General features: G+C 62.7%; 54 protein-coding genes, 1 tRNA gene and 2 pseudogenes (2 of these 57 running past the window's edge). 32 read left to right on the forward strand and 25 right to left on the reverse strand.

Annotated features, from left to right (window positions below; all coding sequences use genetic code 11):
* From ACVIIW_RS24585 to ACVIIW_RS24595, 3 genes are all read left to right on the forward strand, one after another.
* Positions 1 to 287 carry the end of a TetR/AcrR family transcriptional regulator gene (locus tag ACVIIW_RS24585; RefSeq protein WP_456703104.1) on the forward strand. Its footprint begins 316 nt before the window's first position, so the window shows 287 of its 603 coding nt (coding positions 317–603); its start codon lies off the left edge, out of view; the stop codon is at positions 285 to 287.
* A 32-nt stretch (positions 288 to 319) separates the two neighbouring features.
* Positions 320 to 1,225: a ribonuclease Z gene (rnz, locus tag ACVIIW_RS24590; protein WP_456703105.1), complete on the forward strand. Its 906-nt coding sequence runs from the start codon at positions 320 to 322 to the stop codon at positions 1,223 to 1,225.
* A 119-nt stretch (positions 1,226 to 1,344) separates the two neighbouring features.
* The gene (locus tag ACVIIW_RS24595) at positions 1,345 to 1,548 is read left to right on the forward strand and encodes a hypothetical protein (protein WP_456703106.1); all 204 of its coding nucleotides are present in this window, start codon (positions 1,345 to 1,347) and stop codon (positions 1,546 to 1,548) included.
* Between the two features lie 26 nt (positions 1,549 to 1,574).
* On the opposite strand, the gene ACVIIW_RS24600 is transcribed toward ACVIIW_RS24595, so the two are convergent.
* Positions 1,575 to 2,423, reverse strand: a complete 849-nt coding sequence (locus ACVIIW_RS24600) for an IclR family transcriptional regulator (protein WP_456703107.1) — start codon at positions 2,421 to 2,423, stop codon at positions 1,575 to 1,577.
* Between the two features lie 154 nt (positions 2,424 to 2,577).
* On the opposite strand from ACVIIW_RS24600, the gene ACVIIW_RS24605 reads away from it, so the two are divergent.
* From ACVIIW_RS24605 to ACVIIW_RS24630, 6 genes are all read left to right on the forward strand, one after another.
* Positions 2,578 to 3,498 carry a dihydrodipicolinate synthase family protein gene (locus tag ACVIIW_RS24605; RefSeq protein WP_456705254.1) on the forward strand — a complete coding sequence of 307 codons (921 nt, stop codon included), beginning with the start codon at positions 2,578 to 2,580 and terminating at the stop codon, positions 3,496 to 3,498.
* A gap of 17 nt (positions 3,499 to 3,515) precedes the next feature.
* The gene (locus ACVIIW_RS24610; RefSeq protein WP_456705255.1) at positions 3,516 to 4,622 is read left to right on the forward strand and encodes a four-carbon acid sugar kinase family protein; all 1,107 of its coding nucleotides are present in this window, start codon (positions 3,516 to 3,518) and stop codon (positions 4,620 to 4,622) included.
* Entirely contained in the window at positions 4,619 to 5,662 is a 1,044-nt protein-coding gene (gene pdxA, locus ACVIIW_RS24615; RefSeq protein WP_456703108.1) for a 4-hydroxythreonine-4-phosphate dehydrogenase PdxA, read from the forward strand. The genes ACVIIW_RS24610 and pdxA overlap by 4 nt, the downstream gene beginning before the upstream one ends.
* Before the next feature lies 1 nt (position 5,663).
* A complete protein-coding gene (locus ACVIIW_RS24620; protein ID WP_456703109.1) occupies positions 5,664 to 6,794 on the forward strand; it encodes an iron-containing alcohol dehydrogenase in 1,131 nt (376 codons plus the stop codon).
* Between the two features lie 191 nt (positions 6,795 to 6,985).
* Positions 6,986 to 7,059: transfer RNA gene (locus ACVIIW_RS24625), tRNA-Gln, on the forward strand.
* Between the two features lie 157 nt (positions 7,060 to 7,216).
* A complete protein-coding gene (locus ACVIIW_RS24630) occupies positions 7,217 to 7,576 on the forward strand; it encodes a DUF1428 domain-containing protein (protein WP_456703110.1) in 360 nt (119 codons plus the stop codon).
* 6 nt (positions 7,577 to 7,582) lie between these two features.
* Here ACVIIW_RS24630 and ACVIIW_RS24635 read toward each other — a convergent pair whose 3' ends face one another.
* The 4 genes and pseudogenes from ACVIIW_RS24635 to ACVIIW_RS24650 form a co-directional block, all read right to left on the reverse strand.
* Positions 7,583 to 7,894, reverse strand: a complete 312-nt coding sequence (locus tag ACVIIW_RS24635) for a hypothetical protein (RefSeq protein ID WP_456703111.1) — start codon at positions 7,892 to 7,894, stop codon at positions 7,583 to 7,585.
* A gap of 95 nt (positions 7,895 to 7,989) precedes the next feature.
* Positions 7,990 to 8,560 (reverse strand): annotated as a pseudogene (locus tag ACVIIW_RS24640) (invasion associated locus B family protein).
* A gap of 64 nt (positions 8,561 to 8,624) precedes the next feature.
* Positions 8,625 to 11,765 (reverse strand): multidrug efflux RND transporter permease subunit, encoded by a 3,141-nt coding sequence (locus tag ACVIIW_RS24645; protein WP_456703112.1) that lies wholly within the window; start codon positions 11,763 to 11,765, stop codon positions 8,625 to 8,627.
* Entirely contained in the window at positions 11,762 to 12,937 is a 1,176-nt protein-coding gene (locus ACVIIW_RS24650) for an efflux RND transporter periplasmic adaptor subunit (RefSeq protein WP_456703113.1), read from the reverse strand. The genes ACVIIW_RS24645 and ACVIIW_RS24650 overlap by 4 nt, the downstream gene beginning before the upstream one ends.
* 388 nt (positions 12,938 to 13,325) lie before the next feature.
* Between ACVIIW_RS24650 and ACVIIW_RS24655 the strand changes: the two genes are divergently transcribed.
* The 6 genes from ACVIIW_RS24655 (at position 13,326) to ACVIIW_RS24680 (ending at position 19,351) form a co-directional block, all read left to right on the forward strand.
* Complete coding sequence (locus ACVIIW_RS24655) at positions 13,326 to 13,565, forward strand: hypothetical protein (RefSeq protein WP_092230377.1); 240 nt, start codon at positions 13,326 to 13,328, stop codon at positions 13,563 to 13,565.
* Positions 13,566 to 13,801: 236 nt separating this feature from the next.
* Positions 13,802 to 16,360: a TonB-dependent receptor domain-containing protein gene (locus tag ACVIIW_RS24660; protein ID WP_456703114.1), complete on the forward strand. Its 2,559-nt coding sequence runs from the start codon at positions 13,802 to 13,804 to the stop codon at positions 16,358 to 16,360.
* 20 nt (positions 16,361 to 16,380) lie between these two features.
* Positions 16,381 to 17,070: a Fe2+-dependent dioxygenase gene (locus ACVIIW_RS24665; RefSeq protein WP_456703115.1), complete on the forward strand. Its 690-nt coding sequence runs from the start codon at positions 16,381 to 16,383 to the stop codon at positions 17,068 to 17,070.
* Positions 17,067 to 18,050 (forward strand): tonB-system energizer ExbB, encoded by a 984-nt coding sequence (gene exbB, locus ACVIIW_RS24670; RefSeq protein WP_456703116.1) that lies wholly within the window; start codon positions 17,067 to 17,069, stop codon positions 18,048 to 18,050. Before ACVIIW_RS24665 ends, exbB begins: the two co-directional genes overlap by 4 nt.
* Before the next feature lie 3 nt (positions 18,051 to 18,053).
* Positions 18,054 to 18,518: a TonB system transport protein ExbD gene (gene exbD / locus ACVIIW_RS24675; protein ID WP_456703117.1), complete on the forward strand. Its 465-nt coding sequence runs from the start codon at positions 18,054 to 18,056 to the stop codon at positions 18,516 to 18,518.
* Between the two features lie 8 nt (positions 18,519 to 18,526).
* Positions 18,527 to 19,351 (forward strand): TonB family protein, encoded by an 825-nt coding sequence (locus ACVIIW_RS24680; RefSeq protein WP_456703118.1) that lies wholly within the window; start codon positions 18,527 to 18,529, stop codon positions 19,349 to 19,351.
* Here ACVIIW_RS24680 and ACVIIW_RS24685 read toward each other — a convergent pair.
* The 7 genes from ACVIIW_RS24685 to gntR all read right to left on the reverse strand — a co-directional run bounded on the left by ACVIIW_RS24685 (position 19,339) and on the right by gntR (position 25,731).
* A complete protein-coding gene (locus tag ACVIIW_RS24685) occupies positions 19,339 to 19,761 on the reverse strand; it encodes a hypothetical protein (protein ID WP_456703119.1) in 423 nt (140 codons plus the stop codon). The genes ACVIIW_RS24680 and ACVIIW_RS24685 overlap by 13 nt on opposite strands.
* A gap of 79 nt (positions 19,762 to 19,840) precedes the next feature.
* Positions 19,841 to 20,521 (reverse strand): site-2 protease family protein, encoded by a 681-nt coding sequence (locus tag ACVIIW_RS24690; protein ID WP_456705256.1) that lies wholly within the window; start codon positions 20,519 to 20,521, stop codon positions 19,841 to 19,843.
* Positions 20,522 to 20,639: 118 nt separating this feature from the next.
* Complete coding sequence (locus tag ACVIIW_RS24695) at positions 20,640 to 21,032, reverse strand: GFA family protein (protein ID WP_456703120.1); 393 nt, start codon at positions 21,030 to 21,032, stop codon at positions 20,640 to 20,642.
* A 7-nt stretch (positions 21,033 to 21,039) separates the two neighbouring features.
* On the reverse strand, positions 21,040 to 21,786 hold the full coding sequence (locus tag ACVIIW_RS24700) for an SDR family NAD(P)-dependent oxidoreductase (RefSeq protein ID WP_456703121.1): 747 nt from the start codon (positions 21,784 to 21,786) through the stop codon (positions 21,040 to 21,042).
* Positions 21,787 to 21,816: 30 nt separating this feature from the next.
* Positions 21,817 to 22,548: an SDR family oxidoreductase gene (locus ACVIIW_RS24705; RefSeq protein ID WP_456703122.1), complete on the reverse strand. Its 732-nt coding sequence runs from the start codon at positions 22,546 to 22,548 to the stop codon at positions 21,817 to 21,819.
* Positions 22,549 to 22,677: 129 nt separating this feature from the next.
* Positions 22,678 to 24,507: an IlvD/Edd family dehydratase gene (locus tag ACVIIW_RS24710; RefSeq protein ID WP_456703123.1), complete on the reverse strand. Its 1,830-nt coding sequence runs from the start codon at positions 24,505 to 24,507 to the stop codon at positions 22,678 to 22,680.
* A gap of 126 nt (positions 24,508 to 24,633) precedes the next feature.
* The gene (gene gntR / locus ACVIIW_RS24715; RefSeq protein ID WP_456703124.1) at positions 24,634 to 25,731 is read right to left on the reverse strand and encodes an HTH-type transcriptional regulator GntR; all 1,098 of its coding nucleotides are present in this window, start codon (positions 25,729 to 25,731) and stop codon (positions 24,634 to 24,636) included.
* Between the two features lie 205 nt (positions 25,732 to 25,936).
* On the opposite strand from gntR, the gene ACVIIW_RS24720 reads away from it, so the two are divergent.
* The 9 genes from ACVIIW_RS24720 (at position 25,937) to ACVIIW_RS24760 (ending at position 34,556) form a co-directional block, all read left to right on the forward strand.
* On the forward strand, positions 25,937 to 26,998 hold the full coding sequence (locus ACVIIW_RS24720) for an ABC transporter ATP-binding protein (RefSeq protein WP_456703125.1): 1,062 nt from the start codon (positions 25,937 to 25,939) through the stop codon (positions 26,996 to 26,998).
* Positions 26,999 to 27,046: 48 nt separating this feature from the next.
* Entirely contained in the window at positions 27,047 to 28,360 is a 1,314-nt protein-coding gene (locus ACVIIW_RS24725) for an ABC transporter substrate-binding protein (protein WP_456703126.1), read from the forward strand.
* A 65-nt stretch (positions 28,361 to 28,425) separates the two neighbouring features.
* On the forward strand, positions 28,426 to 29,373 hold the full coding sequence (locus ACVIIW_RS24730) for a carbohydrate ABC transporter permease (RefSeq protein ID WP_456703127.1): 948 nt from the start codon (positions 28,426 to 28,428) through the stop codon (positions 29,371 to 29,373).
* Positions 29,374 to 29,375: 2 nt separating this feature from the next.
* Positions 29,376 to 30,251, forward strand: a complete 876-nt coding sequence (locus ACVIIW_RS24735) for a carbohydrate ABC transporter permease (RefSeq protein WP_092230404.1) — start codon at positions 29,376 to 29,378, stop codon at positions 30,249 to 30,251.
* An 85-nt stretch (positions 30,252 to 30,336) separates the two neighbouring features.
* Entirely contained in the window at positions 30,337 to 31,323 is a 987-nt protein-coding gene (denD, locus tag ACVIIW_RS24740) for a D-erythronate dehydrogenase (RefSeq protein WP_456703128.1), read from the forward strand.
* Between the two features lie 30 nt (positions 31,324 to 31,353).
* Complete coding sequence (locus ACVIIW_RS24745; RefSeq protein WP_456703129.1) at positions 31,354 to 32,322, forward strand: sugar kinase; 969 nt, start codon at positions 31,354 to 31,356, stop codon at positions 32,320 to 32,322.
* Positions 32,323 to 32,350: 28 nt separating this feature from the next.
* Positions 32,351 to 33,001 (forward strand): bifunctional 4-hydroxy-2-oxoglutarate aldolase/2-dehydro-3-deoxy-phosphogluconate aldolase, encoded by a 651-nt coding sequence (gene eda, locus ACVIIW_RS24750; RefSeq protein WP_456703130.1) that lies wholly within the window; start codon positions 32,351 to 32,353, stop codon positions 32,999 to 33,001.
* Between the two features lie 60 nt (positions 33,002 to 33,061).
* A complete protein-coding gene (locus ACVIIW_RS24755) occupies positions 33,062 to 34,231 on the forward strand; it encodes an acetyl-CoA acetyltransferase (protein ID WP_456703131.1) in 1,170 nt (389 codons plus the stop codon).
* Between the two features lie 121 nt (positions 34,232 to 34,352).
* Positions 34,353 to 34,556, forward strand: a complete 204-nt coding sequence (locus ACVIIW_RS24760; RefSeq protein WP_092230548.1) for a hypothetical protein — start codon at positions 34,353 to 34,355, stop codon at positions 34,554 to 34,556.
* A gap of 42 nt (positions 34,557 to 34,598) precedes the next feature.
* On the opposite strand, the gene ACVIIW_RS24765 is transcribed toward ACVIIW_RS24760, so the two are convergent.
* Both ACVIIW_RS24765 and ACVIIW_RS24770 read right to left on the reverse strand, forming a co-directional pair.
* A complete protein-coding gene (locus ACVIIW_RS24765; RefSeq protein ID WP_456703132.1) occupies positions 34,599 to 35,081 on the reverse strand; it encodes a hypothetical protein in 483 nt (160 codons plus the stop codon).
* A 206-nt stretch (positions 35,082 to 35,287) separates the two neighbouring features.
* Positions 35,288 to 36,760: an RNA-directed DNA polymerase gene (locus ACVIIW_RS24770; protein ID WP_456703133.1), complete on the reverse strand. Its 1,473-nt coding sequence runs from the start codon at positions 36,758 to 36,760 to the stop codon at positions 35,288 to 35,290.
* 533 nt (positions 36,761 to 37,293) lie between these two features.
* Here ACVIIW_RS24770 and ACVIIW_RS24775 point away from each other — a divergent pair.
* The 5 genes and pseudogenes from ACVIIW_RS24775 to ACVIIW_RS24795 all read left to right on the forward strand — a co-directional run bounded on the left by ACVIIW_RS24775 (position 37,294) and on the right by ACVIIW_RS24795 (position 41,347).
* Positions 37,294 to 38,508, forward strand: coding sequence for a CaiB/BaiF CoA transferase family protein (locus ACVIIW_RS24775; RefSeq protein ID WP_456703134.1), 1,215 nt, complete (start codon positions 37,294 to 37,296; stop codon positions 38,506 to 38,508).
* Complete coding sequence (locus ACVIIW_RS24780; RefSeq protein ID WP_456703135.1) at positions 38,505 to 39,641, forward strand: thiolase family protein; 1,137 nt, start codon at positions 38,505 to 38,507, stop codon at positions 39,639 to 39,641. Before ACVIIW_RS24775 ends, ACVIIW_RS24780 begins: the two co-directional genes overlap by 4 nt.
* Positions 39,638 to 39,988 (forward strand): annotated as a pseudogene (locus ACVIIW_RS24785) (Zn-ribbon domain-containing OB-fold protein); the annotation flags it as partial. The gene ACVIIW_RS24780 and the pseudogene ACVIIW_RS24785, both read left to right, overlap by 4 nt.
* Before the next feature lie 502 nt (positions 39,989 to 40,490).
* A complete protein-coding gene (locus ACVIIW_RS24790; RefSeq protein ID WP_456703136.1) occupies positions 40,491 to 41,018 on the forward strand; it encodes a carboxymuconolactone decarboxylase family protein in 528 nt (175 codons plus the stop codon).
* A gap of 26 nt (positions 41,019 to 41,044) precedes the next feature.
* Positions 41,045 to 41,347 carry a nucleoside triphosphate pyrophosphohydrolase family protein gene (locus tag ACVIIW_RS24795; RefSeq protein ID WP_092230424.1) on the forward strand — a complete coding sequence of 101 codons (303 nt, stop codon included), beginning with the start codon at positions 41,045 to 41,047 and terminating at the stop codon, positions 41,345 to 41,347.
* A 57-nt stretch (positions 41,348 to 41,404) separates the two neighbouring features.
* Here the strand turns inward: ACVIIW_RS24795 and glsA are convergent, their stop codons facing one another.
* Positions 41,405 to 43,252, reverse strand: a complete 1,848-nt coding sequence (gene glsA, locus ACVIIW_RS24800; RefSeq protein ID WP_456703137.1) for a glutaminase A — start codon at positions 43,250 to 43,252, stop codon at positions 41,405 to 41,407.
* A gap of 132 nt (positions 43,253 to 43,384) precedes the next feature.
* The gene (locus ACVIIW_RS24805; protein WP_456705257.1) at positions 43,385 to 43,606 is read right to left on the reverse strand and encodes an acetyl-CoA carboxylase biotin carboxyl carrier protein subunit; all 222 of its coding nucleotides are present in this window, start codon (positions 43,604 to 43,606) and stop codon (positions 43,385 to 43,387) included.
* Positions 43,607 to 43,701: 95 nt separating this feature from the next.
* Between ACVIIW_RS24805 and ACVIIW_RS24810 the strand changes: the two genes are divergently transcribed.
* The 3 genes from ACVIIW_RS24810 to ACVIIW_RS24820 all read left to right on the forward strand — a co-directional run bounded on the left by ACVIIW_RS24810 (position 43,702) and on the right by ACVIIW_RS24820 (position 47,178).
* Positions 43,702 to 44,676, forward strand: coding sequence for an IclR family transcriptional regulator (locus tag ACVIIW_RS24810; protein WP_456703138.1), 975 nt, complete (start codon positions 43,702 to 43,704; stop codon positions 44,674 to 44,676).
* Positions 44,606 to 46,165: an acyl-CoA carboxylase subunit beta gene (locus ACVIIW_RS24815; RefSeq protein WP_456703139.1), complete on the forward strand. Its 1,560-nt coding sequence runs from the start codon at positions 44,606 to 44,608 to the stop codon at positions 46,163 to 46,165. Before ACVIIW_RS24810 ends, ACVIIW_RS24815 begins: the two co-directional genes overlap by 71 nt.
* Positions 46,166 to 46,635: 470 nt before the next feature.
* The gene (locus ACVIIW_RS24820; protein ID WP_456703140.1) at positions 46,636 to 47,178 is read left to right on the forward strand and encodes a hypothetical protein; all 543 of its coding nucleotides are present in this window, start codon (positions 46,636 to 46,638) and stop codon (positions 47,176 to 47,178) included.
* Positions 47,179 to 47,215: 37 nt separating this feature from the next.
* Here ACVIIW_RS24820 and ACVIIW_RS24825 read toward each other — a convergent pair whose 3' ends face one another.
* From ACVIIW_RS24825 to ACVIIW_RS24865, 9 genes are all read right to left on the reverse strand, one after another.
* The gene (locus tag ACVIIW_RS24825) at positions 47,216 to 48,691 is read right to left on the reverse strand and encodes an FAD-binding oxidoreductase (RefSeq protein ID WP_456703141.1); all 1,476 of its coding nucleotides are present in this window, start codon (positions 48,689 to 48,691) and stop codon (positions 47,216 to 47,218) included.
* A 180-nt stretch (positions 48,692 to 48,871) separates the two neighbouring features.
* Positions 48,872 to 49,402, reverse strand: coding sequence for a TadE/TadG family type IV pilus assembly protein (locus ACVIIW_RS24830; protein WP_456703142.1), 531 nt, complete (start codon positions 49,400 to 49,402; stop codon positions 48,872 to 48,874).
* A 17-nt stretch (positions 49,403 to 49,419) separates the two neighbouring features.
* A complete protein-coding gene (locus ACVIIW_RS24835) occupies positions 49,420 to 49,986 on the reverse strand; it encodes a TadE/TadG family type IV pilus assembly protein (RefSeq protein ID WP_456703143.1) in 567 nt (188 codons plus the stop codon).
* An 11-nt stretch (positions 49,987 to 49,997) separates the two neighbouring features.
* Positions 49,998 to 51,539, reverse strand: coding sequence for a TadE/TadG family type IV pilus assembly protein (locus tag ACVIIW_RS24840; protein ID WP_456703144.1), 1,542 nt, complete (start codon positions 51,537 to 51,539; stop codon positions 49,998 to 50,000).
* 348 nt (positions 51,540 to 51,887) lie between these two features.
* Positions 51,888 to 53,267: a carbohydrate porin gene (locus ACVIIW_RS24845; protein ID WP_456705258.1), complete on the reverse strand. Its 1,380-nt coding sequence runs from the start codon at positions 53,265 to 53,267 to the stop codon at positions 51,888 to 51,890.
* Positions 53,268 to 53,418: 151 nt separating this feature from the next.
* Positions 53,419 to 54,027, reverse strand: a complete 609-nt coding sequence (locus ACVIIW_RS24850; protein ID WP_456703145.1) for an inorganic diphosphatase — start codon at positions 54,025 to 54,027, stop codon at positions 53,419 to 53,421.
* A 403-nt stretch (positions 54,028 to 54,430) separates the two neighbouring features.
* On the reverse strand, positions 54,431 to 54,706 hold the full coding sequence (locus ACVIIW_RS24855) for a DUF3303 domain-containing protein (protein ID WP_456703146.1): 276 nt from the start codon (positions 54,704 to 54,706) through the stop codon (positions 54,431 to 54,433).
* A gap of 130 nt (positions 54,707 to 54,836) precedes the next feature.
* A complete protein-coding gene (locus ACVIIW_RS24860) occupies positions 54,837 to 55,268 on the reverse strand; it encodes a YybH family protein (protein ID WP_456703147.1) in 432 nt (143 codons plus the stop codon).
* Between the two features lie 262 nt (positions 55,269 to 55,530).
* On the reverse strand, positions 55,531 to 55,707 hold the end of the coding sequence (locus ACVIIW_RS24865; RefSeq protein WP_456703148.1) for an MFS transporter. The gene runs 1,119 nt beyond the window's last position; 177 of the gene's 1,296 nt are visible here — the last part of the coding sequence; its start codon lies beyond the right edge, outside the window — the gene reads right to left on this strand; it ends in the stop codon at positions 55,531 to 55,533.

The raw sequence follows: 55,707 nt of genomic DNA on the forward strand, positions 1-55,707 counted from the left end.
TGCTCGTGCAGGGCGGTATCGCCTGCGGCACCGGATCCGAAAACGTCCCCTTCGAACTCGCCACCCGCCGTGCCCAGAACGAAGACCAGCTCCGCGACCGCTTTGTGCGCGCCAAGGCGGAAGGTGATCTCAAGCCGACGTCGGATCCCGCCGCGCTCGCGCGCTACGTTTCGGCGGTCTCTGTCGGGATGGGCGTGATGGCCTCGTCAGGGTCGGATCGCGAAGCGTTGCGGCAGGTTGCCGATGTCGCCGTGCAGGCCGTCGAGGCGCAGTCGGAGCAAGGCTAGGGCTCAGCGGCCTCCTCGAAAACGAGTCACGCATGTTCGCCCTGACATTTCTCGGCACCTCGGCCAGCGTTCCCTCCGCAGAGCGCAATCATCCGGCAATCCTCCTGGAAGTCGCGGGCAAACGCATGCTGATCGATTGCGGCGAAGGTACGCAGCGCCAGCTGCTGCGGAGTGGCGCCGGCTTTCGGCGGCTTGATCGCATTTTGCTCACGCATGGTCATCTCGATCACGTGCTCGGTATCCCCGGCCTGTTCTCGACCTTGGGGCTGCGGCAGACCTCCGAATTGATGACCATTCATGGCGGGCCTGAAACGCTCGACGTGGTCATCCGCTTGCTTGCAGGCCTTTGGGGCGCGGGCCGGGCGCCGATCGCGATCGAGTTCGTGCCGCTGTTCGAAGGGCAGGTCGCCGACGCAGGCGACTTCACGATCGACTGTTTTCCGGTCCGCCATCGCGACACCGACAGTTTTGGCTTCTCATTCCAGAGTCGCGCGCGGCGCCATCTTCTGTCCGATCGACTGTCCGCACTTGGCGTGCCCGATGGCCCCATGCGCGGAGAACTGGCCGCGGGTCGGCCGGTCACGGTTGAAGGCGGCCGAACGATCGATCCCGAGGAGGTCCTCGGCCCTCCCAGCGGCGGCAGGAAGCTGGTCGTCATCGGCGACACCGAGACCACCGAGGGACTCTCGAAGCACGTGACGGATGCCGATCTGCTGGTGATCGAGGCGACGTTTCTGGATCGGGACGCGGCGACGGCACGAGACTACGGCCATCTCACCGCGGCCGAGGCGGCGAGGTTCGCGGCTGGGAATAATGTCCGGCAGCTTGTGCTGACGCATCTGTCAGGCCGCTATGAGGATGACGAGATCCTGGCGGAAGCAGCCAGGATGTTTCCGAACGTCCGGATTGCCGCCGACTTCGACCGCATCGCTGTTTAGCCAATGCGTTGCACGACCATTAATCTTACCTGTCAAGGTTTATGCCACTTGATTCCCGCAGCCGCGCGCCAGCGCGATAGTTTCGACCGATCAGAAAACAGCTTCGCATTGTGAGTGCCATGTCCCGTTCCGTCGAATTGATCGTTGAGGGCTATGTGAGGCTGAACGATCGCGATGCGCTGGAGAATATTCTGGCGCATCGCCAGGATCTGCTGCGGCAACTGGTAGCTGTGACCGGCGTCGATCCCAAGCAGGCGGTCGCGCAGGTGAGCCGGGAAATCACCATCATCGAATCCGCGCTTGCTACCCTCGTCCCGGAATAGCCGACGTCGGGATCAGGCTTGAGCGCTCAGCTCGACATGCCCGACTTGATCGTGATGTCCTGCACCTTGTGCGTCAGCTGCCTCAGCCTTGGCAGGACCTGGTCGCGAAAAGTCGGCATATCCATACGAGCTGCATCGACCGTGACGCTCAGCCCCGCGATCACTGAACCCTGTGCGTCGAGGATCGGCGTCGCCAGTGTACGCAGGCCATAGGCGTTCTCGCCATCGGAGACGGCGTGGCCTTTCTTCTTCACCTGATCGAGCCGGGCCAGCAAAGCATCGAGATCGGTCAGCGTCCGCTCCGAGAGCTTGACGCGGGGGCGCGACTCCAGCCGCTGGATCTGCTCGTCGCGCTCAAGATGCGCCAGCATGGCATGGCCGAGCGCGGCGCTGTAGGCGGGGATGCGCGTGCCGGGCCGGCGGTCCATCTTGTAGCGGTCGAGACCCGCGCTGACACGCGCGAGATAGATGACATCGCCGCCATCGAGGATGCCGAGCGAGGCCGCATCACCGACATCAGGCACCAGGTCGCGCAGCATCGGCTCGACGATGGTGCGCAAGGATCCGTGCGACAGCACGGTATAGCCGAGGTCGAGGCAGGCGAGACCGAGGCGGAACCGGCGGCTCTGCGGCACCGCCTGCAGATAGCCGAGCTCGATCAAGGTCTGGATCAGCCGGAACGCCGTGCCGCGATCGAGATCGGCGCGGACGGCAACTTCACTGAGCGTCAGCTCGAACGCCTCGCTGCTGAAACTCTTGAGCACGGCAAAGGCCTTGCCGACCGAAGCGACATGGTTCTTGGGATTTTTGATGTCCGTTGTCTTGGGAGCCGCGTCGGATACGCGCTTTGCCGTCTTCTTTTCGACCTTGGCCATGCCTGAATGCCCTGCCTGACTGCCACAGCCCTTGACGCGGCGGCAGCCTGATCTTACCAACGGAGCATATCATAACAAATGTTCGCATTCCGAACAATATCGATCTGACCGATCGGAGGAAGCTTTGTCCGCATCATCGCTGCATCCCCAGTCCTTGCACCCGCAGTCCTTGCACCCCCTTGGCGTGTTCTCCGCCGCGCTGACACCGCTCGACGCCGAGCTTGCGCCCGATCATACGCGCTTCATCGCGCACTGCCGCTATCTCCTGGCCGAAGGTTGCGATGCCATTGCGATGCTCGGCACCACGGGCGAAGCGAACTCCTTCTCGGTTGCCGAACGCACCGCGCTGCTGGAGGCCGTGGTCGCCGGCGGCATCAGGCCGAACCAGCTGCTGCCGGGCACCGGCGTCGCTGCGTTCATCGACACCGTCGCGTTGACCCGCCACGCGCTCTCCGTCGGGGTCGACACCGTGGTGATGCTGCCGCCGTTCTACTACAAAAACGTCAGCGACGACGGCGTTTATGCCGCCTACAGCGAGATCATCCAGCGCATTGGTCATGCCAAGCTCAAGATCGTGCTCTATCACATCCCGCAAATGTCGATGCAGCCGATCTCGCATGCGCTGATCGAACGGTTGCGGGCGGCCTATCCCTCGACCATCGTCGGCATCAAGGACTCCTCTGGCGACTTCGCCAACATGACGGCGATGGTCGAGCGCTTCCCCGGCTTCTCGGTGCTGACGGGCGCCGACCCGCTGCTGCTGCCGCTGCTGCGCAAGGGCGGCGGTGGCTGCATCACCGCGACCTCGAACCTCGTCGCGCGCGATCTCGCCTATGTCTTCAAGCATTTCCGAGACAGCGACGACGATGCGGCGCTGAAGGCGGCGCAGGGGCGCATTGTGAAGGCGCGCGAGCTGGTCTCGCGCTTCGCCCAGATGCCGTCCCTGAAGGCGCTGATGGCCGAGCGCACCGGTCACGCCGGCTGGCAGCGCCTGCGGCCGCCGCTCGAGACGTTGCCGGCGGCGCAACGGAAAGAGCTGCTCGCGAAGGCCGCCGCATTCGCGTCAGCCGCGTAAAGGGGAGCGGCATGTCGATGACACGCGTCCGCATGCTCGCCGACGATCTCACCGGTGCGCTCGATACCGCGGCGGAATTCGTGGGCCTGTGCGGGCCGTTCGATGTGATCTGGGCGGATGCGCCTCCGCGTTCCAGCTCTGCAAGCCTCGCGGTCGACAGCGGCACCCGGGAGCGTTCGAAAGCCGAAAGCGTCGAGATCGTCACTCGGCTGGTGTCGTTGCTTCGCGACGGCGAGATCGCCTATAAGAAAATCGACAGCTTGCTTCGCGGTGCCTGGGCGGCCGAACTCGGCGCCTGCCTGAGCACCGGGCATTGGACGTCGTGCGTGGTTGCGCCTGCCTTCGGCTATCAGGGCCGCCGCACTGTCGATGCCCAGCAATATGCGCGCACCGTGGCGGGGGACTGGCATCGCGTCGGCGACAATCTGCTGGATCAATTGAAGCGGGGCGGCATCAAGGCGCGACGGGGCGGCCCCGATACCCTGGCGCAAGGCGGCGTTCAGGTGTTCGATGCCGAGAGCGATCTCGATCTCGATCGCGTCGTCGAGATGGCACAGCGCATGCCGGGGCCGGTGCTGTGGTGCGGCAGCGGTGGGCTCGCCGCCGCGCTCGCGCGCGGCCACCGGTCGGACGCGCGTTCGAAGTTGAAGCTGCCGGTGCTGGGCCTGTTTGGCTCGGACCAGGCCGCCACCGCGGCACAGCTGGATGCCTGTGGCGACGTCACCGTCGCGCTCGCCGAGGGCGAGGGTAGCGCAATCGTTCAACGCAAATTGGCCGAAGACAACGTGGCGTTGGTGAAGTTCTCTCTTGCCGAAGGACTGTCGCGCGCCGGCGCCGCGCAGCGGATTGCGCGCGAATTGACGGCGCTGACGGCGGCGCTCGATCCTCCGGGAACGCTGATCGTTGCCGGCGGCGAGACCCTGAAGGCCGCATGCCTTGCACTCGGTGCGCATGCGCTTCAGGTGACAGGGCGCATCGTGCCGGGCCTTCCGCGTTCGGTGCTGCAAGGTGGCCGCTGGGCCGGCGTCGACGTCATCTCGAAATCCGGAGCGTTCGGCACGCGCGAGCTGTGGCGCGATCTGCTTCGAGACAATCAATTGCTCAACACGGAGAGTCCATCATGACCTCTCGTCACCTTGCCATCACCATGGGCGATCCCGCCGGGATCGGGCCGGAGATCATCGTCAAGTCCTGCCTCGGCTTGAAGGAGCGGATCGCGAAAGGCGATCTTCGCCTGCTGATCATCGGCAGCGGCGCGGCACTGGACGGCGCGAAGGCCGCGATCGGCGCGGACGTTGCAATCCCGCAAGTCACGGCCGACGACCGCGATTGGCCCAACCTCTGCTATCTGCAGGCCGATGCCGAGGGTGATCCGATCAAGCCGGGCGTGCTGAGCGCCGACGGCGGCCGCTTTGCCTACAAGGCGATCGAGCAGGGCGTGCGGCTGACACAGGCCGGGCGCACCGCGGCGATCGTCACCGCGCCGCTCAACAAGGAAGCCCTCAACAAGGCCGGCTATCATTTCCCTGGACATACCGAGATGCTGGCGCATCTCACCGGCGTCCGCGGCTCGGTGATGCTGCTCGCCCACGGCAATATGCGCGTCAGCCATGTCTCGACCCACGTCGCGCTGGAGGACGTGCCGAAGCGCCTGACACCGGAGCGGCTGCGCATGGTGATCGATCTCACCAACGACGCGCTGCTGCGGCTCGGGATCGCCAAGCCGAAGATCGCGATCGCCGCGCTCAACCCGCATGCCGGGGAGGGCGGTCTGTTCGGACGGCAGGATATCGACGTCTCTGCGCCGACGATTGCCAAGGCCGTCGCCGACGGCCTCGACGTGGTCGGTCCCGTGCCGGGCGACACCATCTTCGTCAAGCTGCGCGCCGGCCAGTTCGATGCGGCGGTCGCGATGTATCACGATCAGGGGCACATTCCGGTTAAGCTGCTCGGCTTCCAGGTCGATCCCGCCACCGGCCGCTGGCAGGAGCTCTCCGGCGTCAACATCACACTGGGCCTGCCGATCATCCGCACCTCCGTCGATCACGGCACCGCCTTCGACATCGCCGGCAAGGGCATCGCCAACGAGCACAGCCTGATCGAGGCCATCGACTATGCCGAGCGGCTCGCCGCCGGTGTTTCCAAGTCAAGAGATCGAGCCTGAGATGACCAACGCCTTCACGCCCATCGAAATTCTCCGCCCCACCATCCTGGAGTTCGGCAACGGCACGATCACGGCGGCTGCGCGCTTTGCCGAACGGATCGGCGCCAAGCGTCCGCTGGTGATCTCCGACCCGTTCAATGCGCGCCGCGTCGACAAGCTGGCGCTGCCGGGCGCCGTGAAAGTGTTCGGCGAGGTGAAGCCGGAGCCCGATCTGCCCAATCTCGAGAAGGCGGTGGCGATGGCGAAACAAGCCAGGCCCGATCTCGTCGTCGGCTTCGGCGGCGGCAGCGCGATGGATCTCGCCAAGCTGGTTGCGGTGATGTGCAGCGGTGATGTCGCCTTTGCCGACATCGTCGGGCCGGAAAAGGTCGCGGGCCGCAGCGTCGCGCTGATGCAGATCCCGACCACCTCGGGCACCGGCAGCGAGGCCGGCACCCGTGCGCTGGTGACTGATCCCGTCAGCCAGAACAAGCAGGCGGTGCAGAGCCGCTTCATGCTGGCCGATATCGCCATCGTCGATCCCGACCTGACGATGACGGTGCCGAAGGAGATCACGGCCGCCACCGGGGTCGATGCGCTGGCGCATTGCGTCGAGGCCTACACGAGCCGCAAGGCGCATCCGACGATCGACCTCTATGCGCTCGAGGGCGCGCGGCTGGTCGGGCGTTATCTGAAGCGCGCGGTGGCCGATGGCGGCGATCGCGAGGCCCGCGCCGGCCTCTCGCTCGCCTCGCTCTATGGCGGCTATTGCCTCGGCCCGGTGAACACCACCGCCGGTCATGCGGTGGCCTATCCGCTCGGCACGCGTCATCACATCGCCCACGGTCTCGCCTGCGCGATGATCTTCCCGCACACGGTGGCGTTCAACATGCCCGCGGAGGAGGGGAAGACGCTTGCGGTGCTGGCGGCACTCGGCCTGCCGGAGCGGAACGATGCCAAGCTTGCGTTCGATGCGACCTACGCGTTTTGCAAGAATCTCGGCGTCGAGATGCGGCTGTCGGCACTCGGCGTGCCCAAGGCCGATCTCGGCGCGATGGCGGACGAGGCGTATGCCATCAGGCGCCTGCTCGACAACAACCCGCGCGATCTCAGCCGGGACGCGATCCTTGGGATGTACGAGGTCGCGTTCTAGCCGTCCGCGCCGCGGCAGGTGATCAAGGCCGCCAATATCAAGATGGAGGAAGCTGGTGATCCACCGAGCGCTTGCCAGCCCGGGGACGAGCAGGTAGAAGGCTGCACGCCTGAGCCGTGATTTGCGCTGTCAGCGCTTCCGGCCGCAGTCGGACAAATCAGTATGATATTGAATTTGTTCGACTATTCCGTTGGGGAATGGTGTAACGGTAGCACAACAGACTCTGACTCTGTTTGTCTTGGTTCGAATCCAGGTTCCCCAGCCAGTTCCAGGCGCTGTCCGAACTCCTGAATTGCCCGATATCGGGCCGCTTGCCGCGCCAGGGATCGCGCCGGTTTGCCTCACCGGAATATCGCCCATCGCCAGTCGGATCGCTGCTCCGCCGATCGTCCTGGGGACACACAACCCCTGGGAGATCCGTAATGCCCTATGTCGATGGTTTTGTGCTCGCCGTGCCGAAGGACAAGATCGGGGCCTACACGGCGCTGGCGCGAACGGCCTGCGCGGTGTGGATGGAGCATGGCGCGCTCGATTATGTCGAATGCATCGGCGACGACGTGCCTCATGGCAAGCTCACGTCTTTTCCGCGCGCCGTGATGGCGAGTGAGGACGAGGTCGTGGTGTTCTCCTGGATCGTTTACCGCGACCGCGAGACCCGCGATGCCGTCAACAAGAAGGTGATGGCCGATCCGAGGCTCAAGGGCTCGGACATGCCGTTCGACGGCAAGCGCATGATCTACGGTGGCTTCACCACGCTGCTGCGGGCGAGTGACGCAGGCTGAACCGCCTCACGGCTTCGCTGGCGGCGGTTGCAGTGGCGCGACCGCGGGGGGCGCGGAGCCATCGGTGATGCGTTCGCGCGTCGTGCGAATGCGCTTCACGTCGGACGTGGACGTCGACGCGCCGGAATCTGGCGTCTGGGAGAATTTGCCGTCGGTGAGGTCGTTGCGGGGCCGCACCTTTGCGTCATGCACCGTGGGCTCAACCGCCGGCGCAGTCGGCGGCTGTAGTTGGGTCTGCGCGCTCGCGGCGGCGCCGATCATCCCAAACAGGATGACCGGGAGACCAAGCCGATTGAGACCTGACTTCTCGCGCGTCATGTTCCACCGTCATGTCCGGCCCCGCCGACGGCAGACTAGCCCAGCCCGCACGGCTCGGAAAGCCGCCCCGCTGCGAGCAACCGGCGCGTGGTGAACTACTTGATCTTGTCGTAGGCCGCCGCGAAATCATTCAGCGGCATCGGGATCGCGATCGTTTCCTTCGCCATGTTCTGGAACGAGACCTTCAATTGCTTGCCTGACTTCAGGCTTGCAAGCAGGTCCGGCGCGATCGGGGTCGAGGCGTAGCAACCGCGGTTCTCGCAGGTCTGGATCTGGAGATCGACCGTCTTGCCCTCGTCGACCTGGAGCTTGGCGCCGAGCGGGGATGTTGAGGCCGAGCGGCAGCTGGAGCAGCGCGACCGGCGTCCGGGTGTCGGGCGCGACGCGGATGTTGATCAGCACGATGGTCTGGCCGGTCTTGGTGAGGACGGCGTTCTGCTCGATCGCGCATTCGAGAGGAGCATCGCGGCTCGCGCTGGTGCAGCGCGCGATCCAGCCGGGCTGCGGCGCTGCGCCTTCCGCCTGCGGCTGGGTCGGCGCGGCCACAGGCTGTGCGGCCGCGGCAGGCGGAGCCGCGTTCTTCTTGGCGCCTTGCTGGGCATACGCGCCGCCCGTCGACATCAGGACAGCGGCGGCGAGGGCGACAAGTCTGGATTGCATGGGCATGGCAAGACCGCGTTGGCGTGAACCGAGGATTTGGCTGTAGCGTCGGGCTTGGCCCGACGCAAGCTTACTCGGCGGCTTCCTTGACGGTGCCGTGCGCGGCCGCGTCGTGGCCTTGATCCTCGGCCGAGTTGCCCTTGAACAGGTTCGAGAACTTGTCGAGGTAGAGATAAACGACCGGCGTGGTGAACAGCGTCAGCGCCTGGCTGACGATCAGGCCGCCGACCATGGCATAGCCGAGCGGCTGGCGAATTTCGGCGCCGGTGCCGTGGCCGAGCATCAGCGGAACGCCGCCGAGCAGTGCGGCCATCGTCGTCATCATGATCGGTCGGAAGCGCAGCAGCGCGGCCTGGCGGATCGATTCCTCCGGCGTCTTGTGCTCGTCGCGTTCGGCGGCGATGGCGAAGTCGACCATCATGATGCCGTTCTTCTTCACGATGCCGATCAGCAGAATGATTCCGATCAAGGCAATGAGGCTGAAGTCGAATCCAGCGGTCATCAGGATCAGCAGCGCGCCGACGCCGGCCGAGGGCAGGGTCGACAGAATCGTGATCGGATGGATGTAGCTCTCGTAGAGAATGCCGAGGATCAGATAGACCACGACCAGTGCCGCGAGAATCAGGAGCGGCACCGTGCCCAGCGACTGCTGGAACGCCTGCGCCGTGCCCTGGAAGCTGGAGTTCAGCGTCGCCGGCGCGCCGAGATCGGCCATCGCCTTCTGCACAGCGACGGTGGCCTGTCCAAGCGCGACATCCGGCGCGAGGTTGAAGCTGATGGTGATCGCCGGGAACTGGCCCTGATGGCTGATCGAGAGCGGGCGGACCGGATCGGTGGTCCAGCTCGCGAAGGTCGACAGCGGCACTTGGTCGCCGGTCAACGGCGACTTCAGATAGAGCTTGTTGAGCGACTCGAGGCTGCCCTGCATCTCCGGCAGGATTTCCAGGATCACATGGTAGCTGTTGAGCTGGGTGAAATACTGCGCGACCTGACGCTGGCCGAACGCGTCGTAGAGCGTGTCGTCGATCAGCTGCGGCTGGATGCCGTAGCGCGAGGCGGTGTCGCGGTTGATGTTGAGCTGGACCGTGGTGCCCTGGGTCTGCTGGTCGGTCGCGACGTCGCGCAGCTGCGGCAGCGTCTGCATCTTGGCGAGGATCTTCGGCGCCCACGAATTGAGCTCGCCGAGATCGGCGTCCTGCAGGGTGAACTCGAACTGCGTGCGCGTCGGTCGGCCGCCGAGCCGCACGTCCTGCGCCGCCTGCATGTAGAGGCGGGCGCCTTGCACCTTGTCGAATTTGGGACGCAGCCGCGCGATGATCTCTTGCGCAGATGCGTCCCGCTCGTCGCGGGGCTTCAAGGTGATGAACAGATTGCCGTTATTGCCGGCACGACCGCTGCCGCCGATCGCCATCGCGACGCTGGCGACGTCGGGATCGGCCATGATGATCTTTCCGAGTTCCTGCTGGCGGTTGAGCATTTCCTTGAAGGAAATGTCCTGCGACGCCTCGGAGGTCGCGGTGATCAGGCCGACGTCCTGCTGCGGGAAGAAGCCTTTCGGGATCAGGACGAACAGGTAAATCGACAGCGCCAGCGTCGCGAAGAAGATCGTAAGCGTGGTGCGGCGCCAAGCCAGCGCATGGTCGAGCCCGTATTCATAGCCGCGCAGCAGCGCGTCGAAGGCGCGTTCGCTCCATTGGTAAAATCTGCCATGGGTCACCTCGCCATGTGCGCGCAGGAAGCGCGAGGCCATCATCGGCGTCAGCGTCAGCGACACGAACATCGAGACGAAGATCGTCATCGCCAGCACGACCGCGAATTCGCGGAACAGGCGGCCGATGATGCCTCCCATCAGGAGCAGCGGGATCAGCACCGCAACCAGCGAGATGCTGATCGACATGATGGTGAAGCCGATCTCCTTGGAGCCCCTGAAGGCGGCGGCGAGCGGCTTTTCGCCTTCCTCGATGTAGCGCGTGATGTTCTCGAGCATCACGATGGCGTCGTCGACGACGAAGCCGACCGCGATCGTGAGCGCCATGAGCGACAGATTGTCGAGCGAATAGCCGAACACCCACATCAGCGCGCAGGCGCCCAGCAGCGCCAGCGGCACCGTGATGGCCGGAATCACGGTCGCCCAGAAGCTGCGCAGGAAGACAAAGATCACCATGACCACGAGGAAAATGGTCAGCAGCAGCGTGAACTGGACGTCCTCGACTGCGGCGCGGATCGTCGTGGTGCGGTCGCTGATCAGCTCGATCTTGATCGCGGGCGGGATCGCCGCGACCAGCCGGGGCAGCGTCGCCTTGATCCGGTCGACGGTCTCGATGACGTTGGCGCCGGGCTGCTTGAACACGACCAGGAACACGCCGCGCTTGCCGTTGGCCCATGCCGCCTGTTTGGCGTCCTCAGGACCGGTGACCGCCTGGCCGATGTCCTTGATCCGCAATGGACCACCGTTGCGGTAGGCGATGATGACGTCGTTCCAGTCCTTGGACTGCAGCAATTGATCGTTGGCATAGATCGTATAGGCGCGCTTATCGCCGTCGATATTGCCCTTGGGGCTGTCGACCGTGGTGATGCCGATCGCGCTGCGAACGTCTTCCAGCGACAGACCCTTGGCAACGAGCTTGCCCGGATCGACCTGGACGCGCACGGACGGCTTCTGCTGGCCGCCGATGAAGACCTGGGCCACACCGGAGAGCTGGCTGATCTGCTGGGCGAGCTGGGCGTCGACCGCGTCGCTGACGCTGGTCAGCGGCAGCGTGTCCGACGTCGCCGAGAGCAGCAGGATCGGTGCGTCGGCCGGGTTGACCTTGCGATAGGTCGGCGGCGAGGGCAGGTTCTTCGGCAACTGGCCGCTGGCGGCGTTGATTGCGCCCTGCACGTCGTTCGCCGCACCGTCGATGCTGCGGTTGAGGTCGAACTGGATGGTGATCGAGGCGGTGCCGAGATAGCTCGTCGAGGTCATCTGCGCGATGCCGGGAATCTGGGCGAACTGGCGCTCCAGCGGCTGCGCGACCGACGAGGCCATCGTCTCCGGGCTGCCGCCCGGCAAATTGGCCGTGATCTGGATGGTCGGGAAGTCCACCTGCGGCAGCGGTGCGACCGGCAGCAGTGGATAGGCCACGAGACCGACAAACAGGATGCCGGCCATCAGCAGCGATGTGCCGATGGGATAACGGATGAAAGGTGCCGAAATCCCGCCTTCGGTCATTCCTGCTGAACCTTGCTTTTCTGGACCGGATCCGAGCTCGCCACGGTCGTCGAAACGACGCTTCCGGGCTGGACTTTGTACTGACCGCCGGTGATCACCTGCTGGCCGGGGCTCAATCCTTCATCGACGACCGAGCGCCCGTCGATGGCGTAGCTGACCTTGATCTTGTGAACCTCGGCCTTGTTGTCCGGACCGACGGTATAAGCGTAGAGGCCGTTGGTGGAATGCTGAACCGCGTCATCGGGGACGATGGTCGCGTCTTTCAGCGTCCGCACCAGGAGGCGTGTCGAGACCGATTGTCCCGGCCACAGCGTGTGTTCCTTGTTGTCGAACACCGCCTTGAGCCGGATAGTCCCGCTGGTCGTGTCGACCTGGTTGTTGATGACGGCGAGCTTGCCTTCAGCCAGCGTCTTCTTGCCGTCGGTGGTGAACGCGATCACCTTGAGGTCGCCGGACTGCTGGCCCTCGCTGATGTAAGGCAGTTGTTCTTCAGGCGCGGTGAAGATCACCGTGATCGGCTCGACCTGAGCGATGGTGACGATGCCGGTCTGGCTCGAGGCATTGACGATATTGCCGATGTCGACCTGGCGCAGGCCGGCGACGCCGGTGATCGGCGATTTGACCTGGGTGTAGTCGAGCTGCGTCTGGGCGTTGGCGATCGCGGCTTCGTCGGCTGCGATCTGTGCGGTCAGCTGGGCGACAGTCGAGCGTTGCGTATCGGTCTGCTGCCGCGTCGCGAATTCGCCGAGCTTGGTATAGCGCTGAAGATCGAGATTGGCGTTGGCGAGGTTGGCCTCGTCCTGCGACTTCTTGGCCTTGGCTTGGTCGAGGGCGGCCTGGAACGGGCGCGGGTCGATCTCGACCAGGAGATCGCCCTGGTTGACCATTTGGCCTTCGGTGAAGGCGATCTTGTCGATCTGGCCATCGACCCGGGTCCGGACTTGTACGGTGTTGAAGCCCTGCACGGTGCCGAGGCCGGTCAGGTAGACCGGGAAGTCGGCCTTCTGGACCGGCGCAATGCTGACGGGCACGGCGGCGACCCGCGGCGCACCCTTTTGCGCGGCCTGGGCCTTCGCTGCCTCAGCGGCCGAGAATCGCTGCCAGCCGTAATAACCGCCACCGGCCACGGCTGCGATGATGACAATCCATAGGATCGGCCGTGACTTTTTCATATGTAAGCGTATCGGCTTGTATGCCCAAAACAACGAATTGCGGGGCGATCAAAGGGTTCCAGAACGGCTTGTATAATACACGCCAAGTTCCAGTGTAAACAGCACTATCAGTTGAGAATCCTAAACAATTGGAAAGCTTTGCACCCCGTAGGCGAACGGATGCCGACGCAGTGTGCAGCGCTGCATTTCGTGTCGCAAACGAGGAGCGTGCAAGAGACAGGAAATGCTCGCGCACGGCGTGAGACGACGGTGCGCGGTGCCAGCGATGCGTTCTGTGCGTGAGAAGGGCTGACCCTGGCAAGAACGGTTCTAAACCGGCCACGCGGTGTTTCGGTTGTCACTAAAATCACCGTCGTTCATATCAGCGCCGCCACAACAGGAGTGCGGGATGGACGAACTGAACGGCAAGCTGATCGCGTGTCAGATTCTGATCACGGGTTTGATCGCGCGTGTCGCCAATGAGCAGCGCGATCCGTTGCGCTTCCTCACCGACTTCCGCGATGAGATCAAAGCCGTCGTCAAAGGCGTCAACATCGCAGGCATGGAGAACTCCGATCATGTGCGCGCGACGGCGCAGCGCACCGTTGATGAATTGTTCTCGCTGATGAAGCCGCCGATCAGCGACTGACGGCTGCGCGAAACGATGCGTGAAGACATCGTGCAGTGTCCGACTGCATCCGTGTCGCGCCACTTGCAAGCCTGAGTTTAGAACGGTTTCAAACTGCAGTTTAGAATCGTTTTGATCTGGATGGATTCAAGGATGCAGATGGCGTGATTGCGTTGACCCTCATGGCCCCGCTCGATACGACCAGCGCGTCGCATGTTTGCGATGCGACACGTTGCAGAATGGGAATGGGACACAGGATGGGTATGGCGAGGGCTCCGCGGTCGTTGCGTTCGACTGCGGCACGGACTTCATTGGGCAGCAGTTTCGATGCCGCAACCGGCAAGACTGTTTCCACCGTCGCAAGCTTGATTGCGGTCGCGTCCGTATCGAGCGCAGCGCAGGCACAGCAATCAACACTGCCGCCCGTGAATGTCGATGCGCCGAAGGAGCGGCCGCGCTCCACCACGGCGAAGCCGACGCCCGATCAGGTCCGCGCCCGCAACGCATTGCGCCGTGCCGCACAACAGCGTCAGGAGGCAGCAGTGGCCCCGGTCGTCGATCCGTCCGCGCCGGCGGCCGATCGCAATCCCTTTGCGGATCAGGCAGCGCCCTACAAGGTCGATCATGTCCAGGCCGGCGGCAAATTCCCGGAGAAGCTGGTCGACACGCCGAAATCGATCACGGTTCTCAGCAAGGAAGTGCTCGAGGACAAGAACGCCACCACGCTGAAGCAGGCGATCCTCAGCACGGCCGGCGTGACGCTCGGAACGGGTGAGGGCGGCAACGCGTTCGGCGACCGTTTTTTCATCCGCGGTTTCGACGCCCGCAACGACGTCTTCATCGACGGCGTGCGCGATGCAGGTGTCAGCGTACGCGAGAACTTCTTCACAGAGCAGGTCGAGATCCTGCGCGGTCCTGCGTCGTCCTTCGCGGGCCGCGGCACGGCCGGTGGGGCGATCAACATCGTCACCAAGCAGGCCGCGACCGAGAAGAGCTTCTACAACATGGACACGACGTTTGGCACCGACCAGACCAAGCGTGTCACGCTCGACGTCAATCAGGTGATCAACCCGACGCTTGCCGTTCGCACTGGCGGTCTGTTCCAGGATGCTGACGTGGCGGGCCGAGACCGGATCAAGGACAATCGCGACGGTGCTTTCGTGGCGACGACCTGGAAGCCGACCGATGCGACCAAGATCACGGGAAACTACATCCACACCGAGTTGACCGGCATTCCCGATTTCGGCGTGCCCTATTATCGGCCGAGCACGGCGAGTACCGCCGGCGGTCCGTTCCCTGATTTCGGTGTCAACCGAAACAATTTCTACGGTTTCGTCAATCGCGACTTCTACCGGACCGGCCAGGACATCGGCTCGATCAATGCGGAAGTCCAGGTCACGCCGGATCTGTTACTCACCAACAGGATCCGGGAATCGCACTCCACACAGAACTACATTGGCACATTGCCGGAATCGCCGGTTATAACGAGCAACAGTCCGGCATTGTGGACGTTGTCGGCCAACCCGCAGAGCCGGTATCAGGCCACGGATGTGTTCGCCAATCAGACCGAGGCGACGTACAAGTTCGATGATTATGCGGGCTTCAAACACACGCTGCTCGCCGGCATAGAATACGACAACGAACGATCGTCGATTGATAGCTACACGGGGCTCGGCTCCGAGATCACGACGGGGGCGACAGCTTTCACCGGGACCGGGTCCTTGCCCGGCGTCAGCGTCTTCTGGCCCCAATATACCGACAATCCATTCCCGATTCCCGGTGGGCTTACGGGCCGGCCCACCAAGATCGGAATCGAGACCGTCAGCGGCTACGTCATGGACAGCGCGAATTATCGCGACGTTCTGATCCTCAACGGCGGTTTCCGCTACGACGACTACAACATCAAGACCTCGGCGTTCACCGCGGCTGGTGCCTTCGGTCAGCAGTCCGCCGAATTCCTGGTTCCGGATTTCAACCTCGGTCTCACGCTGAAGCCGCTGCCCAATGGCAGCGTCTACGTGGCCTACGCGACCTCGGCGAACCCGGTCGGCTCGGAGTTCGACGGTACCAGCACCGCTTATGGCGGCATCAATCCGAATCTCGCTGGTGGCAATAACCAGATCTTCGGGCCGGAAAAGAACAAGGCCATTGAACTCGGCACCAAGTGGGAGTTGTTCGACCGCCACCTGCTGCTGACCGCCGCCCTGTTCCAGACCACGAAGGATAACGCGCGCGAGGGGCAGAATGTCGGCAGCACGGCCGCCGCCGCCGCGCTGGGCTGCACCTATGCTCCCGTGGCCCCGTCGACCACCGTCTCGTGTATCACGGCCGGCGCCGCTTACCGCGTCCGCGGCATCGATCTCGGCGTCGGCGGCAAGATCACCGACAAGTGGAGCGTGTTCGGCGGCCTGGTGCTCATGCAGTCGGAGGTGACGAAGTCGCTCGCGCCACCCGCCAACAGCAAGCTCTATGCGTCGAATGTCGGCCTGCCGCTCGCCAACATCGCGCACCAGTCGTTCAGCCTGCTGTCGAAATACCAGCTCACCGACGTCTGGGAGCTCGGCGGGCAGGCGGTGTATCGCTCGAAGGTGTACGGCGGCACCTTGCTCGCGGCCAACCAGGGCACGTCGATCCCCGGCTACTGGCGCTTCGATGCGTTCGCGGAAGCGAAGATCAACAAGAACTGGCAGCTGAAGCTGTTCGTCAACAACATCTTCGACAAGCGCTACTACGACGCGCTGTACCAGAGTGCTGCGCCTTTCGTGCTGGAGGCACCGGGACGCGCGGCCTATCTGGTGCTGTCCGCGCGCTACTGATGGAGACATGACGAGGTGCCATGCTGACATGCATAGACGGCGTCCTGAGCAAGGATGATGTGGCGGAGTTCCGCCGCATCATGGACGGCAGCGAATGGGAAGACGGCCGTTCCACCGCGGGCGCGCAGTCGGCGATGGTCAAGCGCAACGAGCAATTGCCGCCGGATGGCAAGGTCGCGCGCAGGCTCGGCAACCGCATCATCTCGGCGCTGACGGCGAGCCCGCGATTTCTGGCGGCGGCGATCCCGCTCCAGATCTTTCCGCCGCTGTTCAACCGCTATACGGCGGACAGCGGCCACCATTTCGGCCTGCATGTCGACAACGCGATCCGCGGCGACCGCCTGACCGGCCTTCGCATCCGCACCGATCTGTCGGTCACGCTGTTCCTCAGCGAGCCCGAGGATTACGACGGTGGCGAGCTTGTGATCGAGGACACCTACGGTTCGCACGAGGTCAAGTTGCCAGCCGGAGACTGCGTGCTCTATCCCTCGACCAGCCTGCATCTGGTCACACCGGTGACAAGGGGGGCGCGGGTTGCGTCTTTCTTCTGGCTCCAGAGCATGATACGGGACGATCAAGCCCGCAGCATGATCTTCGACCTCGACACCGCCATTCAGGCGTTGGCGGCACGGCTCGGGCGTGACGATCCCGAAACGATCAAGTTGACGGGCATCTATCACAACCTCATTCGCATCTGGGCCGAAGTATGAAGATCACATCTTTCCGAGCAAGCCTCGCTGCAGCCGTGCTGTTCACGGCCGCCTGGCTCGCAGTTCCTGCGTCTGCCCAGACACAAACCCAGGCGGCGGCGCCGGCGCGGCCGATGGCGGCACCGGCACCCGTGGCGGCTCAGCCGGTGCCGGCCGCCCCCGCGATGGCCGCACCTGCGCCATCGACCGCGGCCCCTGCTGCGCCCGTGGCGATGCCCAGCGCGCCAGCGACCGAGGCTGCCGTGGCCCCGGCCTCCGAGGCCGCGCGGAAAGCGGGCATCGCGCCGGCCATGAAGGAATTGTCGCCCTGGGGGATGTTCATGGCGGCGGACATCATCGTGAAGGCGGTGATGATCGGGCTTGCCTTCGCCTCGCTCGTAACCTGGACCGTCTTCATCGCCAAGTCGATCGAGCTGTCAGTCGCCTCCGCCAAACTGCGTTCGGCGTTGAAGAAGGTCGCTGAAGTTCGCTCGCTTGCCGAAGCCCAGATGGCGCTCGGCACCAAGCAGGGCATGTTGTCGTCGTTCCTTGCGGCCGCGCTACGTGAAGCGCGGATGTCTGCGGGGCTCTCCAGCGACGACGGCATCAAGGAGCGCGCGGCCTCGAGCTTTGCCGAGATCGTCCGCGCAGAGGCACGACGCATCCGCATCGGCACGGGTCTCCTCGCGACCATCGGTTCGACATCGCCCTTCGTCGGCCTGTTCGGCACCGTGTGGGGCATCATGAACAGTTTTATCGGCATCTCGAAGTCGCAGACCACCAACCTCGCGGTGGTCGCGCCCGGCATCGCCGAGGCGCTGCTCGCGACTGCCATCGGCCTCGTCGCGGCGATCCCCGCCGTTATCATCTACAATCACTTCTCGCGCGTGACGAAGAGCTATCTCGAGCTCGTCAGCCGCGCCTCGGGCGCGGCGGCACGTCTGTTGTCGCGCGATCTCGACCGCAGCCACGGCAGTGCGCATTCGCGCGCGGCGGAGTAAGCCATGGCAGTCTCGCTGACGGACAACGATGACGACGACGATTTCTCGGAAACGCATGACATCAACGTCACGCCCTTCATCGACGTCATCCTGGTACTGCTGATCATCTTCATGGTCGCCGCACCACTGTCGACGGTCGATCTGCCGATCGATTTGCCGACGTCGAGCGCAACGCCGCAGAAGAAGCCGGACAAGCCGACTTATCTCAGCATCAAGCGCGATCTGGGGCTTGCGATCGGGGAGGATTCGGTGAGCCGGGCCAACCTGATTCCGACCCTCGACGGCTTGTCAGACATGAGCAAGGACAAATACGTCTTTCTGCGTGCCGATCGTTCGGTGCCCTATGGCGAGCTGATGGGCGTCATGGAGCTGCTGCGCTCCGGCGGTTACACGCGGGTCAAGCTGGTGACGTTGGAGGCTGCTGGCGCGCCGGCGGCACCAGCTGCGACAGGCCCCGCGCAGCCATAGGGGTCGCCATGTCGGTTGAGCTCGAACCCAAATCGTCCAGAAGGCTTTGGATCTTGGCGGCGGTCGCGGCGCTCGTGCTCCATTTGGGTGGGGCTGCGCTCGCGCTCGCCAGCTTGCCGACCGATGATGGCGATGAAGGCTTGGGCGCTGCGGGTGCCGAGTTCGCGGTCGAGATGGCTTCTCCGCCGATTCAAGACTCCAATCAGGCCCTTGGTCCGACGGACTCCGAGGAGCAGGAAGAGCGTCCCGAGCTTCAGCAGCAGAAGGCCGAGACGAAGGAAACAGATCTTCCGCAGGATCGACCGCAACCGCTCGAGGATGCTGATCGCGTTGTCTCTGAGAACAAGGCGAAGAAGGAGCAGGACGAAGATCCGAAGGTGGCCGCCACCGAAACCCCCGCCATGGAAGCTCAGCAGAAGCAGATTGCCATGGAGCGGCAAACCTTCGAAAACGCCACGCGCGAAGCTGAGAGGGCCATGGCTCCGGTGCTCGGCATTGGTAAGGACATGCTCAAAATTACGGCGGACTGGAACCGCAAGATCAGCGCGCATCTCGCGGCTCACAAGGTCAATCCGGAGGGCAAGCAGCCCAACAATCAAACCACCAAGGTGAGCTTTTCACTCAATCGACGAGGCAACGTGGTGTCGGTCGACGTGGTCGAATCCTCCGGAGACGCCGCTTTCGATGCGGCAGCGGTCGCCATGGTCCGCAAATCAGATCCATTCCCGGTACCACCTGCCGCGTTGACCGAGGATCGGGTCGAGCGCACGGTCGATATCGTTTTCAAGCCGCCGGAAGACAAGAAAAAGAAGAAGACCGCTCAGCGCCAGTAGTACTTGATCCCGACATAGACCACGACCAGGCAGGCGAAAATCAGCGCCACCGGAAGAGGACGCTTCTGGGTTCCACTGATCGTGGCTGCACCGAAGAAGCCAGTCTTCTTTGCTTTGGGCGCCGGCCGGCGAAAGGCGGTAACATTGTCCGTCACCGGCTCGGGCGGCCGGGGGCGGACATCGGGCGGGTTCCCGCCGCCGCCCATTTCCAGATAATAGGATTTGTAGACCTCGGCGATGGCGACCTCGGTGGCCTCGGTCTCGCTCATCCGATCCAGCAGCTTCTTGTAGCCATCGAGGAAGCCCTGCGCCTCGGGAGGCAGCGCCGACAACCCATTCAGTTTGGCCATCATCTTCCAGGTGGCGAAATCGGCGCGGGCACGGGTATCGGCGCGTCGCGCGATCAGCATATCGGCAGCTTTGACCAAGTTGGCCTCTAGCCCTTCGGCTTTGTTTTCAAGTGCAGGATATCCAAACGTAACGCTTCAACTATGCGTTGCCGGTCGCGAAGAGAACAGCTTGAATCACATGACCGGTCAACGTTCGCAGTATTGCTGAAATAACATCAAGATTTAGACCGAACTGGGAACCCGCCATCGGCAGCAGAATCAGCAGGGCGATCAGGATCAGCATGCCGAACGGCTCGAGCCGTGCCAGCGGCAGGGCGAGCGGGCGGGGCAACAGCCCGACCGCGACCCGCCCGCCGTCGAGTGGCGGGATCGGCATCATGTTGAAGACGGCCAGCACCGCGTTGATCCGCAGCGCGTTCTTGAGGTTGTCGAAGATCCATTGCGCTGAACCGGCGGGAGCCCAGGGCAGGGCGTGGAGGGCGAGGCCTGCTGCGAGCGCCAGCAGGATGTTGGTGACGGGGCCGGCGAGGGCGACCCAGACCATATCCAGCTTCGGGTGGTTGAGCTTGCGGAAATTCACCGGCACCGGCTTGGCGTAGCCGAACAGGAACGGCGAATGCGCAAACAGCAGCATCGCCGGCAGGATCAGGGTGCCGAACGGGTCGATGTGCCTGAGCGGATTGAAGCTGACGCGGCCGAGCTGCCAGGCGGTGTCGTCGCCGAGCCGGTGCGCGACGAAACCGTGCGCGGCCTCGTGGAAGGTGATGGCCAGCACCAGCGGCAGCGCCCACACCGAGAGGTCGTAGAAGGAAATGTTCACGTCGCGCCTGCTCCGGCTTTGCCTGTCGCCCTGCAGACGACCAAACCGGGGGCGCAGCAACGCTTCCGCGCAACATAGGGCGGCCGGTTCCGAAATGCCACGCCGCAAATGATCGCCGTCAGGCCGGGATCGTCGTCTCATATTGCGTCATGCCGTCCTCGATCCTGACCCAGGCCAGCTTCTCGCTGGTCCAGATGTGCTCGGTCGGTGTGAAAGCGTTGCGGTCGTCGAAGGTCGCGAGGGCCACGCCCGCCAGCGTGCCGTTGCGACGCCAGGCGAACAGCCGCGTGCCGCAAGCCTTGCAGAATACGCGATCGATGTTTTCCGACGATGCATAGCGGCCGGTGTCACCCTCGACCGTTAGCGCTTTCTGGTCGAACTGGGCACGGGCGAAATAGGGCGAACCCATCGCCTTCTGGCAGCGGCGGCAATGACAGACGCGCACGTTGAGCGGCTCGCCCTCCGCCTTGAACCGCACCGCGCCGCACAGGCACCCACCTTCCCGGATCATGGCTCTCTCAATAGGTTGCGCGTCCGCCTGAGATGTCGAAAACGGCGCCGGTCGAGAAGGCGCAATCTTCGGATGCAAGCCAGGCGACCATCGCCGCCAGCTCTTCCACCAGCACGAAACGCGCCTTGGGGATTTTCGCCAGCATGAACTCGATATGCTGCTGCGTCATCTGGTCGAAGATCGCGGTCTTGGCTGCCGCCGGCGTCACCGCATTCACGAGAATGTCGTGGGCGGCAAGCTCCTTGCCGAGCGACTTCGTCAGCGCGATCAGGCCGGCCTTGGAGGCCGAATAGTGCGAGGCGTTCGGATTGCCTTCCTTGCCGGCGATCGAGGCGATGTTCACGATCCGCCCGTACTTCTGCTCGAGCATGACAGGCACGATCGCCTTGCAGACGATGAACGGGCCGTCGAGGTTGATGCGCAGCACCTTGCGCCATTCCTCGAGGTCGGTTTCCCAGACCGGCTTGTTGACGCCGGCGATGCCGGCATTGTTGACGAGAATGTCGATCCTGCCGAAGGCCGCGAGCGTCGCATCGCGCGCCTGCTCGACGCCCGCGGTGTCGGTGACGTCGACCTTGAAGACGCGGACATTGTCGCCGATGTCCTTTGCGGTCTTCTCGGCGAGCGCAGCGTCAAAGTCCCAGATCGCGACCCGGGCACCGGAAGCGACAAAGCGCTCGGTGATGGCGCGGCCGAAGCCCTGAGCGCCGCCTGTGACCACGGCGATGCGGCCGTCGAGATCGATCTTGTTCATGCGGCCCGATCCTGCTCGATTCCTTAGGCGTCAGAGCATGTAGCCGCCATCGACGACCAGGTCGACGCCGGTGGTGAACGCGCTCTCGTCGCTGCCGAGATAGATCGCCATGTTGGCGATTTCGTCGGCAGTGCCGAGCCGGCCCATCTTCTGCCGGGAGATGAACATCTCCTTGCCCTGCGGTCCCTGCGCGGCGGCGCGGTCCAGCATCGAGGGGGTCTCGACGGTGCCGGGGCAGATCGAGTTGCAACGGATGCCCTTGGTGATGAAGTCGAGCGCGACCGCGCGGGTCAGCAGCGACACTGCAGCTTTCGAGGAGCTGTAGACGTAGCGGTTTGCCGGCGGCCGCAACGCGGCGCAGGACGAGATGTTGACGATGCTGCCGCCACCGCCCGCGATCATCTCGGGCAGGAAGGCCTTGATGGTCCGGTGCATCGACTTGACGTTGAGGTCGAACGAAAAATCAAAATCCTCTTCCGAACATTCCAGGATCGTGCCGTGATGCACGAAGCCGGCCGCGTTGAGCAGGATGTCGATCCGGCCGGTCCGCTTGGCAAAGGCATTGACGTCGGCGGTGTTGCGGACGTCGAGTTTGGCGACCTCGGCGATGCCTTCCTTGGTCAGTTCAGCGATGCCTGCTTCGTTGATGTCGGTGGCGATGACGGTTGCGCCTTCACGCGCGAATGCGAGGGCGCATGCGCGCCCGATGCCTGCCGCTGCGGCCGTGATGACGGCGCGCTTGCCCTTGAGGCGGTCTGCCATGTTCTTGTTCTCCTCACCTTGAATCCGATTGCTATGCCGTCATTGCGAGCGAAGCGAAGCAATCCAGAATCTTACCGATGGGTGCAGACTGGATTGCTTCGTCGCTTCGCTCCTCGCAATGACGCGTGGTCAGTGATTATCCCGCGGCACGCCGAACGCCGAGGCGACGTTCTGGTACCGCGTGGCGAGTTCCACGCAGGCGCCGGTCTCGTGCTGGCCGACGGTATCGCGGTAGATCTGCTGCCACGGCGTCTGGTTCGGCGGATGCTTGAATCCGCCGGCGGCCTTCAGCTGGGCGTGGCGCTTCTTCAACTCCTCGTCCGAGATCAGGATGTTGGCGCTGCCCTTGTTGAGGTCGATGCGGACCCTGTCACCGGTCTGGAGCACCGCGAGCCCGCCATTGGCCGCGGCTTCCGGCGAGGCGTTGAGGATCGATGGCGAGCCCGAGGTGCCGGACTGGCGGCCGTCGCCGATGCAGGGCAGGGCGAGGATGCCGCGTTTGATCAGCGCGGCCGGCGGCTGCATGTTCACGACCTCGGCGCCACCAGGATAGCCGATCGGGCCTGTGCCGCGGATGAACAGCACGCAGTGCTCGTCGATGCCGAGCGCGGGATCCTCAATCCGTTCGTGATAATCCTCCGGCCCCTCGAACACGACCGCGCGTCCTTCGAACGCGTTCAGGTCCTTCGGGTTGCTCAGATAGCGCTCGCGGAACTCCTTCGAGATCACGCTGGTCTTCATGATCGCGGAATCGAAGAGATTGCCGCGCAGCACCAGGAAGCCGGCATCCTTCACCATCGGCTTGTCGTAGGCCCAGATCACGTCCTGATCGGGCTTGGGCGCATTCGCGCAGTTCTCGCCGATGCCGCGGCCGTTGACGGTGAGCGCGTCCTCATGGATGCGCTTGTGCTCCATGAGTTCGCGGATCACGGCGGGCACGCCGCCGGCGCGATGGAATTCCTCGCCGAGATAGAAGCCGGCCGGCTGGAGGTTGACCAAGAGCGGCACGTCGTGGCCGAATTTCTGCCAGTCGTCGATCGAGAGCTCGACGCCGATGTGGCGCGCGAGCGCGTTGATGTGGATCGGTGCATTGGTCGAGCCGCCGATGGCCGAATTCACCACGATGCAGTTCTCGAACGCCTTGCGGGTCAGGAAATCCGAGGGTTTCAGATCCTCCCAGACCATGTCGACGATGCGCTTGCCGGTCTCGTAGGCGATCTGGCCGCGCTCGCGATAGGGCGCCGGGATCGCCGCGCAGCCCGGCAGCGAGAAACCGAGTGCTTCCGCGAGCGCGTTCATGGTCGAGGCCGTGCCCATGGTGTTGCAATGGCCGACCGAAGGTGCCGAGGACGCCACGATCTCCATGAACTCTTCATAGTCGATCTCGCCGGCGGCGAGCCTTTCGCGCGACTTCCAGACGATCGTGCCGGAGCCGGTGCGCTCACCCTCATGCCAGCCGTTCAGCATCGGGCCGCCCGACAGCACGATCGCGGGCAGGTTGACGGTCGCCGCCGCCATCATGCAGGCGGGCGTGGTCTTGTCGCAACCGGTGGTCAGCACCACGCCGTCGAGCGGATAGCCGTAGAGGACCTCGACCAGGCCGAGATAAGCGAGGTTGCGGTCGAGCGCCGCGGTCGGGCGCTTGCCGGTCTCCTGGATCGGGTGGGTCGGGAATTCCATGGCAATGCCGCCGGCCTCGCGGATGCCTTCGCGGACGCGATGGGCGAGCTCGATATGATGGCGGTTGCAGGGGGAGAGGTCGTTGCCGGTCTGGGCGATGCCGATGATCGGCTTGCCCGACTGCAGCTCGGCGCGGGTGAGGCCAAAGTTGAGGTAGCGCTCCATATAGAGCGCGGTCATGCCCGGATTGTGCGGGTTGTTGAACCAGTCCTGCGAGCGAAGGTGGCGGCGGGCCCCGTTACCGGCGGACGCATGCCCATTGGTTGGCTTTTTTGTCATTGGTTTCTCCTTCAATGCAAACGCAGCGGGCGACGTCGGGGATGTCGATCGGTGCGATGCCCGGCAGCGCGAGCATGGTATGACGGCCCGCCTGCTGGCGAACGTTTCTCATAGTTGCGATACTACTCACGGCTCGTTGGTAACGCTATCATTTTGTACGGCGGGGGTCCGCTCCGGGAGGCGCGGGCTGAGGCCCGACCGCTGCGTCTGCGAACTCTGCCGCTCGATCACGGTAAAGCCGAGATCCAGCACGGGCTGGTCCGGCCGCTTGCCTTCGATCGCCTCGATCAGCATCGCAGCAGCCGCGCTGCCCATCTCGTAACGGTTGGTCCGCACGCTGGTCAGCGTCGGCACCGAGGCGGCCATGAATTCGAGATCGTTGAAGCCGACGATCGCGATCTGATCGGGGACCGCGATCTCACGGCGTCGGCATTCAAAGAGAACGCCGAGCGCAAGGTCGTCATTGGCGCAGAACACCGAGTCGATGCCGGATTCGCGTGCGAGCAGATCGGCGAACAGCGCGCCGCCGAGCGTTACCGAGGTCGGCGTCGCCGTGGTCACGATCAGTCTTTGGTCGTAGAGGCCGGCGTCCTTCATGGCAACCACGTAGCCATCGAGCCGGCGTTGAACCCGCGGGTCCATGCGCGCCCCAACGAAGCCGATCTTGCGATGGCCCTGCGCGAACAAATGGGCTATCGCCGCGCGCGCGGCGTCAAAATGAGAAAAGCCAATCATCATGTCGACGGGATCAGGGCCGATTTCCATGATCTGGATGATCGGGCAGTCGGCCGCCTCGAGCATCGCGCGCGATTCCGCGGTCTGGTCGATGCCTGTGACGATCAGACCCGCCGGCTTCTGCGCCAGAAACAGGCGCAACAGCTTCTCCTCCTGGAGAATGCTGTAGCGCGTGTTGGACAATTGGATCGAGTAGCGGCTGCCTTCGGAGGCATCATAGATGCCGCGCAGCACGTCCGAGAATACGTTGTTGGTCAGTGATGGAATCAGGACACCGATCACTTCGGTGCGCTGGGAGGCCAGCGCGCGTGCCGCAAGGTTGGGCACGTAGCCGAGCTCGCGGGCCGCGCTTTCGACGCGCGTCCGCTTGGCCAGCGACAACGCCTCGGGATTGCGGAAGAAGCGCGAGGCTGTAATCGGGCTGACGCCGGCCAGCTCGGCCACTTCCGCCAACCGAATCTTGCCAGACTTGGTGCGCTTTCGACCCATTTGTTGCTCATAACACAGCCGCTTGCCCAAACAAAGGATCGTTGACAGCGCTACCAGCAGCGACTAACCAAAGACAAATTGCCAAATCCGCACAAACTGCCGACAATGCCACCTGCTAAGAGGGGCTTCGGTTCGGCGAAGTTCAGAAAAAACAAGACGGTGGCGGCGCGACAGTTGCGTCGTCTAAGTCGGAGGAGGGAGCTAGATGTCGTCTGTGCAAATCCGCGACGTGCGGAAATCGTTCGGCAATTTTGAAGTCCTGCACGGCGTCTCGATTCCGATCGAGGATGGCCAGTTCGTCGTTCTTGTTGGCCCCTCCGGCTGCGGCAAGTCGACGCTGCTTCGCATGCTCGCGGGCCTCGAAAACATCACCTCCGGCACGATCTCGATCGGCGACCGCGTCGTCAACAATGTCCAGCCCAAGGAGCGGGACATTGCGATGGTGTTCCAGAACTACGCGCTCTATCCGCACATGACCGTCGGCGAGAACATGGGCTTCTCGCTGAAGCTGCGGAACGCCAGCTCCGACGAGATCGGCAAGCGCGTCAAGCGCGCCGCTGAAATCCTCGCGCTGTCGCCGCTGCTGGATCGCTATCCCCGCCAGCTCTCCGGCGGCCAGCGCCAGCGCGTTGCCATGGGCCGCGCCATCGTGCGCGATCCCCAGGTGTTCCTGTTCGACGAACCCTTGTCGAACCTCGACGCCAAGTTGCGCGTCGCCATGCGCACCGAGATCAAGGAGCTGCATCAGCGGCTCAAGACCACGACCGTCTACGTGACCCACGACCAGATCGAGGCCATGACCATGGCCGACAAGATCGTCGTCATGCATGACGGCATCGTCGAGCAGATGGGTACGCCGCTCGAGCTCTACGACAAGCCGGAAAACCAGTTCGTCGCCGGCTTCATCGGCTCGCCCGCGATGAACTTCCTCAAGGGCCACGTGCGGGTCAACGGCGTCGCCACCTTCGAAGGTCCGAACGGTGTCAAGCTGCCGCTCAAGAGCGTGCCGGCCGGCTCCGACGGCAAGCCCGTCGTCTACGGCGTCCGCCCTGAGCATTTCACCATCGCCGACGACGGCGCCGATGCCGAGATCGTGGTCGTCGAGCCGACCGGGTCCGAAACGCAGGTGTTTGCAAAGCTCGGCGGCGAGCAGGTGGTGGCCGTGTTCCGCGAGCGTCATCAGTTCAACCCGGGCGACAAGGTCCGGCTGAAGCCCGATCCGTCCGTGGTTCACTTGTTCGACGAGGCGACCGGTAAGCGCATGTAGCGACATAAAGACCGACCGATACAAATATAAAAAAACAGGGAGAGAACGATGACCGATTTCAACAGGCGTAGTGTGCTTAAAGCCAGCCTGGGCGGCGCAGCTCTGCTCGCCGGCCCAGGGATCGTCCCCGTCCGGGCTGCGGAGTGGACCAACACGCCGGAGCCGAATGCCTCCATTCGCGTGCTGCGCTGGAAGCAGTTCATCCAGGCCGAGTTCGACAAGTTCGCTGAGCAGACCAAGAAGTTCTCCGAGAAGACCGGCGTCAAGGTGAAGCTCGAGGCCGAAAGCTGGGAGGACATTCGTCCGAAAGCAGCGGTCGCAGCCAATGTCGGCGCCGGCCCCGATCTCATCATCGGCACGCTCGATGATCCCCACAAATTCCCGGAAAAGCTGATCGACGTCACCGACGTCGCCGACTATCTCGGCGCCCAGTATGGCGGCTGGTATCCGGTCGCCCAGAAGTACGGCAAGAAGGGCAATGGCTGGATCGCGATTCCGCAAGGCGCCACCGGTGGCTGCCTCAACTACCGCATCAGCCACGTGAAGGCTGCGGGCTTCGAGGAATTCCCCAAGGACACGGACGGCTTCCTCAAGCTTTGCCAGGCGCTGAAGAAGAACAACACGCCGGCCGGCTTCGCGCTCGGTCATGCCACGGGCGACGCCAACGGCTGGTGCCAGTGGGCGCTATGGGCGTTCGGCGGCAAGGTCGTCAACGAGAAGAACGAGGTCGTGCTCGATGCGCCCGAGACGATCGCGGCGCTCGAATACGTCAAGCAGCTCTATGCGACGTTCATTCCGGGCGTGCTGTCGTGGAACGACTCGAACAACAACAAGGCCTTCCTCAACGGCGAGATCAGCCTCACCCTGAACGGCATCTCGATCTGGACCGTCGGCAAGACCTCTCCTGATCCGAAGCAGCAGGAGATCGCCAAGGACATGAACCACGCGCCGATGCCGGTCGGCCCCGTGGGCAAGCCGACCGAGCAGCAGAACATCCTGGTCTATTACGGCTACAAGCACTCGAAGTACCCGAAGGCCGTCAAGGAATACATCAAGTTCATGATGGACAAGGAGAACTACGACGCCTGGGAGGTCGCCTCCAACGGCTACGTCTCGCCGCCGCTCCCGGCCTACAATGACAACCCGGTCTGGACCTCCGACCCCAAGATCACGCCGTACCGCGACTGCCTCAAGCGCTGCCTGGACAACGGCTATGCCGGTGATCTCGGCTACGCCTCGGCCGCCGTCATGGGCGACTTCGTCGTGGTCGACATGTTCGCGGAAGCCGCCTCCGGCTCGGCCACGCCGCAGGAAGCTGCGAAACGCGCTGCCGAGCGCGCCAAGCGCTACTACCAGGTCTGATCCGCTACGGCGGCGGCGCTCACCTGCCGGGCGCCGCCGCCGTCGTTCTCTAAGGGGAGTCCGACATGGCCGTTATCGCCGAGCCCGTGGCCGCGCACGTCAAGCCCAGCAGTTTGTGGAGCAGGGCGTTCGAAAGCCGGAATTTTCTCGGCGCCATGTTCATGGTGCCGGCGATCGCCATCCTGATCCTGTTTCTGGCTTACCCGCTGGCGCTCGGATTCTGGCTCGGCATGACCGACACCAAGATCGGCGGCGTCGGCCGTTACATCGGCTTCCAGAACTTCGTCTCGCTGTCCAAGGACAGCGTGTTCTGGCTGTCGGTCTTCAACACCATTTTCTACACTGTGTTTGCGAGCATCGTGAAATTCGCGATCGGGCTTTATCTGGCCCTGCTGCTCAACGAGCGGCTGCCGTTCAAGTCGATGGTCCGCGCCATCGTGCTCTTGCCTTTCGTCGTGCCGACCGTGCTGTCGGCGATCGCGTTCTGGTGGATCTATGACAGCCAGTTTTCGATCGTCTCCTGGGTGCTGATCAAGGCCGGCCTTCTGAGCCACTACATCGATTTCCTCGGCGATCCCTGGAATGCCCGCTGGTCGGTCGTGATCGCCAATATCTGGCGGGGCGTGCCGTTCGTCGCCATCACGCTCTTGGCGGGATTGCAGACCATCTCCCCCTCGCTCTACGAGGCCGCGAATCTCGACGGCGCCACCAATTTGCAGCGCTTCCGCCACATCACGCTGCCGATGCTGTCGCCGATCATCGCGGTCGTGATGACGTTCTCGGTGCTGATGACGTTCACCGACTTCCAGCTGATCTACACCATCACCCGCGGCGGACCGATCAACGCCACGCATCTGATGGCGACGCTGTCGTTCCAGCGTGCCATCACGGGCGGCAATCTCGGCGAGGGCGCCGCGATCTCGAACGCGATGATCCCGTTCCTGGTCGCGGCAATCCTGTTGAGCTTCTTCGGACTTCAGCGGTCCCGCTGGCAGCAGGGCGGGAGGGACTGATCATGAGCACCGTAGACGACCAGAGCGTCGGAATGGACTACCTCGAGAGCTTCCCGCGGAAGTTTCTCCGGGTGTATCTCCCGCTCGGCCTGATCATCTTTTTCCTGCTGTTTCCGTTCTACTGGATGGCGGTGACGACGTTCAAACCCGACGCGGAAATGTACGATTACGAGAAGTACAATCCGTTCCTGATCGCCCATCCGACGCTCGAGCACGTCAAGAAGCTGTTCTTCGACACCGACTATCCGCTGTGGATGTGGAACACCGTGATCGTCTCGGTGTCCTCGACCTTCATCTCGCTGTTCGCCAGCGTCTGTGCGGCCTATGCGATCGAGCGTCTGCGCTACAAGGGCTCGCGCTATGTGGGCCTGGCGATCTTCCTCGGCTATCTCGTCCCGCCCTCGATCCTGTTCATTCCGCTCGCCGCGATCGTGTTTCAACTCGGCCTGTTCGACGGCAATCTCGCGCTGATCCTGACGTATCCGACCTTCCTGATTCCGTTCTGCACCTGGCTCCTGATGGGCTATTTCCGCACCATCCCTTACGAGCTCGAGGAATGCGCGCTGATCGACGGCGCGACGCGGCTGCAGATCCTGACCAAGATCACGCTGCCGCTGTCGCTGCCTGGGGTGATCTCGGCGGGGATCTTCGCCTTCACGTTGTCCTGGAACGAATTCATCTACGCGTTGACCTTCATCTCTTCATCGGAGAACAAGACCATTCCGGTCGGCGCCATCACCGAACTCGTCAACGGCGACGTCTATCATTGGGGCGCTCTGATGGCGGCGGCCCTGACTGGCTCGGTCCCCGTAGTTATCCTTTATTCCTTCTTCGTAGAGTACTATGTGTCGGCGATGACCGGCGCCGTGAAGGAATGATCGCGGGGCCTGCCTGAAAACGCGCCAAGAGGTTTCATGATGTTTCCGGTGCGGCGCGTTCCGGCCAATAAGAGGGAGTAGGCTCTTGCACATCCTGGTTCTGGGCGCAGCCGGCATGGTCGGCCGCAAATTGTGTGAACGGCTGTTGCGCGACGGCCGGCTCGGCAAGAGCGACATCACCAAATTGACCATGCATGACGTGGTCGAGCCCAGGAAACCGGAAAAAGCCGGTTTCCCGGTCGAGACCGTCTGGGGCGATTTTGCTGTCCCAGGTGCTGCCGAAAAGCTGATCGCCGGCCGGCCCGACGTGATCTTCCATCTCGCCGCCATCGTCTCGGGCGAAGCCGAGCTCGATTTCGACAAGGGCTACCGCATCAACCTCGACGGCACGCGGATGCTGCTCGATGCCATCAGGCTCGTCGGCGGCGGCTATAAGCCGCGCGTGGTGTTCACGTCCTCGATCGCAGTGTTCGGCGCGCCGTTCCCGGATGCGATCGGCGACGAGTTCTTCCATACGCCGCTCTTGAGCTACGGCACCCAGAAGGCGATCGGCGAGCTGCTGCTGGCGGATTATTCGCGCCGCGGCTTCCTCGACGGCATCGGCATCCGCCTGCCGACCATCTGCATCCGGCCGGGCCTGCCCAACAAGGCGGCGTCGGGCTTCTTCTCCAACATCCTCCGCGAGCCGCTGGCCGGCAAGGAAGCAGTGCTTCCGGTGTCCGAGGATGTCCGCCACTGGCACGCCACGCCGCGCTCCGCCGTCGGCTTCCTGCTCCATGCCGGCACGATGGACCTGGCCAAGGTCGGTCCGCGCCGCAATTTGACCATGCCCGGCTTCTCGGCGACGGTCGGCGAGCAGATCGCTGCGCTGAGGCGCGTCGCCGGCGACAAGGTCGCCGCGCGCATCAAGCATGAGCTCGATCCGTTCATCGTCGGCATCGTTGGCGGCTGGCCGCGGAATTTCGAGGCCAAGCGAGCGCGCGAGCTCGGCTTCACCACCGAGGAGAAGACCTTCGACGATATCATCCGCATCCACATCGAGGACGAGCTCGGCGGCAATTTCGTCGCCTGATCGTTTCAGATGAATAGCATGGAAATGACGATGGCGAGCGTGGCTTGCATCGGTGAATGCATGGTCGAGCTCCGGCAGGCGCAGGGCGCCCAGTCTGGCGGGCAGGGCGGCGGGTTGTTTTCGCGGGGCTTCGGCGGCGACACCCTCAATACGGCCGTGTATCTGGCGCGGCTCGAGGTCAAGGTCGACTATTTCACCGCGCTCGGCGACGACGGCATGAGCGAAGAGATGATCGCGGCCTGGAATGCCGAGGGCGTTGGCACCCGGCGCGTGGTGCGGCTGCCGGGCAAGCTGCCCGGCCTCTACATGATCCAGCTCGATGCCGCCGGCGAGCGCCAGTTCTTCCACTGGCGCGACAGCGCGGCGGCGCGGCAGCTGATGAGCCTGCCGGAGACCGACGAGCTGCTCAACTCGCTGATGAGCTATGACGTCGTCTATCTCTCCGCGATCACGCTCTCGATCTACGATGCGGCCGGGCGCGATCGCCTGTTTGCGGCGATCAAGCGCGCGCGCCTGCTCGGCACGCGCTTCGTGTTCGACACCAATTTCCGTGCACGCGGCTGGCCCGACCGTGAGGTCGCGCGCGAGGTGTTTGCCACTGCCTTTTCGGCCGCCGACATCGTGCTGACCTCGACCGAGGATCTGCTCGCGCTCTATCCCGGCGAAAGCCCGGAGCAATTGATGGCGCGCATCCCGACATCAGAACTGGTGTTCCGCCTCGCCGAGCCCGTCAGTATGCTGCGCTTCCCCGGCGGGACCAGCGAGGTCCGCGCCGAACCAATGACCAAGCCGGTCGTTGACACCACGGCGGCCGGCGACAGCTTTGCGGCGGCCTATATTGCGGCCCGGCTTGGCGGCTCTGATCCGGTGGAGGCGGCCCAATCGGGACATCGCCTCGCCAGCCTCGTGATCTGCTATCCTGGCGCCATCATTCCGGGCTATGCCATGCCGCCGAAGAAGCGGCCCCGGCCGGCGACCACGCGTCAAGCGACCAAGTGAAACGAACCTCCGAGATAAGATTCACGATATGACCACGACCGCCCAACAGAACCACCTCGTCGCGCTGTTCAAGGCCGCGACCGTCATTCCCGTCCTCACCATCGAGCGGATCCAGGATGCCGTGCCGCTGGCAAAAGCCCTGGTGGGCGGCGGCGTCCGCACCTTGGAGGTGACCCTGCGCACCCCCATTGCGATCGAAGCCGCGCGGGCGATCATGTCCGAGGTCCCGGACGCGGTCGTCGGCATCGGCACCATTCTCAATCCGGCCGATTTCACCCGTGTCGAGAAGCTCGGGGTGGCGTTCGGCATCAGCCCGGGCCTGACCCCGGATCTGCTCAAGGCCGCCACGCACAGTTCTTTGCCGTTCGCGCCGGGCATTGCCACGGCGTCCGAGCTGATGATGGCGCTGTCCTACGGCTTCGACGTCGCAAAGTTCTTCCCCGCCGAGCAGGCCGGCGGCATCAAGGGCCTCCGCTCGCTTGGCGGGCCATTTCCGAATGTGCGGTTCTGCCCGACCGGCGGCGTCGGCGAGGCCAATGCGGCGACCTGGCTTGCCGAGCCCAATGTGGTCGCGGTCGGCGGTTCCTGGCTGTGTCCGACGGCCGAGATCAAGGCCGGAAATTGGGCCGGCATAACTGCCATCTGCCAGCGCACCCTCCAGGCCCTTAAACCTGCGTGAAGTCTTGCCATCCCTGCGCTAAGACTTAGGTCAGCAAGAGACCGCCAGGGAGAGAAGATCATGACCGCCAGCATCGTCGGATGGGCGCACACGCCGTTCGGCAAGTTCGACACCGAAACCGTCGAAAGCCTCGTCACCCGCGTCGCTAATGAGGCGATCGCCGATGCCGGCATTTCGGCCTCCGATGTCGACGAGATCGTGCTCGGCCATTTCAACGCCGGCTTCTCGGCGCAGGATTTTACCGCCTCGCTGGTGCTCCAGGCCGACCCGAAGCTGCGCTTCAAGCCGGCGACCCGCGTCGAGAACGCCTGTGCGACCGGCTCCGCCGCCGTGCATCAGGGCCTGCGCGCGATCGCCGCAGGCGCGGCTCGAATCGTGCTGGTCGTCGGGGTCGAGCAGATGACCCGTACCCCGGGGGCGGAGATCGGCAAGAATCTCCTCAAGGCGTCTTACTTGCCGGAGGATGGCGACACGGTCGGCGGCTTTGCCGGCGTGTTCGGCAAGATCGCCAGCTCCTATTTCCAGAAATACGGCGACCAGTCCGATGCACTGGCGCTGATCGCGGCCAAGAACCACAAGAACGGCGTTGCCAATCCCTTCGCCCAGATGCGCAAGGATTTCGGCTTCGAGTTCTGCCGTGCCGAGAGCGAGAAGAATCCTTATGTCGCCGGTCCCTTGAAGCGCACCGATTGCTCGCTGGTGTCCGACGGCGCGGCTGCATTGGTGCTGGCCGATGCCGAGACCGCCAAGACCATGGGCAAGTCGGTCGGCTTCCGCGCCACCGCGCACGCCCAGGATTTCCTGCCGATGTCCAAGCGCGACATCCTCCAGTTCGAGGGTTGCACGGTGGCCTGGCAGCACGCGCTGGAAAAGGCGGGGGTGACGCTCAACGATCTCTCCTTCGTCGAGACCCATGACTGCTTCACCGTCGCCGAGCTGATCGAGTACGAAGCGATGGGCTTGACGCCGAGGGGGCAGGGCGCCCGCGCCATCAAGGAAGGCTGGACGCTCAAGGACGGCAAGCTGCCGGTCAATCCGTCCGGCGGCCTCAAGGCCAAGGGCCACCCGATCGGCGCCACCGGCGTCTCCATGCATGTGATGACCGCAATGCAGCTCGCGGGCCAAGCGCCCGAGGGCATGCAGCTCAAAAATGCAAAACTCGGCGGCATCTTCAACATGGGCGGCGCGGCCGTTGCCAACTACGTCTCGGTGCTGGAGCCGCTGAAGTAGATCTGGTAGGGTGGGCAAAGGCGCACCTGCGCCGTGTCCACCCTTTTCTTGCGTTAGATCATGGTGGCCCGCTTCGCTTGGCCCACCCTACGGCTCCTGATTGATTGGCGAGACGCACATCATGAGCAACGACTACGACTATCTCTCGATGGATCAACTCAACGACCGCATCGCAATCCTCGAGGACAATATCCGCCAGCTGATCGAGCAGGCTGCCGCGGCCTCCGGCGAGCAGAACGAGTCGCGCATCGCCGATCGCATCAACCAGCAGAACGATGAGCTCGACCGTCTCGTGAAAATCCGCGAATCCCGCCAGAAGAAGTAGCAGGCTGCGCGACGCGGTCGGGAATGTGCAGGCTCGCCCTCTTTATCGCGAGATCCCGCCGCTCGATACGTGGTAGACAATGTCAGAGAACAACTCAGTTGCCGATTTTCCCGCCATCGCGTGGGCGATCGCATCGAGATCCAATGCGAAGTAAGTCCCGCGTCTCGGATTTACGCATCCGGCTTGGGTGATCGCATAGTTTCCAGCGGCGTAGTTCAACGCGCAATATGTTATTAGCTGTCTAATGTCAGTCGAACGAAACTGCCGATCACCGGCTTTCACTTCATAAAGCTCGTGCCCGATCAATACATCTCCGACGCACGGGTTAAGAAATCCGCAGCCAGCAAAATGCGGTTCAAATGTCACCTCCAAGGCTTGAGGGGATCTCAGTCGAACGAAGTTCAAGAGAGACTGCTCAATGGCGCTTACCGCCTCTATCTCGATACCCGAAGGGTCATTCAGAGCGCCGATTCCTCTCTCTAGTGTTGCCAAACGGCTGCGCGCAGCAGCGCTGGCCTCAGACATGGTTGCGTCCGAACCGATAGACCTGAGCCGTGCGAGTTGAAAAGCGACTTCGTTCAAAAAGCCTCGTCGAGAGGGGTCGTCGCCTGCACTGATCTCTCGTGCGTAGCGAGTCAAATTCAAGTTTATCTGTCGAACGAAGCGCTCCGACATCGGCGCCAGAATGTGCCACAGCGATGTGTGTTGCGTTGTGAACGCTACCTCTGAGGTCATATGGGAATTACCCATCCCTTGCTGCTGAATTTTTCTGCAGCCCAGTCTCGAAGAATCTTCTCAAATGGGTTAAATTGCGTCGAATTGTAACTCCTCCAATGCGCGCCAGCTTCGCCCATCGCGTAAGAAGCGATAATAAATGCTCTCCGTTCCCAAGGAGATGCCCCAGAGTATTCGTTCAGTTGATCTGACAAAAACGAATACTCCTGCCATTTTGCCATCACCAAAATAACGTCTCTACGTACAAGTGGAGATCGAAATCGATTGTATAGCGTCACCAGAGCATCTTGATTTTCGGTCGATTTCATTTCGGCAAGAATGCGGACGGCATAAGCCGCATGCAATTCGTTATCTAGAACGTACGCTTTGGCGATGATGTTTTCGCGGATTTTACCGCAAATCTCCCATTGATGCTTTATTAGAAGATCGGGGAAAGAACTTTTGATGGCTATGGCGACGGTTGGAAACAGGGGATAAAGAGGCTTCAGATTATCGACGAGCGTCAGTACGGCGCTACCTTTAACGCTTGAGGGTAAGTGTCGTATTGCAGAAATGATTTTTTTCGTAAGTGCCCCATGGACCCGAGATTTTGCCAACTCGCGATTAAGTAGTCCAACAATGTCGATCTTGCTCAGTTCAGATCGTAATTCCTCATAGTCTTCTGCGGCGTGTGGCGAGTAGGGGTCGTAACGTAGGTTCAGGGCAAACAACTTTACCGCCTCTGGATCGTCGTCCCCATTAGGAGAGAAAAGCACTGTTTGCCCCGCTACAAACTCTTGGCATGACATGATTCTTGTTTTCGATTTCTGGATTGTCAGGCCGTCATTCCGGATCAGCTTATCGGAAAAGAATTGGAGTTTGCTGTGAGCATCATCTTCGCTCTCTGCGAATATGTGGTAGTCATCGGCATAGCGGCAGAATTTCACCCCATGCGATTTCAGAATTTGATCAGTTAAGTTGAGCACTAGCTCGACAAGCATTCGCGCGGCCGGACCGCCGACCGGAACCCCGTACGAATTTGTGCTCGAAAAATGAGTAAGTATCTCTTCGATATACTTACTGTACGGAGCATGTCTTGGAAGCTGCTCCAGCGCATTTTCTAATCGATGATGCGATACACGATGATAACAATCCGATATGTCGCACAAGACGACATATTTGTGGGATTGTGCCTCCTGAATCGAATGCAGCATGAAATCACGCCATGTTACATCCGAACGAAATAGGTTTTCATCCGTGGGCTGTTTTATCCGATACGAAAAGACGGCCTGCGATTTCGTAGGAATTCTCGCCGCCTCGATTTGATCGGCCAGAGCAATGGTAGAGCCTAGGAGAAATGCATTCCAAAATGGGTCCTGTTGTGTAGCCCAGCGGAATCCCGAAATTCCTACAGGGGTAAGCGTTCGGATGTGGTGCGGCCTATACTGTCCAAAGCATTTGTCGAAATAGGAGTACGCCTGCCGCAGCAACTTAACTACCTCCTTTCTTGTCCCTTAGAACGTAATTCTCGATGGGAAAAGGAAAGATGTCGGTGTCGCCGTGTGCGTCGATATTTCTTACAGCCAAGTCGAAGGCCGCCTTTGGCAGCATGCTGCGCTTTCCCGCTTAATTGTACCTAGACGTTGTACCTATGGCCCGAACAGAGTTGGCTGCTGTGCGCTTTCCGCATTTATTGTGCCAAATCGAGATTAGTTGAAATAACGGTGTTCATCAACTCCGCGATGTTCGGCGCTCCTTTGCGAACACCAGCTCATGCGCAGCACCGCAAGAGAGAGCTTGGCGTACGCCGACCTTCACAGTAGTGGGCATCACGGGCGCCAAACCAACGTTTCAGGCAGTATTCCGTCGAAGGACGGGAGCGGCATCGGGGGAACGGATCAGGGAGTTCTCAACGCATAAGCCAATACTCGTGGCGAGCTTGATCTTGCCGACGAGCTGCCATTACTAGGCTTCAGAAGCATAATCGGCCTGGACGGCCGCCTATCTGGGAGCAAAACAAGCCATGGGGCCGCTGAAGGGAATCAAGGTCGTCGATATGACCACCGTGCTGATGGGGCCCTATGCGACCCAGATGCTCGGCGATTACGGTGCCGACGTGATCAAGGTGGAATCGCTCGACGGCGACGTCACCCGGCTGATCGGCCCGATGCGGCACACCGGTATGGGTCCGGTGTTCCTCAATACCAACCGCAGCAAGCGCTCGATCTGCCTCGATCTGAAAAAGCCCGCGGGGCGCGACGCCGTGCTGCGGCTGCTGAAAGATGCCGACGTGCTCGTCTACAACGTCCGCCCGCAGGCGATGGCGCGGCTTCAACTCGGCTATGATGTCGTCTCCGCCAGCAACCCGCGCCTCGTCTATGCCGGCGTGTTCGGCTTCGGTCAGGACGGGCCCTATGCCGCAAAGCCCGCCTATGACGACCTGATCCAGGGCGCGACCGCGCTGCCCGCCCTGATGGCGCAGACCGGCGACGGCGTGCCGCGCTACGTGCCCAACGCGCTGGTTGACCGTATCGTCGGTCTCACCGCCGTCGGCGCAATCTGCGCGAGCCTCGTGCATCGCGACCGCACAGGCCGCGGCCAGCGGGTCGATATCCCGATGTTCGAGACCATGGCCGGCTTCGTCATGGGCGACCATATGGGCGGGCTCACTTACGAGCCGCCGCTCGACAAGGGCGGCTATGCGCGCCATCTCTCGCGCGACCGCAGGCCCTACAAGACGTCGGACGGCTATCTCAGCGTCATCGTCTACAACGACAAGCAGTGGGAGAATTTCTTCGCCGCCACGGGGCGCACCGATCTGCGCGCCGATCCCAAATTCGCGACCTTCGCCGGCCGCGCCGCCAACATCGATATCGTCTACGCCGAACTCGCCCGCATCTTCGAGACGCGCACCACGGCCGACTGGATCGAGCTTCTGACCAAGGCCGACGTGCCCGTCATGCCGATGCATGATCTCGCGTCGATTCTGCACGATGAGCATCTCGAAGCGACAAATTTCTTCCCGGTGGTGAACCATCCGACCGAAGGGCGGATCCGCAGCATGAAGGTGACGGCGAGCTGGTCGGAGACCGAGGCCGAGACTGTCAGGCTCGCGCCACGGCTCAACGAGCATGGCGCGGAGATCCTGCGCGAGATCGGCTATTCCGCGGACGAGATCGCCGCCATGGTCCGGGACGGCGTCACGCGTTCGGTGCCGGAGCAGGAAGGGGCGTCATGAGCTTCGTCACCGGCGTCGGCCTCACACCTTTCGGCAAGCACGAAGGCTCATCCTCGCTCGACCTGATGAGCAAGGCCGCCCAACTCGCTCTCGACGACGCCGGGCTCAAGCGCACCGAGATCGACGGCATCCTTTGCGGTTACTCCACGGTCTCACCGCACATCATGCTCGCAACCGTGTTCGCCGAGCATTTCGGCATCCGGCCGTCTTACGCGCACGCCGTGCAGGTCGGCGGCGCGACGGGGCTCGCGATGACGATGCTCGCGCATCACCTCGTCGAGGCAGGCGTTGCGCGCCACGTGCTCGTGGTCGCCGGCGAGAACCGCCTGACGGGACAGAGCCGCGACGCCTCGATCCAGGCGCTGGCGCAGGTCGGCCACCCCGATTACGAGGTGCCGCTCGGTCCGACCATTCCCGCCTATTACGGCCTCGTCGCCAGCAGGTACATGCACGAATACGGCGTGACCGAACAGGACCTCGCCGAATTCGCGGTGCTGATGCGCGCCCATGCCTGCACCCATCCCGGCGCGCAATTCCACGATCCCATTACCGTCGCTGACGTCATGGCCTCGAAGCCGGTGGCGATGCCGCTCAAATTACTCGACTGCTGCCCGGTCTCCGACGGCGGCGCCGCCTTCGTCATCAGCCGCGAGCGGACCGGCGAGGCCGGCGTGCGCATTCGCGGCTGCGCCCAGGCGCATACGCATCAGCACGTGACGGCCGCCCCCGCTCTTGGCGAGCTTGGTGCCGAGATCTCCATCGCCCGCGCCAAGGAGGCCACGGGGCTTGTGATCTCCGACGTGCGCTACGCCGCGATCTACGACAGCTTTACCATCACGCTCGCGATGCTGCTGGAAGACCTCGGTCTTGCCAAACGCGGCGAGGCGTCGGCGCGCGTAAGATCTGGCCATTTCAGCTGCGACGGCGCCCTGCCGCTCAACACCCATGGTGGCTTGCTCAGCTATGGCCATTGCGGCGTCGGCGGAGCCATGGCGCATCTGGTGGAGGCGCATTTGCAGATGACGGGGCGGGCGGCTACCCGTCAGGTCCGCGACGCGTCAATCGCGCTGCTCCACGGCGATGGCGGCGTGCTGTCGTCCCACGTCAGCATGTTTCTGGAGCGGGTGCGATGAGCGATCGCCTGGCGGACTGGACCAAGGGCGAACAGGCCATCACCTACCAGACCTGCAGCTCATGCGGCCATGTGCAATATTTCCATCGCGACTTCTGCGCCGCCTGTGGAAGCACAGGTCCGCGCGAGGCGCGCGCCAGCGGCAAGGGCAAGGTCTACGCCACCTCACTGGTGTGCCGTGCCGCTACGCCGGCAACCCGTGCGCACGTGCCCTACAACATCCTGCTGGTCGATTGCGCCGAGGGTTTTCGGATGATGGCCCATGGCGAGAATGATCTCGTCATTGGCGACGAGGTGATCGTGGGCTTCAAACCGTTTGCCGGTAAGCTGGTCCCGTTCTTTGTAAAGAAGCAGGAGAGGGATCCGTCATTCGGGGGCGGTCGAGAGACCGAGCCTGGAACGGGAATTCTGGGCCTGGCTTGTGCGAAGGCCACCCCGGAATGACGAAAACGCTGAAACTAACTCAACGCCCGTAGAACAAGATGCTGGCAATGACGAGCATCGCCATGACCGCCAGCATATGCACGAGCGCTTCCGAGGCGGCCCCCTTGGTGGCTTCCTTCATACCCTATTCTCCCTAGACTTGGGCGTGACGCATCGTTGCGTGGTGAGCGCTCAGACGGCCAACTGTTTTTACTCGGAACACCCCACTTCGAGTACTCACCGCAATCAAGTCCCCACGCGGCGAATATCGATTGTGCCAAGGTCGATCAGCAATGCGGCGGCATTTTGACTCGATAATGTTGCTCCCGAGGTCGGGCGCGAATACAGTTTCGGGGATCTGTTCCTGACAAGACAATAAGCATCAAAAGCTTCAAAGAAAAACGTCAGCAAAAGCTCGAGGCAAATCATGGCCCGCATCGACTACAGCGATCCCTCCAAGGCGTCCGACCGCACCCGCGAAATTCTCGAAAAGAATCGCAATGCCAACATCTTCCGCATGATGTCGCACTCGCCGAGCTATTTTGAGCAATACTGCCGTCTCGGCGGCGCAATCAGGCACAAGGGCGAGCTCGATCCCGTGCTGCGCGAGCTCGCGATCACGCGCACGGGAATTTTGTGCGAGGCGCCGTACGAGATCGTCGCGCACAAGCGCATCGGCAGGAATGTCGGCGTCACCGACGCGCAGAACGAGGCGCTGGAGAATTGGCAGGCTGCGAATTGTTTCGACGAAACGCAGCGCGCTGCGCTCGCTTTCACCGACGAGATCGTCAAGCTGAAGAAGCCGACGGATGCGACCTTCAGGGCGATCGCCGCGAAGCTGACACCGGCGGCCCTGGTCGAGCTCCAGCTGTCGGTCGGCTTCTACATCATGACCTCAAAGTTTTTGGAGACGTTTGAGATCGATCTCCAGCCCGTCACCGAAGTTGTGGGCTGATCCAGGCCTGGCTAGCGAGGGATGTCATGACGATCGACGAATATGCGGTCTGGGCCGCAACCATTGCGAAAGTCGACGAGCATCCGTCGAACGAGCGGCTCTCCTATCTCGGGCTGGGCCTCGCCGGTGAATCCGGCGAGGTCGCCGAGCACATCAAGAAGCTCCTGCGCGACAACTGGCTCGACAAGGCGGGGCTCGTCGAAGAACTCGGCGATGTCATCTACTACTGGGCCTGCCTGTGCGCCGCGACGGGCCAGCAGCCGTCCCAATTGCTGAATGCCAGTGCCGCCAAGATCAAGCGACGTATCAGCGAGGCTGCCAGCCGCTAACGCAAGATATGGGTTGAGGACGGGATCACCTCTCCCCGACGGGGAGAGGTGAGGGGGTCACGTCGACGTCAAGATATCGACCTTGGTGTTGGCGACGATCAGGCGATCGGCAAGCAGCTGGGCCAGATTGCGCATGATGCGCTCGCTCGCCCGCGGGTGCTGCCTGCGAAAACGCTCGAAATCTTTCAACGGCACCTCGAACGCAGTGGCCGCCATGTCCGCGAACACGTCCGCGGAGCGCGTCGCCTCGATCAGGGCCATCTCGCCGAAGGCCATGCCGGCGGTCAGCGTCGCCAGCCGTACGCCGTCGGGCAGGGTGACATGCACCGCGCCGCTGCGTAGGAAGAACAGGGCGTCGGCGGGATCGCCGGTCGTGAGGATCTTTGCGCCGGACTGATAGGTCCTGACGGTGCAGATCGAGGCGAGGTCCGTCAGCTCCTCGGCGTCAAGGCCGTCCAGCAATGGCTGCTCCGACAGCTCGGTGGTCTCGTGAAAATCGATGGAGCCGCCGTAGCGGTAGACGATCTGGTCTTCCGCCCATTCGATCGCCGTGTCGAGCAGATAGAAGTCGCGGACGTTCTTCAGCTCCGCCGTCCACTCGCGTAAGCTGTCCCATTCCCTGGAGGCGCGACGGACCCCTGAAATCACCACAGTGACATCAAGCGCGGCGAGCTCCTCGAAGGCTTCAGCGATCAGCCGGGCGCCGGCGCGGGTGGTGGAGGTCACGCGATGCAGGTCGAACACGACGATTTGCGGCCGTGGCTGCCCTGCGAGCCTGCGCGTCACGTAGTCGACGGCCGACAGCGACAGCACGCCGACCAGCTCGATCACACGCACAGCCTGCTCATGCGCGGCGAGGATGTCGCGCTCCTGCTGGCGGCGGACGCGGCGGGACGGGCTCTTGCCGATGTCGTAGTCGGCGATCACAGCGTTGCGCGCATCGTCGCTGCGGTTGAGCATGTGCAGGTCATAATGCGAGGACAGCGCCTCGCAGACCTTGATGCCGCGCAGGCTGTTGCCGTGTTTGTCGAGCTTCGGGGAATAGCTGCCGAGCCCGAGGCGGGCCGGAAGCGCGGCCAGGAGGCCGCCGCCAACGCCGCTCTTGGCGGGGATGCCGATGCGGTAAATCCACTCGCCGGCATAATCGTACATGCCCGAGGACGTCATCACCGACAGCGTGCGCGAGATCGCATACGGCGTCAGCACCTGCTCGCCGGTGACAGGATTGACGCCGCGATTGGCGAGCGTCGCCGCCATCACGGCGATGTCGCGCGCAGTCACCAGCACGGCGCATTGCCGGAAATAGACGTCGAGCACGCCGGCGACATTGTCGGAGATCACCGCATTGGTCTTGAGGAGATAAGCGATGGCGCGGTTGCGGTCGCCGGTCTGGCTCTCGGAGGTGTAGACGGCCTCATCGACGGCGAGGTCGCGCCCGGCAAAGCGGCTGAGAGCGAGCCGGATCTGCTCGAAGGCTTCTTCGCCCTTGCTCGCATGGATCAGCCCGGTGCAGGCGATCGCGCCGGCATTGACCATGGGATTGAACGGATGGTTCTCGGCGTTGAGCCGGATCGAGTTGAAGGGATCGCCGGAAGGTTCGACGCCGATCGCGCTCTCGACCTTGTTCGCACCGAGCAGATCCAGCGCCAGCGCGAACACGAATGGCTTTGACATCGACTGGATGGTGAAGGGCACCCTGGAGTCGCCGACCTCGTAGACATGGCCGTCCAGCGTTGCGAGGCTGATGCCAAAATGGGCAGGATCGGCCTTGCTCAACTCGGGAATATAATCCGCGACATGGCCCGCGGTCTCCGCGGAGAATTCGTTGAGGCATGCGTCGAGAAACCGCAGCAGCGGCGGCTTCGACCCGGTCCAGGCAGAGGCGGGGAACGGTTGCGCTATCATCGCGTCACTTGTGCAACGCAATCCTGGCATGCGCAAGCTGCTCGGTCCCATCTAAATGCCTAGTGCAAGCTGTCGCGCACCATCGCGAGACCTTGTGATTCAGAATGTCGCGGATGAAATTGCGGTGCCTCCTCAGCTCGCGACGATCGCAATCGCTTGGCCTTCGGCAACAAGGTCATCGATCTTCACGAGCAGTGATTTGAGCGTGCCCGATACGGGCGAGGGCACCGGTATCTCCATCTTCATGGCTTCGACGAGCACAATTTCGTCGCCATCGCCAACGGTTCCTCCAACTTGCACGGGAGTTGCGCAGACGCGGCCGGCGACCTCCGTGATGATCTTAATTTCTGGCATGCCATCGCCTTTTTGTTGTCGTCGCAAAATGCCTGAGGTAGCGTCGTTCACAAAGTGGAATTTAATTCCGCAGAGCGGAACAAACGGTAGGGATCATGGGACGACGTTCGGAGCGGTTGAGCAGGCAAGGTGCACTCGCTGGCGATGCTGGTGAAGGTGATGTCATTCAGGTCGTGTCGCGCGCGTTCGACGTGTTGCGATGCTTCGAGGGCCACGAGGCGAGGCTCGGCAATCTCGAGATTTCGAATCGCTGCGGCTTGCCGCGCTCGACGGTGTCGCGGCTCACGCACACGCTGACCCGGATGGGCCAGCTCGTGTATCTGCCGCGCGACCAGAAATATCGAATCGGTCCGAGCGCGGTGGCGATGAGCGCCTCGATGATGAAAGGCGCGCAGCTGCGCAGCATGATCCGGCAGCGGCTGCAGGAAGTCGCGGAGCAATTGCCTGGTACGGTCGGCTTCGTCGTGCCCGATCGATTCCATCTCGTCTACCTCCAGTTCGCGCGCTCGGCCTCCGCGCTCGGCTTGCACGAGGGTACCGGCAGCCGCATCTCGATGGCCTCGACCGCCGCGGGCGCGGCCTATACGGCGGCCTTGTCGCCTGACGTCGGCGACGCCTTCATCAACGAGATGGAGCGCGAAGCGCCCGAGGCTGCAAGGATCCTGCGGCCCCGCATCGAGGCCAACAGGCAGTCGCTGCGCGAGCGCGGCTATGTCGTGGCCTGCGGCCTGTGGAGCCCGCACATCAACGGACTCGCGGTGCCGATCTGGTCGCCGCAGTATCAGACCTTCGTGGTCATCACGATCGGCCTTCTCTCGGCGATGTATGACGAGCAGCGTCTGCATGCCGAGGTCGCGCCGCGGATGACAGCGCTCGGCCGCTCGCTCGGCAGTCTGCTCGAAGGCGCCGAAGGCGACGTTTTCAACAACAGGATCTCGCGCAAGCCGGTCGCAATCGCCGTGCACAACAACAACAAGCCGATGAGCTCGGAGGGAGTGAATGAACTGGAAGCCGGAACTCGACGAGCTCGCCCGGCGCGAAGCCTTCGCGCGGGAGATGGGCGGCGTTGACAAGGTCAAGCGACAGCATGACCAGGGACGGCTGACTGTTCGGGAGCGTATCGACAAACTGATCGACAAGGGCAGCTTCCACGAGATCGGTGCCGTGTCCGGCATCGGGGAGTATGATCCGCTAGGCGAGCTGAAGACGGTGACGCCGGCGAACTGCGTGTTTGGCCGCGCGCGCGTCGACGGCCGAACGGTGGTGGTCGTCGGCGACGATTTCACCGTGCGCGGCGGCTCGGCGGACGCCTCGATCTCGGCAAAGCCGCTGATGGCGGAAGAGATGGCGCACGATTTCCGCCTGCCCATCATACGGCTCATCGAAGGCTCCGGCGGCGGCGGCTCGGTCAAGACCATCGAGACCAAAGGTGCGGCGAATTTGCCCGGAGGCATCGGCGGCACCCGCTGGTATCGCTTCACGACGGAAAACCTGTCGCGCGTGCCTGTTGTCGCGCTCGGCCTCGGCTCGGTTGCGGGTTTAGGTGCCGCGCGCCTTGCCACCAGCCACTATTCCATCATGACGCGGACGTCGGCGATGTTCGTCGCGGGGCCGCCGGTGGTGAAGGCCTTGGGCCAGAACCTCTCGAAGGAAGAGCTTGGCGGCGCCGACATCCAGACTCGCGCTGGCGCGGTCGATCATGCCGTCGACACCGAGGAGGAGGCCTTTGCCTGTGCGCGGCGCTTCCTCTCTTATCTGCCGTCATCGGTCTACGAGCTGCCGCCGACCTTGCCCTGCACTGATGATCCGGAGCGCAGCGAAGAGGCGCTGATGAATGCGGTGCCGCGCAACCGCAAGCAGGTCTACAAGATGCGCCCTGTCATCGAGCAGGTCGTCGACAAGGGCTCGTTCTTCGAGGTGGCCGGCAATTTCGGCAGGCCCGTTATCGTTGGTCTTGCACGACTCGAAGGCAGGGCGGTGATGCTGCTTGCCAGCGACAGCTTCCACTATGGCGGCTCCTGGACCGCGGATGCCTGCCAGAAGGTGGTGCGCTGGGTGGATTTCGCCGAGACCTTCCACCTCCCGATCGTCTATCTCATGGACTGCCCTGGCTTCATGATCGGCCTCGATGCAGAAAAGGCGGCCACCATCCGTCACGGCGTGCGCGCCATGGCGGCGGTCAACCAGACTACCGTGCCCTGGTGCACGGTGATCCTGCGCAACGCGTTTGGTGTGGCTGGAGTCGTGCACCAGCCCGCCGACCGCTTCTCGATCCGCTACGCCTGGCCGTCGGCCTATTGGGGCTCGCTGCCGCTCGAAGGCGGCATCGAGGCCGCCTACCGCGCCGACATCGACGCGGCCGAGGACAAGGCGGCGAAGCTGAACGAGATCCAGGAGCGATTGAACAAGCTGCGCTCGCCGTTCCGCTCGGCCGAGAAATTCTGGGTCGAGGAGATCATCGATCCCAGGAAGACGCGCCCACTGCTCTGCGAGTTCGCGCGTCTCGCCGAGCCGCTGCGCAAAGCGGGCCCGCCGCAGAATTTTTCGATTCGACCGTAACGCCCCGGTAAAAAAGCGCGATGCCGGGAACGATATTCGGCGTGCCGCATTCAACGCGAATGAGGAACCTGTCTTTCGGCATCGGCGCTCTCGCGGCCGCGCTGGTTTTCCTCGTGATTTGGCTGGGCCAGCACGAACGGCACGCGTCGATCGAGCGCCTCGAGAATTGGGAGCTTCGGTCACCGTCTCAGCGCTAGCGGCGACGTCGTGATTCGATGCAAAGGGGCAGTCGTCGTGCCCGCCACTGGTGCGCAAGGCGCACCTGATCACATGTTGCAAGTGTTCGAAACGCGGCGGGCAATCGTTCTTACTCTGCGAGTTAATCATTCCGCTCGCAACGTGTGGCATATGAGGATGGACGAGGCCGGCTCATAATTGCAGCCATTTTCGGCCGTCCTTTAGGCCCATTTCAGCCAAACTGCTATTGGTTTCTCATTGCCGGGGTAGGGCTTCGCATTTGGAGTCCTGCAATGTTCAAGTCAGTATTTTCTGCGTGTCTCTTCGTTATCATTAGCTCTATCGCTTCAGAAGCAAGACCCTACCACATCGTTCGAGCGACTGAATGCAATGTCGTCATGCCTTGCGACTTCTCGAATGTGCAAGCGCGTCGCGAGCACGTGTCCAGGTACACACTGCAAGCCTACCGTTCAAAACAACTCACGGCTGACGCCGCCGGCGCCGCCACAGTTGTGACCGTCTCCGGCGCTCGGATCGTCGGCGGCCGGCCGGCCGGTTGCCCTTCGGCCTTCTGCGGCTGCGGCGCGTCGCTGCGCGTGTTCGGACGCATCGTGCCGGAGCTAAATCTCGCAGCCAACTGGCTGCGCTTTCCGCGCACCGCGCCGGCCCCGGGAATGGTCGCGGCGCGTCGCGGCCATGTCTTCGTTCTGGAGCAGTCCCTCGGAGGCGACATGTGGATGGCGTACGACGCCAATTCGGGCGGTCACGCAACGCGCATGCATGCGCGTTCGCTGCGGGGCTACACTATCGTCAACCCGCGCGCCTCGATGAGTTGAGAGTGAGTTGAGGGAATGGTGAGGTGCCCCGGCCCAATCACACCCGGAGCACCTTGCCGGGATTCATGATGTTCTGCGGATCGAGCGCGCGCTTGATGGTGCGCATGATGTCGAGTTCGGTCTTCGACCGGTAGTGGCTGAGTTCGTCGAGCTTCTCGATGCCGATGCCGTGCTCCGCCGAGATCGAGCCGCCCATGGAGGTGACGAGATCGTTCACGGCGCGCGTGAGGGCGGCGGTGTACTGGTTCAGTGTCGGCTGATCCATGCCGATTGGCCCCATGAACGAGAAATGCAGGTTGCCGTCGCCGATGTGCCCCAGAGGGTAGGGGCGAATGCTCGGGAGAATGTCGAGCGCGGCCTTGAGCCCCTTGTCGATGAATTCGGGAATCCGGGAGATTGCGACCGATATGTCGTAGCTGATGCCAGGACCCTCGGCGCGGGAGGCCTCCGCCATGGCTTCCCGGATGCGCCACATGTTGCGCGATTGGCTGACGGTCTGCGCGATCACCGCGTCGAGCACGCGACCGGCCTCGAGTTGATCGGCGAGAAACGCCTCCAGCTTCTCCGACATGCCATCAGCTCCGTCTTGCCGTGCGCGCGAAGACGACCATTCAAGCAGCAGATACCACGGCGTATCCGCCTTGAGCGGATCCTGGACGCCCGGAATATGGCGCATCACGAGGTCGACCGCGGCGCGGCTCAGCAGCTCGCAGGATCCGACATTGTCCTCGGAGGCCGCATGCGCCTCAGACAGGATCTCGAGCGCGGCGCGCGGATCGCGAACGGCCAGCCACGCGGTGCAGACGTCCTTCGGCGCCGGCCACAGCTTGACCACGGCCTTCGTGATGATGCCGAGCGTTCCCTCGGCGCCCATGAAGAGATGCTTGAGGTCGTAGCCGGTGTTGTCCTTCTTCAAGGCACGCAGTCCGTCCCAGACGTCGCCATTGGGCAAGACGACCTCGAGGCCCAGGACGAGATTGCGGGCGTTGCCGTAGCGCAGCACCTGCACGCCGCCGGCATTGGTCGAGAGATTGCCCCCGATCATGCAGGAGCCCTGGGCACCAAGGCTGAGCGGCAGGAATCTGTCGTGACTGGCCGCTGTCTCCTGCAGCGTCTGCAAGACGCAGCCGGCCTCGACCGTCATCGCATAGCCCACGGGATCGACGTCCAGCACGCGGTTCATCCGGCCGAGCGACAGCACGATGCCTGTATGCGCCGGCCAGGGCGTGGCGCCGCCCATCAGTCCGGTGTTGCCGCCCTGCGGCACGATCGCGACGCCGTGCGCATTGCAGAGCCGGACGACCTTCGAGACCTCCTCGGTGCTGCCGGGACGTACGACCGCGCCGGCGCTGCCGAACAGCTGCCCGCGCCAATCCGTGACGAACGGCTGCTTGCCGTGCTCATCCTCGATGAAACCCTTCTCGCCCACGATCGCGCGCAACGCGTCGCGGAGCTGGGCGGTCAAAGGAGCGGTTGGAATGGCAGGGACGGGCGACGGAAAGGCGGTCGGCATCTTGTTTCCTCTGGCGCATCTTGGTGTGCACTGCGCGCGAAGCGCTTGAGGAGCATTGTCCACGTTTGGGACGGGAAGTCTAACGGCAATATCGGTAACGTCAGGACAATTTCCCGCAACGTCTCTCAACGCCAACATCCTGCGGCCGCGAGAACCCAAGGTCCTCCGGATACCCCGGCTTCAGCTGCACGGATACTGCACGACCGAGGAAACGCGCGGATACAGGTAGTAGCTCTCGCTGATCGGCATGGTCCCGCTGATCGTATAGCCAAGGTTGGGGGTGTATTGGTACGTGACCTCGCCGAGCAGCAACGATACATTGGAGGGCGAGGGGGTGCCGAGGGCCGTTGGCAGAGTGATCGGCTGAGCTACCGGGCGTGGGGTGCCGTTGAGCGCTTTGCTCCAGGTCACGGTCGCTTTGCCGTTGGCGTCCGTGGATACTTCCGACACGACGACCGTCGTGTTCGCCGAAGAATAGGGTGCGATCGTCGCCGCCGACGCGCCAAGCATGGCGCCCAGCGTCGTGTCGGTGACGCATGCGTTTCGTGACACCAGATCCACGACCGTGTGGGCAGTTTCACTGACCTTGACGCTGATCGCCATCCCGTTGCCGAGCTCGACGCCGCCCACATAGAGCAGCAGCATGAACGGCACCACGATGGCGAACTCCGTCGCGGCCACGGCGCGCGTGTCCACCCAGAAGTTCCGCATGCGATGAGGCGTCCGGCTCATGAGTTGACAAAAGCCTCGTTCATGAAAGCCGTGGACGACATGATCAGGCGGCTGCTGTTATTCGGCTGGTTTGCCAGAGTGAAGCCGAGTGGACCCAGGAAAACCGGCCACAGATACATCACCCGCACGACCACGATGTCGCCCTGATTGCCGGGGTTGAATTGCCAGACATTCGTCACCTTTCCATTGCCGTCGTAGGTGAGGGTTGGCAGGGCCGTGTTGGTCGAGCTCCATGAGTTGGCAACCTGGACGTCGATCATCAGGCCGCTGCAGTTGAACAGGATCACGACGTTGGAGCAGACCGCGCTGGCAAACTGGGCCTGGGTCATGCCCTGGGCCTGCGCCTGCCCCGTCAGGATCGCCCGGCTCGATTGGTTCACCACCTGTTCCAGGAGCTGCTGCGCAAAGAAAACCAGGAAGGTCTGGATGATCGCGACCAGCAGGGCGATGAAGGCCGGGGCGATCAGCGCGAACTCGACCGCGGTTGCGCCTTTCCGGTCGGCAAAGAACGCGCGCCAGCGGCGGCGGCGTCTGGTTGTGGGCACGGCGTGCGTGGCGGTCATGTTTGCTTTCTCTATTGAGTCAGGCGGGGGTCGGACGCGACCTTGAGGAATAGAGCCTGGAGAGCGCTGGTGATGTCGCCGTTGGTCGACACCTTCTGATACAAATCGGGCGATGAGGCGCAGGTTTGCAGGTTTGTCTCGATCTGGCTGGTCGAGCCGGTGGACGTTCCATTGAAGGGGTAGATCCAGCTATCGTACCAGTTGTTCGTTTTATGGAGCGCCGCGTCGTCATACTCTGTGTAAAGCACGGCGATGCGGATCTTCCTGTTCTTGATGGTGGTGCAGATCGTGGGGTCGAGCGGCTGCTGGCAGCGCTTGCCAGTGAGAGTCTTGTTGCAGGAGCCCGTGTATGCGTCGGTCGTAATGTTCACGTCTTCAACGCCGTCGGTCACGAGGAACACCACTTCCTGTGGCGTATCGTTGGTGACGTTGGTGCCGTTCCCCGGATTCGGCATGATCTTGTTGAGACCGCTCAATGCGCCCGCGATGCTGGTGTCGGCGTCGCTATTGTTGTTCGACGATGTCAGCCAGTTGTTCTTGTAGACTGGCAGGACCGCAATGTTGTTGGCGTAATTCTGGATGGTCGCTACCGTGTAGCTGGTTGTCGAGTTGGGCGTCACGGGAGTTTGCACCACCCCCGGTTTTCCGGAAGGCGCGAAGATCGGCGAGCTGCTGTTCAACTGCCAATCAAACGTATAGATCGCGACCCCATAGGTATTTCGATTGGTGGTCGATACGCTTTGTGCTGTCGTCATCAGGGATTGGACGGCCTGCTTGACACGGTCGATGCGTAATGTGACGCCGAGATTGCGGGCAAGCTGGTAGTTGTCAATTCCGCCTGGATTGCCCAGATTGTCTGCGGCGGGATTGGTTTCGTGGCATGCGAATCCGCACCCTTTGTACCCGCTCGAGTCGACCTGATTTTGCGTGTTGGCGATCAGCTTGCTGATGTCGGCCGATGTCGCGCCGATAGCCATGGAAGGCGAGTCGTCCAGCAAGAGATAGAAGTTGATGTTGGGGGCGCCCTGGTTGCGTGCCAATGACTGACCTGTGAACGGCCAGTTTGCCTGTTTGAGCACGCTCGGGAAGGCATTGTTCGCCGTCGCGTTGTAGCAAATCTGAACGTTGCGAACGACTTGGTTGTTCGAGTTGACGGGGTCAGCATAGACTGCGTCCACGCCGGGGCAGGCGGCGTAAGTACAGTATCCCGTCGTGGCATCGGGTTTGCTGCAGTTGACAGCGACCGTGAGATTTGGCTGCGCCGGCAAGTTGTTGTTGCTCACCAGAGCATTCGCCGTGACGTTGAAGACGTTCTTCGCTGCGGTCTGCGCCGCCTGCGGGCTCTGCTGCATCATTGCCGAGGTGACTGTGGCGACGGCGGCAGCGTCGCTGGCCGAGTCGAGGTTCACCTTCATGTGTTGCGTATGCGTGTAGTCCAGCGCCATGCCGAGCAGAAAGATGGTCGGAACCATCACCAGCGCAAAGATCACGGCGACGTTGGCCTTGCGATCTCTGGCAAAACGACACAACCAAGCGCGGAGCATGATCTTCATCCTAATCGCCTGAGTCTCGGCAAAGGCAATTTTCTCTGGCTTATCAAGGACCGAGGAACGCGACCGGGCGGCCTCTGCGGGCTTCTCGGCAGAGCGGAACTTTGAATGTGGGCCGTTAAGCAAGGCTTACGCGGATCGCGCGAACATGGGCCGCCGAAATCCGCCGTTGCCGGATTGAACGGCATCATTAACGAGGGCTAAACGCAGCCAGGACAATTAAAGCGAGCTGTTACGGAAGACTGGCTGGGCTCGCGCGACCTGATCGATCCCGTGATGGGCCGGCGGCATTGCGGGCCGCTCCGGCCGCCAGCAAGCGGTCGGTTGCGCGAGCAGGATCTTGCTTGCGGCCTAAAATTTCAGCGTCGTTCGCAGACCTAGCACCGCAGCGTTCTTGAGCGCCTTGGCCGGCATTGGTCCCAAGGGGTCGGTCGCCCCTCCGCCGGGATGGATGATGTATTGGAAATTCGGCTGAAGAGTCCAGCCATCGCGTAGCTGATACTGGTAGACGGCCGTCAAAAGTCCTTCGAAGCTGCGCGCCGGCCAGGATGGCCCGACCATCGCCCGATAGTCGGCGTCGAGCGCCTGGGCTCGCTTCGAGACGTGGGCGTAACCAGCCGCGATGCCGAACTTGTCGTCGGGACGCTTGTCGCTCAGTCCGATCAACTCGAACCCGGCGTCCGCATAGAGATCGATCAGGTTGCGGTCGGCCGGCGCACCCGAGACGCGGGCGAACACGCCGATTCCGCGATCGTCGCTCTTCGGCACGCGATAGAGCTGCTGCTCGAAGACGGCCCATCCTCCGACATCACCCGCCAACATGAGGGGCGTACCGCTGCTGGCCGCAGCGGCGAGTGACACTCCATTGTTGGCAAGTTGCAGATCGGAAAACGATCCGAAGTGACGCCAGCCACCGAGCTTGATTTGCCCAGTCAGATTGGGATCGCCCTTTTTGTTGTTCCAGGCATACTGGATCTGGCCAAGGAGAAGGGGTGGATCGTTGACGCGGAAATTGACGCCGTAACGGTCGCGCTCTTGCGGATCGCCGGGACCAGGGCCCGCCTGGTTGCCGTCGAACACGCCGCCAAGCACAGACAGGTGGTCCGTCACGTTGACCAGCAGGCGGGTGCCCATCGCGGCCAGTGGCGGTGAAGGGCCCCCGCTTGGCAGGTCCAGCGATGTGATCGCCGGCCAGCCCATCGAGGCGTTGGTAAAGACGTCGGTGTATTTCGTATTGAAGAACTCGCTGTCGGCGGCAAGCTGACCGAACTTGAGCGAGACCTTCTTGTCGCCCCACTGCTTCTCGAAATAGGCTTCGTACAAGCGGGTGGACGGCAGCGCTTCAATGCCGCTGACGACCAGGAAATTGCCGAGATAATTGCGCGACAAGCCCTCGCCGTGAATCTGGAACATGTTGGCGTGAAAGGTCAGCTTGTCGATTCCGGCGAGCTTCTGCAGGTCGACGTCGACCGCGAGATTAAGCCGGCCTTCGTAGATCACACCTTGCTTGAGGCCGCCCGTGACATTTCCGAGCGTCTCGCCGATGTAGGTCGCGGCAAACTTGACTCCATGTTTTTCGAAGGGGTTTGGCAGAAGCCCAAGCGTCTTTTCCTCAACGGTGCTTTCGCCGGTATCGGGATCGGCGGGCTTGTCGTCATCGGTTTTCTTGTCGTCCTGTGCGACAGCGTGCGATCCTGCAAGCAGGCTCGCAAAAGCCGTGGCCTGTATCAGGCACTTGGCTGACCTGCTCAGCTTGAATCGCAACAAGATGCGGCCCCCTGGAATGGAAGGATGCGCGACCACTCAAGGGGCGCCCCCGCCGAGGGTACAGTGGCACCTGATGGGCTTCCGCGCACCTAACATTTGTTGATGTTCCGGCGTTTTAACTGGACAAACGTTTAATGGTCTTCACAGCGTGCCGGGGTCCGCGCCAGCCCAGGAACTCGAGCTCCTTGTTCTCGAGCACGTTGGTGGCACGGAAGAACTCTTCGAGTTCGCCTCGCGCGCGCGAAGGCAGATGGCGGATGTCCCGCAGGTCCGTTTCGAGCGGCGATCGATCGGGTACCGCGAACACGCGATCATTGCGCTCCCTCTTGCCCTTGCTTTTCTGCTCCATCTCGAGAATGCCGATCGGTTTGCATTTGAGGACGACGCCAGGATACGTGCGCGCATCATGTATGATCAGGACGTCGAGGGGATCTCCATCCGGAGCTTTGGTCGAAGGGATGAAGCCCCAATCATAGGGATAGCTGAGCCCCGCCATCAGCGGTTTCGCGAGGGTGAAAATGTGGAATTTCGGATCGAAGTCCAGCTTGCATGTGCTCGCGCGGGGAGTTTCAACGACCGCGAACACGTGGTCGTCGTCCGCCCATGTCGGAAGCTTCAGGACGTTCGTCATCTCGTACTCTTTCCGTACACTCTCATACCTCCGGTTCTCTAAGAACTGAAGCACGTCAACGATCGTTCCAGATTTCATCGATTGGATCGCCACGGACAGATTCGGTTCTGGGACCCGTCAGCGACAGGATGACGTTGCCGTTCCGATCGAGGGAGATCGTATGGTCGAAGCTGCGGAGACCATTTTCCAGGGCGAGGAAGATGGCGCAGACGCCGGATGACGGCCCGATCATGGCCAAAGGACACGATGGGAGGAACGATTTCCGGCGCGCCGCATTCAACGCGTATGAGGAACCTATATTTCGGCATCAGCGCTCTCGCTGGTGCGCTGGTTCTCTTCACGATCTGGCTGGGCCAGCATGAACGGCAAGCCTCGATCGAGCGCCTTGAGCAATGGGAGCTTCGGTCTCCGGCTAAGCCCTAGCGGCGACGAGCATGTCACTACCGCCGGTTCGGCGGCGGCAGTGACGTGGAGATCGATGATGAGCGCTTGACGGTCAACGTTTGGGGAGTGACGCCATGACCTCGCCCGCGTCTCCGTCCTCGAGGCAAGGCGTGACTGTCAATGGAAGCAGGTCAGACCATTGCGCGAGCCAACGATACATGGCTTTCGGATCACTCGATTCAGAGATCGCAAATCCCTGTCCATTCATGCCATGCCAGCGACCGAGCATCCTGACGCCCTCCGGGGGCGCGCCACCGGTCTCCAGAAAGCGGGCGACGGCTGCGTTGAAGGTTCCTTGGGGTACGCTCCAGGTGGTTATGAATTTCATGCGATTCTCCCATGACTAGAATTATCGGATGAATGTCGCGGCTGTGCCGCGTAGGCACGATAGCGCCGGCGTCTCGAATGACAACGGCGAATGAACAGGTGCGTCGGTTTGATCCGGCTGCCCTAAGACGCTATTTGCCGTCGTTCCAGATGTCGGTGGTCAGCTTCCAGTCCTCCCCGACTTTCTCCCACACGACGACATATTTTCCGCTCACCTCCTGCGGGGAGGCTCCCTTGGTCTTCAATACGAACGTGCCGATCTCGCGTGCCGCGGACGAGCCTAGCGGTTTGACATCCAGCGTTGTGAGCTTCGGATCGGTGACTTGTTCAGCCATGCTTTTCCACATTGCCTCGATGGCCGTTCGGCCCTTCACCATCGCGGACCCCGGTGGCAATGCGATCGCATCCGCGCTGTAGAGGGACGCAATCCCGGAAAAATCGCCCTTGTTGAACAGTTCGAGCCATTTCGCATTGTTCGCGTCGATCTCGGCCTTCTGAGCCAAAGCCGGCGCGCTCAACGAGATCACGATTGTCGTCGCTAATGCTATGTTGCGCATGATCATCTCCAGACCAATGTACGATGCGGATGCAGGGCAGTCGCCAGTCTCGACAGAGGATGCGTTGAATGACGCATCCCAACCCCGGGGCAGGCGCGACAGCAATTCCGGGGAATTACCGTCAGCACCATTGACGAAGCTGCGCAGTGGATTGCAAGCGCTCGCGCCCGGCCTTGCCTGCGCCCGTTCTCAAGAGAGGGGCGAAGAAGAGAGCAAAGCTCGGGCGAAATGAGCCGCGAGATAGCGGACGTGTGTCCCGGCCGGAGTGCTAGGCCATCGCGGGTTTCGCCTGTGGCTTCGGCTGTCGCGACAACGCCAGCACGATCAGAGAAGCGAACACGCAGAGCGCGCCGGCGATAAAGAAGGCAGGCAAATAGCTCTGCAGCAGCGTCCGCGACAGGCCCGCGCCGAATGCTGCGGTGCCGGCGCCGAGCTGATGGCCGGC

The organism is Bradyrhizobium sp. USDA 4449 (assembly GCF_054056275.1).

What these genes read in the sequence shown, in the direction of transcription:
- ACVIIW_RS24660 (WP_456703114.1), top strand. Translation starts at nt 13,802, where the DNA reads ATGGGTATGGCGAGGGCTCCGCGGTCGTTGCGTTCGACTGCGGCACGG.
- ACVIIW_RS24840 (WP_456703144.1), bottom strand. Translation starts at nt 51,539, where the DNA reads ATGAAGATCATGCTCCGCGCTTGGTTGTGTCGTTTTGCCAGAGATCGC.
- ACVIIW_RS24600 (WP_456703107.1), bottom strand. Translation starts at nt 2,423, where the DNA reads ATGGCCAAGGTCGAAAAGAAGACGGCAAAGCGCGTATCCGACGCGGCT.
- exbD (WP_456703117.1), top strand. Translation starts at nt 18,054, where the DNA reads ATGGCAGTCTCGCTGACGGACAACGATGACGACGACGATTTCTCGGAA.
- gntR (WP_456703124.1), bottom strand. Translation starts at nt 25,731, where the DNA reads ATGGGTCGAAAGCGCACCAAGTCTGGCAAGATTCGGTTGGCGGAAGTG.
- ACVIIW_RS24820 (WP_456703140.1), top strand. Translation starts at nt 46,636, where the DNA reads ATGTTCAAGTCAGTATTTTCTGCGTGTCTCTTCGTTATCATTAGCTCT.
- ACVIIW_RS24745 (WP_456703129.1), top strand. Translation starts at nt 31,354, where the DNA reads ATGGCGAGCGTGGCTTGCATCGGTGAATGCATGGTCGAGCTCCGGCAG.
- ACVIIW_RS24635 (WP_456703111.1), bottom strand. Translation starts at nt 7,894, where the DNA reads ATGACGCGCGAGAAGTCAGGTCTCAATCGGCTTGGTCTCCCGGTCATC.
- ACVIIW_RS24795 (WP_092230424.1), top strand. Translation starts at nt 41,045, where the DNA reads ATGACGATCGACGAATATGCGGTCTGGGCCGCAACCATTGCGAAAGTC.
- ACVIIW_RS24665 (WP_456703115.1), top strand. Translation starts at nt 16,381, where the DNA reads ATGCTGACATGCATAGACGGCGTCCTGAGCAAGGATGATGTGGCGGAG.
- ACVIIW_RS24725 (WP_456703126.1), top strand. Translation starts at nt 27,047, where the DNA reads ATGACCGATTTCAACAGGCGTAGTGTGCTTAAAGCCAGCCTGGGCGGC.
- pdxA (WP_456703108.1), top strand. Translation starts at nt 4,619, where the DNA reads ATGACCTCTCGTCACCTTGCCATCACCATGGGCGATCCCGCCGGGATC.
- eda (WP_456703130.1), top strand. Translation starts at nt 32,351, where the DNA reads ATGACCACGACCGCCCAACAGAACCACCTCGTCGCGCTGTTCAAGGCC.
- ACVIIW_RS24780 (WP_456703135.1), top strand. Translation starts at nt 38,505, where the DNA reads ATGAGCTTCGTCACCGGCGTCGGCCTCACACCTTTCGGCAAGCACGAA.
- ACVIIW_RS24620 (WP_456703109.1), top strand. Translation starts at nt 5,664, where the DNA reads ATGACCAACGCCTTCACGCCCATCGAAATTCTCCGCCCCACCATCCTG.
- ACVIIW_RS24630 (WP_456703110.1), top strand. Translation starts at nt 7,217, where the DNA reads ATGCCCTATGTCGATGGTTTTGTGCTCGCCGTGCCGAAGGACAAGATC.
- rnz (WP_456703105.1), top strand. Translation starts at nt 320, where the DNA reads ATGTTCGCCCTGACATTTCTCGGCACCTCGGCCAGCGTTCCCTCCGCA.
- ACVIIW_RS24830 (WP_456703142.1), bottom strand. Translation starts at nt 49,402, where the DNA reads ATGCGGAACTTCTGGGTGGACACGCGCGCCGTGGCCGCGACGGAGTTC.
- ACVIIW_RS24595 (WP_456703106.1), top strand. Translation starts at nt 1,345, where the DNA reads ATGTCCCGTTCCGTCGAATTGATCGTTGAGGGCTATGTGAGGCTGAAC.
- ACVIIW_RS24810 (WP_456703138.1), top strand. Translation starts at nt 43,702, where the DNA reads ATGGGACGACGTTCGGAGCGGTTGAGCAGGCAAGGTGCACTCGCTGGC.
- ACVIIW_RS24755 (WP_456703131.1), top strand. Translation starts at nt 33,062, where the DNA reads ATGACCGCCAGCATCGTCGGATGGGCGCACACGCCGTTCGGCAAGTTC.
- ACVIIW_RS24760 (WP_092230548.1), top strand. Translation starts at nt 34,353, where the DNA reads ATGAGCAACGACTACGACTATCTCTCGATGGATCAACTCAACGACCGC.
- ACVIIW_RS24730 (WP_456703127.1), top strand. Translation starts at nt 28,426, where the DNA reads ATGGCCGTTATCGCCGAGCCCGTGGCCGCGCACGTCAAGCCCAGCAGT.
- ACVIIW_RS24720 (WP_456703125.1), top strand. Translation starts at nt 25,937, where the DNA reads ATGTCGTCTGTGCAAATCCGCGACGTGCGGAAATCGTTCGGCAATTTT.
- ACVIIW_RS24815 (WP_456703139.1), top strand. Translation starts at nt 44,606, where the DNA reads ATGAACTGGAAGCCGGAACTCGACGAGCTCGCCCGGCGCGAAGCCTTC.
- ACVIIW_RS24705 (WP_456703122.1), bottom strand. Translation starts at nt 22,548, where the DNA reads ATGGCAGACCGCCTCAAGGGCAAGCGCGCCGTCATCACGGCCGCAGCG.
- ACVIIW_RS24680 (WP_456703118.1), top strand. Translation starts at nt 18,527, where the DNA reads ATGTCGGTTGAGCTCGAACCCAAATCGTCCAGAAGGCTTTGGATCTTG.
- ACVIIW_RS24765 (WP_456703132.1), bottom strand. Translation starts at nt 35,081, where the DNA reads ATGTCTGAGGCCAGCGCTGCTGCGCGCAGCCGTTTGGCAACACTAGAG.
- ACVIIW_RS24855 (WP_456703146.1), bottom strand. Translation starts at nt 54,706, where the DNA reads ATGAAATTCATAACCACCTGGAGCGTACCCCAAGGAACCTTCAACGCA.
- glsA (WP_456703137.1), bottom strand. Translation starts at nt 43,252, where the DNA reads ATGATAGCGCAACCGTTCCCCGCCTCTGCCTGGACCGGGTCGAAGCCG.
- ACVIIW_RS24735 (WP_092230404.1), top strand. Translation starts at nt 29,376, where the DNA reads ATGAGCACCGTAGACGACCAGAGCGTCGGAATGGACTACCTCGAGAGC.
- ACVIIW_RS24835 (WP_456703143.1), bottom strand. Translation starts at nt 49,986, where the DNA reads ATGACCGCCACGCACGCCGTGCCCACAACCAGACGCCGCCGCCGCTGG.
- ACVIIW_RS24825 (WP_456703141.1), bottom strand. Translation starts at nt 48,691, where the DNA reads ATGCCGACCGCCTTTCCGTCGCCCGTCCCTGCCATTCCAACCGCTCCT.
- ACVIIW_RS24685 (WP_456703119.1), bottom strand. Translation starts at nt 19,761, where the DNA reads ATGCTGATCGCGCGACGCGCCGATACCCGTGCCCGCGCCGATTTCGCC.
- ACVIIW_RS24610 (WP_456705255.1), top strand. Translation starts at nt 3,516, where the DNA reads ATGACACGCGTCCGCATGCTCGCCGACGATCTCACCGGTGCGCTCGAT.
- ACVIIW_RS24805 (WP_456705257.1), bottom strand. Translation starts at nt 43,606, where the DNA reads ATGCCAGAAATTAAGATCATCACGGAGGTCGCCGGCCGCGTCTGCGCA.
- ACVIIW_RS24710 (WP_456703123.1), bottom strand. Translation starts at nt 24,507, where the DNA reads ATGACAAAAAAGCCAACCAATGGGCATGCGTCCGCCGGTAACGGGGCC.
- ACVIIW_RS24650 (WP_456703113.1), bottom strand. Translation starts at nt 12,937, where the DNA reads ATGAAAAAGTCACGGCCGATCCTATGGATTGTCATCATCGCAGCCGTG.
- exbB (WP_456703116.1), top strand. Translation starts at nt 17,067, where the DNA reads ATGAAGATCACATCTTTCCGAGCAAGCCTCGCTGCAGCCGTGCTGTTC.
- ACVIIW_RS24775 (WP_456703134.1), top strand. Translation starts at nt 37,294, where the DNA reads ATGGGGCCGCTGAAGGGAATCAAGGTCGTCGATATGACCACCGTGCTG.
- ACVIIW_RS24700 (WP_456703121.1), bottom strand. Translation starts at nt 21,786, where the DNA reads ATGAACAAGATCGATCTCGACGGCCGCATCGCCGTGGTCACAGGCGGC.
- ACVIIW_RS24860 (WP_456703147.1), bottom strand. Translation starts at nt 55,268, where the DNA reads ATGATCATGCGCAACATAGCATTAGCGACGACAATCGTGATCTCGTTG.
- ACVIIW_RS24790 (WP_456703136.1), top strand. Translation starts at nt 40,491, where the DNA reads ATGGCCCGCATCGACTACAGCGATCCCTCCAAGGCGTCCGACCGCACC.
- ACVIIW_RS24695 (WP_456703120.1), bottom strand. Translation starts at nt 21,032, where the DNA reads ATGATCCGGGAAGGTGGGTGCCTGTGCGGCGCGGTGCGGTTCAAGGCG.
- ACVIIW_RS24655 (WP_092230377.1), top strand. Translation starts at nt 13,326, where the DNA reads ATGGACGAACTGAACGGCAAGCTGATCGCGTGTCAGATTCTGATCACG.
- ACVIIW_RS24645 (WP_456703112.1), bottom strand. Translation starts at nt 11,765, where the DNA reads ATGACCGAAGGCGGGATTTCGGCACCTTTCATCCGTTATCCCATCGGC.